This is a genomic window from Limobrevibacterium gyesilva (assembly GCF_025989185.1).
GTDB classification, from domain to species: domain Bacteria; phylum Pseudomonadota; class Alphaproteobacteria; order Acetobacterales; family Acetobacteraceae; genus Limobrevibacterium; species Limobrevibacterium gyesilva.
The window spans coordinates 1-41,181 of sequence record NZ_JAPDNT010000035.1; the positions used below are offsets into that span (position 1 = coordinate 1).

The following is a 41,181-nucleotide window of genomic DNA, read 5'->3' on the forward strand; positions in this document are numbered from 1 at the left end:
CCTGGCCGCGCAAGCCCGCTGGCGGGCCCGACCGCTCGCGCTCGCCGCCCTGTGCGCGGCCACCATCGGCGCCACCCGCATGGCGCTCAAGGTCCACACCATGACCGACGTCGCCATCGGCGCCGCGATCGGCGTGGCCGGCGCGCTGCTGCTGGCGCGGCTGGCCGGCGACCGCCCGGCCGCATTCAACGTCGCCGTTCCTCTTGGCGTGGGTGCCGCCGTCATCGCCGGCTTCCACGGCCTGCACATGCCCGCCGAGGCCTGGCTCCGCCAGCTCGCCGGCCTCGCCGCTACCCCTTGACGGCCTCGGCGCGCACCCGGGCCATCCAGTCGTCCAGCACGTCGCGCAGCGTCCGCTCCCAGGCGATTGCCGGCGCCCAGTCCAGCAACACCCGTGCCGCCGAGGCGTCGCCGCACGCGGTCGGGATGTCCACCGGCCGCAACAACGCCGCCCCGGTCTCCACCTCCGCGCGCACCCCCGCCAGCGCCAGCAGCGCCTGCAGGATGTCCCCGATCCGCCTGGGCACGCCCGAGGCGATGTTCAGGATCGTCCCCGCCGCGACCGCATCCGCCCGCCGCAGGCACGCCACATAGGCGTCGCACACGTCGCGCACGTCCAGGAAGTCGCGCCGCGGATCGAGGGCGCCCACCTGCAGCGACGGCGGCTGCAGCCCGGCGGCGATGCGCGCCACCTGCCGTGCGAAGGCCGGCACCACGAAGGTCGGGGTCTGCCCGGGGCCGGTATGGTTGAACGGCCGCAGCCGGACCACCCGCAGCCCGTCCGCCGCCATCGCCCCCAGCGCCAGGTCGGCGGCGGCCTTGGTCGCCGCATAGGTGTTCATCGGCGCCGGCGCCGCGCGCTCGTCCAGCGGCACGCCGGCGCGGAACGACCCGCCATAGATCTCTGCGCTCGACACGTACAGCATCGTGCAGTCCGGTGCCGCCGCCAGGATCGCGTCGCCCAGCGCCAGCGTGCCATGCAGGTTCACCCGCCAGGCATGGTCCGGGTCCTGGCGCGCCAGCGGCACCGCCGACACCGCCGCCAGATGCACGCAGGCATCCGGCCGCACCCGCGCCACCAGCGCGCGCACCGCCGCCGCATCGGTCACGTCCAGGTCCAGGTTTCCGCCCCCACACAACGTCAGCGCCGCCTGCGGGAACGCCGCGCGCAGCCGCGGCACCAGGTGCCCGGCGACGAAGCCGCCGGCGCCGGTCAGCAGGATCCTGCGTGGTCCCCCCCCGATGGCGCGCGCGTCGGTCACGTGTGCGTCAGCCGGTCCCCTCGGCCAGCGTCGCCTCGCTGGGCAACTGCACCAGGGTACGGCTGCGGTGGCGCGCCAGGTCGGCCTCCACCATCTCCGCCACCAGCTCCTCCAGCGTCACCGTCGGCGCCCAGCCCAGACGCTGCCGCGCCTTCGAGGCATCGCCCAGCAGCACATCCACCTCCGCCGGTCGCAGCAGCTCGGGGCTGGTGCGCACGAAGTCCCGCCAATCCAGCCCGACATGCGCGAACGCCATGCGCGCCAGTTCGCGGATGCTCGTGGTCCGCCCGGTCGCGACCACGTAGTCGTCCGGCGTGCCCTGCTGCACCATCAGCCACATCGCCTGCACATAGTCGCGCGCATGGCCCCAGTCGCGCGTCGCGTCCAGGTTGCCCAGCGTCAGCTCGCGCGCCATCCCCAGCTTGATCCGCGCCACCCCGTCCGTCACCCGCCGGGTCACGAACTCGATGCCGCGCAGCGGGCTCTCGTGGTTGAACAGGATGCCCGAGGACGCATGCAGCCCGAAGCTCTCGCGATAGTTCACCGTCATCCAGTGCGCGTACAGCTTGGCCGCCGCATAGGGGCTGCGCGGATAGAACGGCGTGCGCTCGTTCTGCACCTTCTCCTGGATCTTGCCGAACATCTCCGACGAGGACGCCTGGTAGAACCGCGCCTCCGGCCGGGCGATCCGCACCGCTTCCAGGATGTTCACCGCGCCGAGCCCGGTGATTGCGCCGGTCAGCAGCGGCTGCTGCCACGAGGCGTGCACGAAGCTCTGCGCGGCGAGGTTGTAGACCTCGTCCGGCTGCACCGTCTGCATGATGCGAATGGCGCTGGACAGGTCGCCCAGGTCGCCGTCGATCAGCTTTACCCGGTCGATCACGCCCAGCCAGCGCAGCCGCTCGCCGATCACGTCGGCCGAAGCCGACCGCCGCAGCAGCCCGTAGACCTCATAGCCCTTGTCCAGCAGCAGCTGCGACAGATAGGCGCCGTCCTGGCCGGTGATGCCGGTCACCAGGGCCTTCTTCATCCGGCTGTCTCCTCTTCAACTGCGCCCATACGTGTCCTCCAGCCGGACGATGTCGTCCTCGCCCAGATAGCTTCCGGACTGCACCTCGATCAGCGTCAGCGGAATGCGGCCGGGATTCTCCAGCCGGTGGACGCAGCCCAGCGGCAGGTAGATGCTCTCGTTCTCGCGCACCAGCAGCGTCTCCCCGTCGCGCGTCACCAGCGCGCTGCCGTTCACCACCACCCAGTGTTCGGCGCGATGGAAATGCTTCTGCAGCGACAGCTTCTGGCCGGGCGGCACCACGATGCGCTTCACCTGGAACCGGTCGCCCTGGATCAGGCTCTCGTAGAATCCCCAGGGCCGGTAGACGCGATTATGTGCCACCGCCTCGTGCCGGCGCGCCGCCTTCAGCCGGTCCACCACCTTCTTCACGTCCTGGGCGCGGTCGCGATGCATTGCCAGCACCGCGTCCTCGGTCACCACCACCACCGCGTCGCTGAGCCCCACCACCGCGGTCACGATGCCATCGCTGCGCACATAGCAGCGCTCGGCTCCTTCCAGCAGCACGTCGCCCATCGCCACGTTGCCGGCCGGGTCCTTGCCGCCCAGCTCCCACAGCGCGCCCCAGCTGCCCACGTCCGACCAGCCGATATCGGCCGGCACCACCGCCGCCTGGGCGGTGCGCTCGGCCAGCGCATAGTCCAGGCTGATATTCGGGCAGGCCGCGAACGCCGCCGGATCCAGCCGGATGAAATCGAGGTCCTGCGCCCGCCGCGCCACCGCCGCGCGCACCGCCTCCAGCACCTCCGGCGCGTGCCGCTCCATCTCCGCGATCAGCGTCGCCACGGTGAACACGAACATCCCGGAATTCCACAGATGCCGCCCGGACGCCACCAGCCGCGCCGCCGTCTCCGGGTCCGGCTTCTCCACGAACCGCGTCAGGTCGTGCGCGCCGGGCAGGCCGGGCAGGGCGCTTCCCACCTCGATATAGCCATAGCCCGTCTCCGGCGCCGTCGGCCGCATGCCGAACATCACCACCCGCCCGGTCCGCGCCGCGGCCACGGCCACGTCCAGCGCCGCGTGCAGCGCCGGCACGTCCTGGATCGCGGCATCCGCGGCCATCATCCACAGCACCGCGTCGGGTGCCGTTTCCGCCACCAGCAGCGCCGCTGCCAGGATCGCCGGCGCGCTGTTGCGCCCCACCGGCTCCAGCACCACCCGCGCGCCCTCGATCCCCGCCAGCCGCATCTGCTCGGCCGCCAGGAACCGGTGCTCCTGGTTGCATACCACCACCGGGGCGGCGAACCCGTCACCGAGCGCCCGGCCCGCCGTCTCCTGGATCATCGAGCGGTCGGAAATCAGCGGCCAGAACTGCTTCGGGAAGCTTTCCCGCGACACCGGCCAAAGCCGCGTGCCGGTACCGCCGGACAGGATGACGGGAACCACAGGCGAGGTCTTGCTCATACAGGGCCTTTCCGTGCGACGTGCCGGGCCAGCTATAGGCAGCCCCGCCAATGCCTGTCCAGAACCCGAGCCGGCGGGCCCCCCGGCTTGCCGCACCGCACCGCCGCTCGCATGATGCCGCCCCTCTCCAGCGATGCAGGTTGCCGCATGTCCTCCCGTCCGAACGACCCCCAGACCGCCATCCGCGCCATCACCGCCCGCATCGAGCCCGAACTCATCGAGATCCGCCGCGACATCCACGCCCATCCCGAGCTCGCCTTCGAGGAAGTCCGCACCGCCGGCGTCGTCGCCCGCGAGCTGGCGAAGCTCGGCATCCCCCACCAGACCGGCATCGCCAGGACCGGCATCGTCGGCCTCATCGAGGGCGGCCGCCCCGGCCCCGTGCTCGCCATCCGCGCCGACATGGACGCGCTGCCCATCCACGAGCAGACCGGCCTGCCCTTCGCCAGCACCATCGACGGCAAGATGCATGCCTGCGGCCACGACATCCACACCACCACCCTGCTGGGCGTCGCCGCGGTGCTGAAGGAACTCGCGCCCCAGCTCGCCGGCACCGTGAAGCTGGTGTTCCAACCCGCCGAGGAAGCCATCGGCGGCATGCAGGCCATGATCGAGGAGGGCCTGATGGAGGGGCCGGCGATCGACATGGCCTTGGGCTTCCACAACCACCCGAACACCCCGGTCGGCAGCTTCGACTACACCCGCGGCCCCGGCCTCGCCGCCGCCGACGAGTTCACGGTCACCGTGCACGGCAAGTCCGGCCACGCCGCGCATCCCTATTCCGCGGTCGACCCCATCGTCGCCGCGGCCCACCTCATCACCCAGCTGCAGACCGTGGTGTCGCGCGAGGTGAACCCGATGCACCCGGCCGTCGTCACCGTGGGCGCCATCCATGGCGGCGAGGCCTGCAACATCATCCCCGACAGCGTCACTTTCCGCGGCACCGTGCGCACCCTGCACGCCGCCGCGCGCGACACGGCCGAAGAGGCGATCAAGCGCCTCTGCGCCGGCGCGCTCGACGGCCTGCGCGTGCGCTGCGACGTCAACTACCGCCGCGGCGTCCCCGCGCTGATCAACGACGACAAGGTGCTCGACCCCACCATCGCCGCCGTCCGCCGCCAGTTCGGCGACGTCGCGCACGAGAAGGGCCCCAGCATGGGCGCCGAGGACTTCGCGCTGATGTCCCAGCTCGTGCCCAGCTTCCAGCTCGGCATCGGCTCCGGCGCCCCAGGCCGCGACGACAAGCTGCACAACTCCGCCTACCAGCCGGACGAAGCCTGCATCGGCCTCGGCGTGCAGGCCCTGTCGCGCGCGGCGCTGGAGATCCTGGGCTGATGCGCGTCTGCGTCTTCGGGGCCGGCGCCATCGGCGGCCACCTGGCCGCCCGCCTCGCCACCGGCGGCGCGGAGGTGTCCATCATCGCCCGCGGCGCCCATCTCGCGGCGGTGCAACGCAACGGCCTGCTGGTCCGCGCCCCAGACCGGGAGATGCATGTGCGCGTCGCCGCCACCGACGACCCGCGCACGCTCGGCCCGCAGGACGCCGTGCTGGTCACCGCCAAGGCCCCGGCCTTGCCGTCGGTCGCCGCCGGCATCGGCCCGTTGCTCGGTCCCGACACGCCGGTGGTGTTCGCCATGAACGGCATCCCCTGGTGGTATTTCCACGCCCATGGCGGCGCGCTCGACGGCCGCACCCTGCCGAAGCTCGACCCCGGCGACGCCGTCCGCCGCGCCATCGGCACCGCGCGCAGCATCGGCGGCGTCGTCTATTCCGCCTGCGCGGTGGTCGAGCCGGGCGTGGTCGCGGTCGAGCACAACCGCAACCGGCTGGTCCTGGGCGAGCCCGACGGCACGCTGTCCGCCCGCGCCGAGGCGATCGCCGCGCCGCTGCGCGCAGGCGGCATCCGCGTCGACGCGACCGACCGCATCCGCGACTGGATCTGGTCGAAGCTGCTGATGAATCTCAGCTCCGGCCCGGTGGCCGTGCTCACCCAGTCCGCCCCCAAGGACGTCTACGCCGAGCCCGCCTGCATCGCCGCCGCCCGCGCCATCTACGCCGAGGCCGGCGCCGTTGCCGCCGCCCTCGGCTGCACCCCGCAGATCGACGTCGAGGCCCAGCTCGGCCTCAGCCAGTCGATGACCCACAAGCCCAGCATCCTGCAGGACCTGGAACTGGGCCGCCCGATGGAGATCGACACCATCTTCGACGCCCCCCTGGAGCTCGCCTGCATGGTTGGGGTGCCCACGCCCACACTCGACCTGCTGGTGGCGCTGGCCAAGGTCCGCGCCCGCGCCGCCGGGCTGTACGGCGGATAAGGCCGGGCCGCACCCCGGCATGGCGCCGCCTGGCCGAAGCCTATAGGCTCGGCCGCGATGAAAGACCCGTACGAAACACTCGGCGTCGATCGCACGGCCTCCGAGGCTGCCATCCGCTCCGCCTATCGCAAGCTGGCGAAGCGCCATCACCCCGATCTCAACCCCGGCAAGCCGGAAGCCGCCGACGCCTTCAAGGACATCGCCAACGCCTACGCGCTGCTCTCGGACGCCGACAAGCGCGCCCGCTTCGACCGCGGCGAGATCGACGCCAGCGGCGCCGAGGTCGCGCCCGAGCGGCCCTTCTACCGCGACTTCAACGATGCCGCCCGCCACGCCCGCTACGGCGCCGGGCCGGAATTCGACCCCGACGACCTCGAATCGCTGTTCGGCCATGCGTTCCGCGACCAGTTCAGCCGCGGTTCCGCCATGCGCGGCGCCGATGCGCATTACACGCTGACGGTCGATTTCCTCGACGCCGCGAACGGCGCCGTCCGCCGGCTCACGCTGCCCGACGGGCGGACGCTCGACGTCACCATCCCCGCCGGCCATCGCGACGGTCAGGTCCTGCGGCTGAAAGGGCAGGGGATGCCCGGCATCGGCGGCGGCCCGCCCGGCGACGCGCTGATCGCGGTCGCCGTCCGCCCGCACAAGCTGTTCCGCCGCGACGGCAACGACATCGTCCTCGAACTGCCGGTCACGTTGCAGGAGGCGGTGCTGGGCGCCAAGGTCGAGGTGCCGACGATCAAGGGTCCGGTCAGCCTCAGGATTCCCGCGAAATCCACCACCGGCAAGCGGCTGATGCTGCGCGGCCGCGGCATCGTCGGCGGGCACCAGTACGTCGACCTCAAGGTCATGACCCCGACGCAGGACGAGCCCGAGCTCGCCGCCTTCCTCGAAGGCTGGAAGCCCCGCCATCGCTTCAATCCACGCGGCGGGCTTCCATGATGCGCCTCGATGCGGTCGTCGCCCTGTTCCCGGACCTCGACGCGGTCGAGCTGTCTGCCTGGATCGAGCGCCGCTGGGTCCGGCCGGATCAGGCCAGCGGCAACGGCTGGGTGTTCACCGAGATCGACATCGCTCGCGTCCGCCTCGTCCGCGACCTGCGTCACGAGATGGACATCGCCGAGGACACCATTCCGCTGGTGCTGGCGCTGATGGACCAGGTCTACGACCTGCGCCGCACGCTCGCCGCCATGGCCCGCGCCATCGAAGACCAGCCGCCGGACATCCGCGACGCCGTGCTGGCGGCCCTTCGCCGCGGCTGACGCCGCAGAAGTGCCGCTACTGGCTTGAGGACTTCTTCCCGGCCGCGTAGCCCTGCTGGTACGAGGACTGCTCGTTCTTCTTCACCTGGTCGTAGATCAGGCCGCCGACGAGGCCGGCGCCCGCACCGGCCACGGCGCCGAGGCCCGCATTGCCGCCGATCGCGCCGAGCACGGCGCCGGCGGCGGCGCCGCCGGCGGTGCCGGTCAGGGCCCGTTGCTGCGTGCTCGTCATGTTGGAGCAGCCGGCGAGCGCGATGGCGCAGGCCGCCAGGATGGAGATGGATGTGGTGCGCATGATGTCGCGGTCCCTCACTTCTTCTTCGTGCAGGGGTATTGGCTGATCATATACGCCACGACGCCGTCCGCCGGCGGCTTGGTCAGCTGGTCGGGATTGGCCTTCGCCCAGACCGTGAAGCCGGCAATCGCCTCGCTGCGCGAGGGGCCCGGGCTCGGGGGGCAGAACACAAGGCGGTTGCGCCGCGCGCGCTCCTCTTCCTCCACCACCCGATAGACGCCGACGGTGAAGCCGTGACAGAAATTGCTCGCGGCCGTGTACATCGGGTCGGCGGACGGCGCCGTGCACAGGTCGACCAGATCGGACGTCGTGCGTACCAGGAAGCTGTCCTGCGTGACCGCGGCGCGTGCGGTCGCGGGCACGAGCGCCGCGCCAAGGGCGAGGCCAACGGCCCAATGACGGATCGTCGCTTGTCGGGTCTGCATCGGTCTGGTTCTCCCGTTTCGTGGAGACATCCGGGCTGCCAGGCGCCATGGCGGACATGTCGTGCCCGCGCCGTGGGCCATCAAGTCCCGGTGGACATCGGCCACCACCGTTTCACCGGCATGTCCGGCACCCCAGGCCAGACCGCCCACCGCGGCAAAAGTCTAGCTGTGGACCTCGGCATCTTTCAACGATTCCAACACCCGGCCTTTTGACGGCCGCGTGCAACTGTTCGGCATCGGCAAGAAGCCCGCGGCCGCGCGCCGGCCGGCGCGCGCCTCAGCCGGCGCCGTCCGGGCGCAACGGCAATGCCGTCTGACCCAGCACCCACCCCTCCCAGCGCCGGATCCAGGGATCGTCGGGCGTGCCGTCAGGACGGTTGCCTGCGAGCACGTTGAGCACGCACAGCGCGCCGAGCGTGCTGTCGAACCGGTCCTCGCCAGCGGCGTCCGCGCCGAAACCGTCCGCGATCGCCGCACGCATCGCGCCCTCGGCAACGGCGCCCAGCCGGGCCAGAACGGCGCGCAACGGTGCGGCCAGCGCCACCCGGTCGGCCTGCCGCCGCTTGCTGCCCGCGAGCCGCAGCCCGAGCTGACGCAGCGCCTCCGCCGGATAGGTCTCCGCCACCGCCACCGCGCCCGGTGCCAGCAAGGCGCGAAGATCGCCCTCGAACGGCCACAGCCGCACGCTGCCCTGCGCCGGCAGCAGCAGGTCCCGCCAGGCGGAGATCGCGGCCTTGCCCGACTGGTTCGCCCCCAGCGTCCAGAACAACGGCGCCCCCGCTGGCCGCTGTGCCGTCGCCCGGTCGCAGGCCCGCGACAATCCGGCCGCCCCGCCCAGCCCGAGTGCCGCCGCATGCGCCGCCCGCCGCATGCCCGCGATCCCACGGGCGGGATAGAAGGGGCGGTCAGGGCCCACCTCGTCCAGGGTCGCGCAGACCCGGAAGAATGCCGGCCGGTCGGCCAAGGCGCGCAGGAAGGCCGGGAAATCGGGCTGCGCCGCATGCAGCGCCGCAAAGGCGCGCGGCAGGCCCAGCGGGAAATCCACCCCCAGCGCCACCGCGCCGCCGCCGGCCGCCGCGCGCAGCCGGGCCATCAATGTCGCGAGGTCGCCGACCGGGGCGGGCGCATCGAGCCGCCAGCCCGCCTTTGTCCGCCGCGCCAGGGTCATCCAGCGCTTGCGCGGGTCCACGCTCCAGTCCGCGTGTACGGCGAGTGTTGCGGTGGTCATGCCGGATGTGGAAGGGTCACGCGGGCCATGCAGGAGAGGGATAATCGTGCGCCACGATCAACGCTACACCGCAACGGCGCGCTGGCTGCATTGGCTCATGGTCCTGCTGATTGCCGCCGCCGTCCCGGTGGGCCTGTGGATGGTGTATTTCGAGCCCAGGGATGAGACCTTCAAGCTGCAGCTCTACGACCTGCATGAGGGCCTCGGCTTCACCCTCGTGCTGCTGCTGCTCCTGCGCGTCGCCGTGCGACTGTCCCGGCCGGCGCCGCCAATGCCGGGCGACACCCCGGCGCTGGTCCGGCTGCTGGCGCGGCTGAACCATTTCGGCTTGTACGTGGTGCTGCTGGCCCAGCCCGTGCTGGGCTTCCTGGCCACCAATGCGTGGGGCTTCCCGTTCCACTGGTGGGGCGTGCTGCCCATTCCCTCGCCGATCGGCCGGGACGAGGCGCTGGCGCCCATACTCTCCGCCCTGCACTGGTACGGGGCGATGCTCCTGGTCACCATGGTGGCCGCGCATCTGCTGGGCGTGGCCTACCACGCCTATGTCCGCCGCGACGGCCTGCTGCGCCGGATGCTTTGATCCGGGCGCGAGAGCCGCATCAGGCAGACGATCTGCATCTGCCTGATAATGGTGCTCATCGAAACAATAAGCCGGCGCCGCTCACAGCGGCTTTTGCGCCTTTTCCAGCAGGCGCGAGAAGAAGCCCGGCTTCTTCGGCGCCGGCGGCGGCTTGGCCGCCTCGGCGCGGACGCGGGCTTCCTGCTCGCGTTCCCGGTCCCTCTGGGACAGCCATTTCTCCAGGCTCATGCCGGCCTTGGCCGCGCGCTTGGTTTCGTAGGCCCGCTGGCCTTCGCTCATCTGCTTGGTCATCGTATCCTCGTGCGGTCGAGTCGCGTTTTGGCAGCGACCGGCCGTGGCTTCAAGCCCGCGACGCCGGCCTTTCCGGCATGACGGGGCGGCGCTCCCGTGCACGCGGCATGGGCAGGCGGCGAATCTCGGCTTCGGGACACTGGCGGTGAAAAAAGGCAGGCTGAGGGGACGATGGGCAATCTCGACGTGATGACTGTGATACTGGTCAAGCTGCTCGGGCTTGACCCGCTGAACGTGCCGGCGCCGATCTCCCTGCTCGGCTTCATCATGTCGGTGATGCTGGTCACCGGCCTGGTCTGGGCGGTCTGGAACGGCCTGCGCCTGATCGGCGCCCTGGCCGCCGACATGCTGGAGGTGCAGTCCACCACGCAGCGCATCGTCATCGCCCGCGGCCTGACCCGGCACGACTACGAGCAGGTGCGCAAAGGCATCCGCGCCTGGCACCTGCTGCTGGTCCGCTACGGCAACGACGACTACCTGCGCAGCATGGCCGGCGAGGCCGACCGCCAGGTCGGCCGCCCCCGCTACACGATCGTTCCCATGAGGCTGGCGCTGTCGCCGACCGGCGAGGTGACGCTCAAATGGTCGCTGCCGGTGCATCGCCGGCTCGGCACCCAGTTCCGCTGCTATATCGAGATCCGCCCGGGCGGTTCCGGCCCCGCGGTGCTGACCGGCATGTTGAAGCATTACGACGAGATCGAGGTGCTGGACCCCGAAGTCGAATCGCCCACCCGGGCCTATTTCCTGCTGAAGCGCTTCCGCGTCGTCACCACCGCCGAAGGCGTGCGGCAGAATTTCGTCTCCCCGGAATGACCCGGATCGGCGCAGGCAGGACCGTTCCATGATCGGCCGCCTGGTCCTCATCCTTCTGCTGCTGTGCCGGGTCCTGCCGGCCGGCGCGGCCGAGCCGGTGCTGACGCTGTCCGTCGGCGACAGCGAGCAGCGCTTCAGCGTGGCCGGATTGCTGGCCCGGCCCGATGCCGCCGATCTCGCGGTGCCGCGCGACGCGTCGTATGGCCGCGCCATGTCCTACCGCGCGGTGCCGCTGCGCGCCCTGCTGGCGATGCTGCCGCAGGGCGCCATCGACACGCTGGAGGCGCGCGCCACCGACGGCTTCGTCTCGCAACTCCCCTTCGCCATCGTGGCGGGCGGCGCCGCCATCCCCTGGATCGCCGTCGAGGACCCCGCGCATCCCTGGCCGAACTTGCCCGGCAAGGCCGTCAGCGCGGGGCCGTTCTATCTGGTCTGGGAGCATCCGGAGCGCGCCGGCATCAGCGCCGAGCAATGGCCCTATGCCTTGTCCGGCCTTGCCGGCGTGGCGCCCCCGGCGCAGCGCTGGCCGGCGCTCGCCGTCGCCGCGGCGCTGCCGCCGGATGCCCCGGCGCGGCGCGGGCAGGCGGTGTTCGCCGTGCAATGCCTGCCCTGCCACCGGCTGCACGGTGCCGGCGCCGGCGAGATGGGGCCCGACCTCGGCAGCCCGATGCCGGCGGTGCGCTACATGACCATCCCCGGCCTGCGCGCCCTGATCCGCGACCCGAAATCCGTGCGCGCCTGGCCGCAGCAGCAGATGCCGGCGTTCGACGCGGCTGCGCTGCCGGACGCCGATCTCGACGCGCTGATCGCCTATCTCCAGCACCTCGCCGCGCGATGACCGGCGCCACGGACGTCGCCATCCTCAACGGCTTCGGCCGCACCCTGGGCGACAGCATCATCGGCCTGCAGGCGTTGCACGCCGCCCGGACGCTGGGTGCGATCCCCGGCAAGCCCGTGCTGTTCCGCCTGCCGGGCCTGTCGCCGTTGATCGAGGCCGTCTACGCCGCCGCCGCCGACCTCGCGGAGGTCCGCGAGCTGCCCTGGACCGACGCGACGCCCGAGCGCCCCTTCACGCCCGCCGCTGCCTTCGCACGGGTCATCGACATCCGCGACTTCGCCTTCGACCCGGCATTCCGGGGCGCGCCGATGATCGACTACTTCCTGCGGCACCTCGGCGTGGCCCCCGCCGGCGTGCCGCCGGCGCTGAAGCGCAACGCCTGGCTGGCCCCGCGAGTCACGCTGCCGCCGCAGCCGGCGGCAGGCCATGTCCTCGTCTGCCCCCGCACCGCCAACCCGATGCGCGACATGCCCGACGCGGTGCATGCGCACATCCTCGACTGGCTCGGCACCCATACCGGCGCGCCGGTGCTGACCCAGGCCATGCTGCCGCCCGCGGGGAGCCTTGCCGAATTGTGCGGGCTGGTCGCCGCGGCCCGGCTGGTGGTCGCCGCCGACACTGCCATGGTGCACCTGGCCGATGCCTTCAGGGTGCCGTGCCTCGCCTTCTTCACCACCCACCGGCCGGAGTGGCGGGTACGCGACTACCCGCTCTGCACCCCGGTGCACCGGCCCGCCCCCGGCTTGCCGCCGGCCATCGAGTTCGTGCGCGGCCCGGACGACGTGGCGGCGGCGCAGGCCGCGTGGGGCCCCGGCCTCGCCTGGCTGGACCCCGTACTTGCGGCGGCCTGGCGCCGGAGCGAGAACCCCTGATGGCCGAAGCACGGGTGAAATCGGGGATCTGGGTGGCGATGGCGTTGCGCCTGGGCAACGCCAACGGCCGCTACGGCGCGGTCCTGCGCAAGGGCGACCCGGATGCCGGCGGCATCCTCGTGGTGCTGCGCGGGCGCAACGGCCTTTCGGTGCTGGCGCAGGTCCGCACCGCCGACGGCGATCTCGCCTGGATGCGCGGCACCGGCCCGGCCCCCGTGGCGCAGGACGCCGCCGACGCCTATGTCGCCCGTCAGGTGAAATTCGACCCCGATCTCTGGGTACTGGAATTCGAGAGCCCCGACCTGCTGCCGCCCTTCGAGGGGAAGATCCTGTAGGCAGCTAGCGGGCGTCGTGAAAGATGATCCCGGCGGTGAACCGCCGGCCGGTGCGCACCCGGCTGACGCCATGGCGCATCGCCACCCGGTAGTCGCCCCGCGTGCCCGCCACCGGCCGATGGTTCACCGCGAAGATCACCGCCTCGCCCTGCGCCAGATCGACCACCTCGGGGCGCGACTGCATGCGCGGCCGCTGCTCCACCAGAACGAAAGCGCCGCCGGTGAAGTCCCGGCCGGGCGCGCTGAGCAGGAACGCCGCCTGCAGCGGGAACGCGAGATCCCCATACAGGTCCTGATGCAGGCAGTTGTAATCGTCCGGCCCGTATTTCAGCAGCAGCGGCGTCGGGCGGGTCTGCCCCGCGGCATGGCATTGCGCCACGAAGGCGGCATGCTCGGCAGGGTATCCCCCGGCCTGCCCCAGCCGCGCCGCCCACCGGTTCGCCACCGGCGCCAGATGCGGATACAGCGACCGGCGCAGCGCCGCGACGGGCGCGGGGAGGGGGTTGGCGAAATACTGGTATTCGCCGCGCCCGAAACCATGACGCGACATCACTATTCGGCTTCGAAACATCGTGGCGTCGTCATAAAGCCCCGCGAGCGCCTCGCATTCTGCAACGGTGAGCACCGCCCCCGTCGTTGCCCATCCCGCCGAATCGAGGTCGGTTGCGATCCGATCCCAGTCCAGTGCGCCCACGCGCTGCCCGATGTCATTCATGCCGCCATCAGGACGCAGCCGCCCCACGCGCGCCATCCGGCCTGTGCTCCCACCGTTCCGCCTCCAGGCCCAGCAGCGTGATCGTCCCGGTTCGCACTGCGCCCAGCTTGCGCGCCACCGCGGCCGAGGCGGCGTTGTCCGGCAGGATGAAGCTTGCGAGCTTGGGCAGGCCGAGCGTGGCGAAGGCCCAGTCGCGGATGGCGATGCCGGCCTCGGTGACCAGCCCCTGGCCCCAGAACGGCCGGTCCAGCCCATAGGCCAGCTCCGGCTCCGGCCAGGGCAGCGGGTAGAGGACACCGGCGCGACCGGCAAAGCGGCCCGTCGCAGCCTCCTCGATGGCGAACATGCCGAAACCGCGCAGGGCCCACTGGCCGAGCATCCGCGCGATGCCGTCCCAGGTTTCCTGCCGCGTGCGGGTCGCGCCGGCGCCGAGATAACGCATCACCTCGGGGTCGGCTTGCATGGCGGCGAGGCCGTCCAGGTCGTCGGCGCGCAGGGCGCGCAGGACGAGGCGGGTTGTGCGCAGCGTCGGGATCTCGATGCGGGTCATGCGTCCTCCTAGCATGAAGGTCTGCGCAGGAGAGCCCATGCCGGATGCCGCCGAACCAATTCCGAGCACCCGCGTTCCGGAGTCGGATCGGTGGTCGCGGCCGCTCAAAGCCGCGAGTCGCAGCCAGAACCGGACGAATAATCAAGAAAAATGCGACAATTCGGGTTGTCGCGGTCACTCAACGTATCGTGATAGCCACAGCCTGTGGCAACACTGCAACAGGCGTTGCCGGAAAACGTTGCTATCCGGGCCCGAGTGGCATTCCGCGCTGGTTTCGTGCCGGCTACGTCGCTAGCTTTCGTTGCATCTGGACACGGGCGGCATGCGCAGCCCAAAGCTGGTGGCACCGGTGGCGCCACCCCGGAAATGAGGAGAGAGTTCGACATGAAGTTGCGCAATATGTTGCTGGCCGCCACCCTTCTGGCTGCGCCGGCCGTGGCACAAGCCCAGCCCGTCACCGGGATCTATATTGGCGGCGGCGTGGGCGGGAATTACACGACGGGCACCGACCTCAAGGACGTGTTCGTCAATGGCGTGGCCGTCAATGGCAGCACGCACACGGGCGGCGGCTGGGGCCCCGTGGGTGTGGCCAGCGTCGGTTACGGCTTCGGCAACGGCCTGCGCGTCGAACTCGAGGGCAACTGGCGCCAGGCGCACGAGCATATCAACGGCGGCATCTCCAACGGCGGCCTCAATGCCCAGACCTACGGCGCCATGGTCAACGCCCTGTATGACTTCGACGTCGGCTACCCGGTCTATCCGTATGCCGGTGCTGGCGTCGGCTACGAGTGGACCCGAATCCAGAATGTCACCGGCAACATCGGGGCCAATTCCGTCAACTTCGGCAGCCAGTCGAGCAGCGGCTTCGGCACGCAGGGCATCCTTGGCGTTGCCTACCCCATTCCGGGCGCGCCAGGCCTGTCGCTGACCGCCGAGTATCGGTTCCTGGCAGTCCTGAGCAATCCGAAGTTCGAGGGCACTGTCGGCGGGCTCCCTGCCGGGGCCAAGCTGGAGCACCAGTTCAACCATGCCGGCCTGATCGGCCTGCGCTACAACTTCGGCGTCACCCCGCCGGCTCCGACTCCGGCTCCCGTCGCGGCTCCGGCCCCGGCCCCGGCCCGGACCTACCTGGTGTTCTTCGATTGGGACAAGGCCGACCTGACCGCCCGCGCCCGCCAGATCATCGCCGAAGCGGCGCAGGCCTCGACCCGCGTCGCCGTGACCCGGATCGAAGTTTCCGGCCACGCCGACCGGACCGGCAGCGCGGCCTACAACCAGACGCTGTCCCTGAAGCGTGCGCAGAACGTGTCGGCCGAGCTGGTGCGTCTGGGCGTGCCCCAGAACATCATCACGGTGCAAGGCTTCGGCGACACAAGGCCGCTGGTGCCGACCGCCGCCGGCGTTCGCGAGCCGCAGAACCGCCGCGTCGAGATCGTCCTGAAGTAAGCCTTCCGACAGGAATGTGCGAAGCCTACGGAACCGGCCCGAAAGGGCCGGTTCTTTTTTGTTCGCGCGGCGGGCCTTGCCGGCCGCCGCACAGGACACACTTGCGTCCGCTCTTTCGCCCGGATTCCAGGCGCCCCAAACGCAAAAGGGGCGCCCTGCGGCGCCCCTCGGTATCGCGGGCCATGGGCCCGGTCGTGCGCCGGTTGCCGGCCTTGCTGCTACTTCTTCTTGGTGGCCGCAGGCTTGGCCGCCGGAGCGGGTGCGTTCGTGCATTCCTGGACCGCCATCGACTGCTGGATCGGCTTGGCGGCCGCGAAGGCGGGAAGTTCGGCACTGCTCTTGAGCGCCATGACCTCGTCGAACATGCCCAGATTGGCTTCGCAGAACGCCGTGCCCGACTTGATGCCCAGCTGTGACTGCGCGTTGGCCAGCTGGGTGATGTAGTCGTCGTGCTCCTGTTGCGCGCGGCGGCCATAGGCGCGGCCGAAGAAGCCGGTCAGCGATTTCTCGCCGCTCACCAGGTCGGGGCGGAAGCGGTTGACGAAGGCGTTGTACTTGTCCTCCGCCTTGCAGGAGATGGCGGTCACCATCAGCTGGCTCTTGAGGCCGGACAGGTCGAAGGCGACCTTCTCGGGCGGGCGCACGCAGACCGGCGCGTTCTGCGCCGGCGGGACTGGCTTCGGCGGCACGAAAGCGGCGACCGGGGGCGCAGGCGGTGGCGAATCCTTGCAGCCGACCAGCCCGACGGCAAGAAACATGGCGAGTAGAACGCGCATCAGCAACTCCAGGGGAAAGGGTATGCGACTCGAAAGCCGGCTCGGCACGGTGGGACGGTTGAGACGCGGGGCGAGGTAAACTGCCTGCCGCACGGATTTGCAACCGAAAATGGCGACTCGTCGGGGGCGCCGGCTCCCCTCAGCCAGCGCCGACGATTGCAAGGTTCTGTTTCATCAGCACCGAGACATGGGTTGCATTATGCGCGATGCTGTTATGCTTCGCTCCTGGACCACCGTCGCGAGACCCCGCCAGAGGACACGAGCAGCCCGTTCATGCAGAGCAGCCCCGCCGATCCGTTCCGCGACTACGATCCAGGCCCTTATTTCTGTGAACTCGCGACGGAACGGACCGGTGATGGCGGCGCCCGGGACGTGGTGCGTGGCCGCATCGGCGCGATCGGGCTGGACGCGCTGCGCGCCAGGGCGGCCGCGGCGGAGAACGACCTGATCAATCTCGGCATCACCTTCACGGTCTATTCCGAGGCGAGCGCCATCGACCGCATCCTGCCGTTCGACTGCATCCCGCGCATCCTCACCGCGGCGGAATGGCGCACGCTGGAAGCCGGGGTGCAGCAGCGCGTCGCCGCCCTCAACCTGTTCCTGCACGACATCTACCACCGCCGCGCCATCCTCAGGGATGGCGTGGTTCCCGCCGACCTCGTGCTGGGGAACAGCAACTACCGCCCGGAAATGGAGGCGTTCCCGGTCCGCTTCGGCACCTACGTTCATATCTGCGGCACCGACATCGTGCGCGACGCGGAAGGGCGGTTTCTGGTGCTGGAGGACAATGCCCGCACCCCGTCCGGCGTCTCCTACGTGGTCGAGAACCGGCATTTGATGTCGCGCACGTTCCCGGACCTGATGGCCGGCGTGCGGCTGCGCCCGGTGGACGATTACGGCCGCCGCCTGCTGGAGGCGATGAGCGAGATCGCGCCCGAGGGCGTGGACAACCCGCAGGTCGTGCTGCTGAGCCCCGGCATCTACAACTCCGCCTATTTCGAGCACGTGTTCCTGGCACGCGAGATGGGCGTTCCCCTGGTCGAGGGCGCCGACCTCGTCGTGGAGGACGAGCGCGTGTGGATGCGCACCACCGGGGGGCGGCGGCCGGTGCACACCATCTATCGCCGCATCGGCGACGATTTCCTGGACCCCACGGTGTTCCGCCCGGACAGCCTGCTGGGCGTGCCCGGCCTGATCGGGGCATGGCGGCGCGGCAACGTGACCCTCGCCAATGCCGTTGGCACCGGCGTTGCGGATGACAAGGCGGTCTATGCCTACATGCCCCGCATCATCAAATACTATCTCGACCAGGAGGCGATCCTGCCCAACGTCGAAACCCATATCTGCCGCGAGCAGGCGGGGCTCGCCTACACGCTCGCCAACCTGGACAACCTTGTTGTCAAGCCGGTCGGCGAGTCCGGCGGCTACGGCATCACCATCGGCCCGCGCGCGACCCGTGCCGAGATCGCGGCGGCCCGGGCCGCCCTGATGGCCGATCCGTCGAACTGGATCAGCCAGCCCATGATCGGCCTGTCGGTGGCGCCGACGCTGACCGACACCGGTATCCGCCCACGCCATCTGGACCTGCGGCCGTTCGCGGTGACCGGGAAGACCACCTGGGTGCTGCCCGGCGGGCTGTCGCGCGTGGCGCTGCGGGAGGGCAGCCTGGTGGTGAACTCGTCGCAGGGCGGAGGATCGAAGGACACCTGGGTGCTGATGGACGAAGGGGAAGCGCCGTGATGACGCGCGATACCCCGCTGCTGGCGCGCTATGCCGAGGGTCTGTTCTGGATGGCGCGCTACCTGGAGCGGGTCGAGAACCTGGCGCGGTTGGTGGACGTGACGCAGACCTTCGAGAGCCCGGGCCATGAGATCGAATCCTGGTTCGCACTGGTGCGGATCAACGCCGACGAAGCGGGGTTCGCCAAGCGCGGCCTGATCCCCACCGCGGAGTCGGTGAAATTCTTCTACCTGCTGGACCACGACAATCCGACCAGCATTCCCGCCAGCCTGGAAGCCGCGCGGACGAACGCCCGCACGCTGCGCCCGCTGATCTCGACCGAAATGTGGACGCAGCTGAACGTGTTCCACCGCGACATGACCCGGATCGCCGAGGCCGAATTGCAGGGCGACCGGCTGTCGCGGCTGTGCGGCCGGATCAAGGAGGGTGTGCAGGCCCATACCGGCATTACCGACGGCACATTCTTCCGCGACCAGGGCTGGTTCTTCTACCAGCTCGGCCGGCTGATCGAGCGGGCGGACCAGACCACGCGCCTGCTCGACATCCGCTATCACCTGCTGATGCCCGCCGCCGGCGAGGAGCGGCGCATCGCCGAACTGACGCAATGGGGCAACGTGGTGCGCGCCGCCGCCGGCTATCACGCCTTCCGCCGGGTCGCTCCGCCCGGCTTCACGCCGGCGGACGTGGTGGCGTTCCTGATCACCGACACGGCGTTCCCGCGCAGCGTCGGGTTGTGCGTGACCCAGATGGAGTGGTGCCTGACCCAGCTTCGCCGCCGCTATGGCCTGCGCGGCACGGTGGCGGCGCTGGAGCGGGTGGAGGATTTGCGCGCCGGGATCGTCGGCCGCCCGGTGGAGCAGATCATCGCCGACGGGCTGCACGAGTTTCTCGACCGCGTGCAGAGCGATCTGATCCAGCTGGCCAGCGAGATCGGCACCGCGTTCTTCCGCGACTGGCGGCCGCTGGCGGACGGGCAGGGGCAAAGCCAGAGTCAGAGCCAGACCGCGGCTTGACGCGGCGCGGCTTCGTCCGCTCCATCGGATGATGAACGCATCGCTGTCGTCGCTGCTCGCCTATGGTTTCGTGCTGGGCTGGTCGGTCGCCTGGCCGCCGGGCCCGATCAACGCCGAGATCGCCCGCCGCTGCCTCGCCCGCGGATTCTGGGCCGGCTACGGCCTGATCCTCGGCGCCACCTGCGGCGACGTGATCTGGGCGCTGGTGGTGGCGCTGGGAATCGGCGTGCTGCTGCAGGGGCCGACGATGCACTTCGTGCTCGGCGTCGTCTCGGTGGCGTTGCTGCTGTTCCTCGCTTTCACCTTCCTGCGCGGCGCGTGGCGCAGCCTGGGCGGCGCATCGGCGGCCACCGCGCGCTTCGAGAGCAGCCGGGCAAGCTTCGCGCTTGGCATCACATTGGCGCTGACCAGCCCCTGGAACATCGCCTTCTGGCTGGCCGCGATCGGCCGGCCAGAAATGACGCAACTCGGCCTCGCTGCCCTGCTGGTCGTGGTTGCCGCGGTGGTCGCGGCGGTGCTGACCTGGGGCTTCGTCTGGTCCGGCATCGTGTTGGTGCTGCGCCGCACCGCCTCCGGCCGCGCCTGGGACGTGATCGTGCGGGCGCTGACGGGGTTGCTGATGCTGTATTTCGCCGCCACATCGGCGCAGCGCCTGCTGACCGGCTGAGGTGGCGGCGGGCTGCAATCGGCGGCGGCGCACACGATATCAGGCGGGAGAGGCCCGTGGAGGCCGGGGGCGCCAGCCTGCCGCTGAGTGAAGGCAACGCGCGGATGGCACGCACCAGGCGCTCCGGGCAGTGTGCGGACATGCCGGCCGTGCCCCGCATGGGCGCCCGGCCACCAGACAAGGGGACCGTCATGAGCACGCTCGACGACACACGCTGGGATCTCGTCAGCCGCCGCCAGCCGGCCGACTTCCTGTATGCCGTCACCACGATGGGGATCTATTGCCGTCCGGGTTGCCCCTCGCCGCGGCCCAAGCGGCAGAACGTCACCTACTTCCTGAGCTGCGCGCAGGCCGAAGCCGAGGGGTTCCGCGCCTGCAAGCGCTGCGACCCGAAAGGCGAGCGCCGGGCGATCGCGCAGGAGGTGGTGCGCGACGCCTGCGCCTTCATCGAGGCGGAGGAGACGATCCCCTCGCTGGAGTCCTTGGCCAGGCGCTCCGGCTATTCCCGATTCCACTTCCTGCGCCTGTTCCGCGAACATACCGGCCTCACGCCGCGCAGCTACGCCGAAGGAGTGCGCGCCCGCCGGCTGCACGCCTCCCTGGTGTCGGGCGCGCGGGTGGCCGACGCGGTGGCCGAGGCCGGCTATGGCTCCGAATCGCGAGTCTACGAGGACACCGGCAAGCTGCTGGGCATGACCCCCGGCGCGCTGCGCCGGGGCGGGGTGGGCGAGACCATCCGCACCGCGCTGGCCGACTGCCCGTTCGGGCGCCTGCTGGTAGGCGCGACGGAGACCGGCGTGTGCTTCCTCGGCTTCGCCGAGCCGGACGACGCCCTGCTGGGCGACCTGCGCCGCCGCTTCCCCAAAGCCACCATCGTCGCCGATGACGCCGCGCTGACCGGAACCGTCGAGGCTATCATCGATTTCATCGAGGAACCGAAGGCCGCCCTGTCGCTGCCGCTGGACCTGCGCGGCACTGCCTTCCAGCTGCGGGTGTGGGAGGCACTGCGCCAGATCCCGCCAGGCGAAACCCGCACCTACGCCGACCTCGCGCGCATGATCGGCAATCCCGCGGCCATCCGCGCCGTCGCCCGCTCCTGCGCCACCAACCCCGTCTCGCTCGCCGTGCCCTGCCACCGCGTCATCGGCAGCGACGGCGACCTGACCGGATACCGCTGGGGCGTCCCCCGCAAACGCACCCTCCTCGCCCGCGAACGCGCCCTCGCGACCGCCGCAGAGTAGGGATGACGGCGGTTCGGAGGAGGAAAGAAAGGCCAGGGCTCTGCCCTGGACCCGCCAAGGGGCAGAAGCCCCTTGGCGGGTCCAGGGGCGGCGCCCCTGGCCTTTCTTTCCTCCTCCGCACCGCCGCCGTCCCTATGCGCCGCGGGCGGCGGTGCGGAGGAGGGAGGCGATTTCGAAGACGATGGTGATTTGGTTGGCCAGGGATTCGAAGCGCTGGAACTGTGTCAGGGGTGGGCGTGGTGGGCCGATGTCGAAGCGGCGGTGTGTGGCGAAGGCCAGCAGCACTTCGCCGCGATCGAAGCCGATCGACACGGTGGCGCCTTCGATCAGCCCCGCGATGCGCAGCATGGCGCGGCGTGTGGCCGGGTCCAGCCGGCGTTGGGCCGTGGCCAGATTGTCGGCTTCCAGGGTGAAGACGGTGTCGAAGGTGTCGTCGCCGGTGCCGGCGGCGGTGCGGCTGGCGATGTGGGGCAGCAGGCGGAAGCGCGCGGAGGGGGTGGGGTCGGTGAAGCGCATGACGATGCCGTCCAGCCGGACCCGGGGCCGGGCCGAGGCGGGCGCGCCGGCGGGGCGTTCGGCCAGCACGCCGGCGGCGAGGTCGAATGCCAGCCCCTCGGCGCGGCCGGTCAGGCGATCTTCGAGCTGTTTGTCGTTGCAGCCCGCGAGGCCGAGGATGGCGAATGGCGCGAGCGGGAATGCGGCGCCGTCGCGGGCGTAGGTGAAGCCGAGGAAGCGTGCGAGGACTTCCAGCATGCGGCGCCGGGCAGCATCGGGGGGACGGTGCGCCATGACCCGGACGATCAGCAGGGTGGCGGCGCCCAGCAGCACGGCGGCAAGCACCGGGATGTTGTTGCCAGTGCTGCGCCAGGCATAGGCGAGGACGGCGGCGGCGAGTCCCAGGCCGCCGGCCAGCACCAGCCAGCGGTTGCGGCGTCCGGCGGCGGCCCTGGCGTCCTCGGCTGCGAGCCATGCCGCGAGTTCGCGGTCGTAGAGCTCTCGAAGGCCGGCGAGGGAGCCGCCGGCATCGGTCATTTGACGTGGGCAACGCGCAGCGCGTTGGTGGTTCCGGGCTGGCCGAATGGAACGCCGGCGATGACGACGACTTCGGTGTCGTGCCCGCTGAAGCCTTCCTGCAGCGAGATGCGCGTGGCCTTTGTCACCGTCTCGGTCATCGAATGGGTTTCCGGTGTGACCACCGCGTGGACTCCCCAGACGAGGGCGAGCCGGCGCGCGGTTTCGGCCGCGGGGGTCAGGCCGATGATGGGGGCTTCCGGGCGTTCGCGTGCAACGCGCAGCGCGGTGCTGCCGGAGGCGGTGAAGGCGCAGATGGCCGAGGCGCCGATGGTGTGCGCCACCTGGCGGGCGGCGGCGGAGATGGCGTCGGCGGCGGACCGCTCCGGCGCCGGGCGCGAGGTTTCGATGGTCTGGCGCCAGCCGGGATCCTGCTCCACGCGGGCGACGATGCGGTCCATGATGTTGACGGCTTCGTAGGGGTATTGGCCGGCCGCGGTCTCGGCGGAGAGCATCACCGCGTCGGCGCCGTCGAACACCGCGGTGGCGACGTCGGAGGCTTCGGCGCGGGTGGGGGCGGGGGCGCTGATCATGCTTTCCAGCATCTGGGTGGCCACCACCACCGGGCGGCCCATCTGCCGGGCGGCGCGGACGATGCGCTTCTGCGCCAGCGGCACTTCCTCGGGCGGCAGCTCCACGCCCAGGTCGCCGCGCGCGACCATGACGGCATCGGACAGGGCGAGGATGGCGTCGAGATTGTCCAGCGCCTGCGGCTTTTCCATCTTCGTCATGATCCAGGCGCGGCCGGCGGCGATGTCCTTCGCCTCGGCCACGTCCTCCGGCCGCTGGACGAAGGACAGGCCGATATAGTCCGCGCCATGCTCCAGCGCGAAGGCGAGGTCCTCTCGGTCCTTCGGCGTCAGCGCCGGGATCGGCAGCACCATGTCCGGCACGTTCACGCCTTTGCGGTCCGACAGCGGGCCGCCGACGGTGACTTCGGTCTCCAGATGGTCGTCGCGCACGCGGACCACCCGCAGGCGCAGCTTGCCGTCGTCCAGCAGCAGCGAGGTGCCGATCGAGGCGGCGGCGATGATTTCGGGGTGCGGCAGGTTGACGCGGGTGACGTCGCCGGGGGTAGGGTTGAGGTCGAGCTGGAATTTCTGGCCGGTCTGCAGCTGCACGCGGCCGGCCTGGAAGCGGCCGACACGCAGCTTCGGCCCTTGCACGTCGGCGAGGATGCCGATGGGGCGGTCGAACTTCTCCTCGAGGTCGCGGATCATGGCGATGCGCGCGTAGTGGTCGTCGTGGCTGCCGTGGCTGAAGTTCAGGCGGAAGACGTCCGCGCCGCCCTGGAACAGGCGGGCCAGCACTTCGGGGGTGGAGCTGGCCGGGCCGAGCGTGGCGATGATCTTGGTGCGGCGGCGGCGGCGGATCTTGACGCGGGCAGACATCGGCAATTCCCCTCAGGCGACCAGGATGGCGCGGATATCGTTGACGTTGGTCAGCGTCGGCCCGGTGCGGACCAGGTCGCCGACGGCGTCGAACAGGCCGTAGCTGTCATGCGCGGCCAGGACGGCACGGGGGTCAAGCCCGGCGGCGCGGGCGCGGGCCAGCGTGTCGGGGGCGACGATGGCGCCGGCCGTGTCCTCGGTGCCGTCGATGCCGTCGGTGTCGCCGGCGATGGCCCAGACGTTGGGGGTGGCGGCGAGGGCGAGGGCGAGGCCCAGCAGGAACTCGGTGTTGCGGCCGCCGCGGCCGGCCGGGCCCTGGCCGATGGTCACCGTGGTCTCGCCGCCCGACAGCAGCACCGCGGGCGCGGGCAGCGGCAGGCCGTGGCCGCGGATCGAACGGGCGATGCCGGCCATGACGGTGCCCATCTCCCGGCTTTCCCCCTCCAGCGCGTCGCCCAGGATCAGCGGGGTCAGGCCGTGGCTGCGGGCGGCGGCGGCAGTGGCCTGCAGGGCCATGGCGGGGGTGGCGATCATGCGGAATTCGGCATGGGGCAGGCTGCCGGGCTTGGGCGTCTCGTCGGCGTCCTGCGCCAGGCGGGCGGCGATAGCGGGGGAGGGGGTGATGCCGTAGCGGGCCAGCAGGGCACGGGCGTCGGCGAAGGTGGTGGGGTCGGGCACGGTGGGGCCGCTGGCGATCACCGCGGGGTCGTCGCCGGGCACGTCGCTGATGGCGAGCGTGACCACGCGCGCCGGCGCGGCGGCGGCGGCGAGGCGGCCGCCCTTGATGCCGGACAGATGTTTCCGCACCGTGTTCATTTCGTGGATCGTGGCGCCGGAGGCGAGCAATGCCTTGTTGATCGCCTGCTTGTCCGCAAGCGCGAGCCCGGGGGCGGGCAGCGCCATCAGCGCCGAGCCGCCGCCGGAGATCAGCGCCAGCACGAGGTCGTCGGCGGTCAGTCCCTGCACGGCGTGCAGGATGAAGCGGGAAGCGGCCTCGCTGTTGGCGTCGGGCACCGGGTGGGAGGATTGCATCACCTTGATGCGCTGCGTCGGCACGGCGTGGCCGTAGCGGGTGACGACGAGGCCGGACAGGTCCGTATCGGGCCAGGCCCGTTCCACCGCCTGCGCCATCACCGCGGCCGACTTGCCGGCACCGACCACGACGACGCGCCCGGGCGGCTTGTCCGGCAGGTGGCGGGCCAGCACCTTCAGCGGGTCGGCGGCGGCCACGGCGGCGTCGAATATTCCGCGCAAGGCCGCCCTGGCGCGCGCGTCGTCCCACTCCATGCCCGTCTTTCCTCGTCCACTCGACTTGGGGGAGTATGGCGAAGCGCAGCACGCCGCGCCATGTATGGCGTGTGAACAGGAGCCCGCGATGCCCGTACCCGACATGGACGAGAAGACCCGCACCGAGCTGGAAGCCGCCGCGTTCCGCCGGCTGGTGGAACATCTGCGCGAGCGCACGGACGTGCAGAACATCGACCTGATGAACCTGGCCGGGTTCTGCCGCAACTGCCTGAGCCGCTGGTATCGCGAGGCCGCCGCGGCGCAGGGGCTGGCCCTGGCCGACCCCGATGCGCGCGAGATCGTGTACGGAATGCCGTACAAGGAATGGCAGGCGAAATACCAGAAGGAAGCCAGCGCCGAGCAGAAGGCGGCACTTGCCAGGTCGCACCCGGGTCATTGACCAGAGTGGTCCGCGCCGCTAAGCCCGCCGCCCCATTACGGACAAGGGAGGCGCGCATGGCCCCGGACGCGACAGGTGTCGAGAAAGTCGAAGAGAATGCCCAGTGGGGCAACATCGCGGCCGACCGCCTGCGCAGCCTGATCGAGCGGATCGAGCGGCTGGAAGAGGAAAAGAAGGCGCTGTCCAGCGACATCAAGGACATCTTCGCCGAGGCCAAGAGTGCCGGCTTCGATGTGAAGGTGATTCGCCAACTGATCCGCATCCGCAAGCAGGAGCCCGCCGAAGTCGAGGAGCAGGAGACCCTGCTGGACGTCTACCGCCGCGCGCTCGGAATGTAGCGGCGGCCGAAGTTCAGAAGCGGATCGGCGGCTTTTCGATCCGCGGCTCTGCTCCATTCCATTGATAGAGCGCGTGATTTCGTCAGGCGGGCCAGTTCTGGTCCGCCTGATGTCGTTTGTGCGCCTGACAGCGCCTGTCCCGGGCCGGCACATTCCGCTTGCGCGAATCAAATACATAAACGTATGTTTATGTGTCGATGGTCCCGCGCGAGCGGGTGAAAAGGGAATGCCGTGAGCCCCGGCCGGATTCGTTCCGGGGGCAAGTCGGTGGCTGCCCCCGCAACTGTCAGCGGTGAGCCACCGGCCCATCTGCCTGCTGCCCGGAGTCGGGCGCGGGCAGGCCACTGGACCCGTCGGGTTCGGGAAGGTCGGGCCGATGGCGGCGATCCGCGAGCCAGGAGACCTGCCATCGTCGCGCGAGCAAGCGCCGCCGGGCGGGGTGTACCGGGGGCAGGAGACGGATGATGACGACCACCCCTGACGGCCGCACCGGCCAGCCAAACGCCCTTTCCCGGCACGCGCCGCGGCGCGGGAGGCCGGCATGACCCTGGCCAGCAACCTGGGCTTCCCGCGCATCGGGCGGCAACGCGAGCTGAAATTCGCGCTGGAGAAATTCTGGTCCGGCGAGCTGGACGAGGCCGGGCTGCAGGCCAGGGCGGCCGAGCTGCGGGCCACGCATTGGCGCCTGCAGCAGGGGCTCGGCATCAGCCATGTCCCCGGCAACGATTTCGCGCTGTACGACCACGTGCTCGACACCGCCTGCATGGTCGGCGCCGTTCCCGAGGGCTATGGCTGGTCGGAAGGGCCGGTCTCGCTCGCGACCGTCTTTGCCCTGGCGCGCGGCGCCCGTGGCACCGAGGCCGAGCGCGCGGCGGGGATCGCCGCCGGATCGCCGGCGCTGGAAATGACCAAGTGGTTCGATACGAACTACCACTATCTGGTGCCGCAACTGGCGCGCGGGCAGCGCTTCGTGCTGACCGGGAACCAGCCGCTGGCGATGTTCCGTGAGGCGCAGGCGCGCAACACGCGCACCCGCCCGGTGCTGCTGGGGCCGGTCAGCTTCCTGATGCTCGCCAAGACGGTCGACGGGTCCGACCCGCTCGACCTGCTGGACGCGCTGCTGCCGGTCTATGCCGAGATCCTGGCGCAGCTCGCCGAGGCCAAGGCGCCCTGGGTGCAGATGGACGAGCCGGTGCTGGCGCTCGATCTTTCCGACAAGGCGAAGCTTGCTTTTGCCCTGGCGTATGGTCGGCTGGCGCAAGGGCCGGCGCCGGAGCTGCTGCTGGCCAGTTATTTCGGCCCGCTCGGCGGCAACCTTGCCACCGTCGCGCGCCTGCCGGTGGCGGGCCTGCACCTTGATCTCGTGCGCGGCGCGGGGCAGCTCGACGACGCGTTGGCGGCGGTGCCGGCGTCCACGTGGCTGTCGCTGGGCGTGGTGAACGGGCGCAACGTGTGGCGCACCGACCTGCGCGCCGCGCTGGCGACGCTGCAGCGCGTGGCGGCGGCGCGGGGCACCCGGCGGCTAATGGTGGCGCCGTCCTGCAGCCTGCTGCATGTGCCTGTGGATGTGGAGCAGGAGGCAGGGCTCGATCCCGAATTGAAGGGCTGGCTTGCCTTCGCCACGCAGAAGCTGGGCGAGGTGGCGCTGCTGGCGCGTGGCCTGGACGAAGGCGAGGCGGCGGTCGCTGCCGCGTTGAAGGACAGCGACCGGGCCGTGCAATCCCGCCGCGACAGCGCCCGCGTGCACGACCCCAAGGTCGCGGCACGGCTGGCATCGATCACGCCGGAAATGGAACGGCGCGCGACCCCGTTCGCCGAGCGGCGGGCGCGGCAGCGGACGCATGTGAGCCTGCCGGCGTTCCCGACCACGACGATCGGCTCGTTCCCGCAGACGCCGGAGGTGCGCAAGGCGCGCGCCGCCTTGCATCGCGGCAGCCTGGCGCAGCCGGACTACGACCAGGCCATCGCCGGCTGGATCGACGAGGCCGTGCACTGGCAGGAGGAAGTCGGCCTCGATGTGCTGGTGCATGGCGAGTTCGAGCGCAACGACATGGTGCAGTATTTCGGCGAGCAGATGGCGGGCTTCGCGTTCACCCGGCATGGCTGGGTGCAGTCCTATGGCAGCCGCTGCGTGGCGCCGCCGGTGATCTGGGGCGACGTGTCGCGGCCGCAACCGATGACGGTGCGCTGGTCCGCCTATGCGCAGTCGCGCACCGACCGGCCGGTGAAAGGCATGCTGACCGGGCCGGTGACGATGCTGCAATGGTCGTTCGTGCGCGACGACCAGCCGCGCGAGACGGTGTGCCGCCAGATCGCGCTGGCCTTGCGCGACGAGGTGGTTGATCTGGAAGCGGCCGGCATCGCCATCATCCAGATCGACGAGCCGGCGCTGCGCGAGGGCCTGCCGCTGCGGCGGCCGGACTGGCCGGGCTATCTGGACTGGGCGGTGGCGAGCTTCCGGCTGTGCAGCAGCGCCGTGCGCGACGAGACGCAGGTGCACACGCATATGTGCTACAGCGAGTTCAACGACATCATGCCGGCGATCGCGGCGATGGATGCGGATGCGATCAGCATCGAGACGACGCGCAGCCGGATGGAGTTGCTCGACGCCTTCGCGCAGACCGCCTATCCGAACGAGATCGGGCCCGGCGTGTGGGATATCCACTCGCCGCGCGTGCCCGATGCGGGGGAGATCGCCGAGCTGCTGCAACGCGCGCGGCAGCGCCTGCAGGATTGGCAGATCTGGGTCAATCCGGATTGCGGCCTGAAGACCCGCAAATGGGACGAGGTGCGCCCGGCGCTCGTGAACATGGTGGCGGCGGCGCGGCAGCTTCGGCGCGGCGGCGAAGCGCGGCCCTGACGCCGCTGCGGAGCACGCCCCGGGCGGGGCGTGCTCCGGCCTTCCGGCGAAGTGCGGGGCCGCGATACGGAAACGTTACTTGACGAAATAAAGAAATCATCATGATCTGGTAATAACGGCGGGGTTTCCAGCCCTCGATTCAACGGCCCTCGATGTCGAGACGCGGGAGCGTTCAATGCCCGGCTTTCCAGGTTTCGATACCTCGGAGTTTCCAGGCAACGCCGAAATGGCGTGGCTGCGGGCCAACACGAATCTCCGGTGGTGCGGCTACTACCTTGGCCCGGCCCCGAGCCATGCCAGTACGAGCTGGATGGGAACCCGCGCGGCGCTGCAAGCCGCGGGGTGGGGGATCGCACCGGTTTATGTCGGGCAACAGATCGCCGGCCCCGGGCGCCATAACGTGTCGGCGTCGCAGGGCACGATCGACGGCAACGACGCGGCGGCGCTGATGCGCAGGGAAGGATTCCCTGCGGGCAGCTGCGTGTATCTCGATCTGGAAGATGGCCCGCCTTTCTCCGCGCCGCGCACGAACTACGTTGCGGCATGGGTCGATGCGGTCGCGGCGGCCGGCCTTCAGGCGGGCGTATACTGCTCGCACGGATTTGCCGAGGACGTGCATGCGTTGCGCCCGGACGCGCGCGTGTGGGCGTTCAAGGTCGAGACCGCAGCGGAGCATCCTTTCCCCGGCGTCAACTTCCCCGACCTGCACCCGGCGGGCTGCGGCTATACCGGCGCGTTCATCTGGCAGCTCGGGCAGAATTGCCGACTCAACCTGCAAACTACCCCGTTGCGCGCGCCCCTGGTCGATCTCGACACCGCGCTGACCCCTGACCCGGGTGCGCCTTAGATCCAATATCGAAACGGTTCGTGGCATGGGCGCAGGACGGCACATTGTCGGGAGCGCGATCGGGCTCGTGGCGCTCTTCGCCGTCGGAGGCTGCCAGGTCGTGTGGGACGACGGACATGGGATGCGACACGCGCTCGGGATCGGGCACGTCGCCTGGCCGGTCGCCCGCGAAGACACCGGCACGCAGGTGTCGGGCGTCGACGCCTACGGTGTCGTGCTGCTCATGACCCGAAGTGCCACCGGCATCACGGTCGGCGGGGTCAGCGAGCGCTCCGTCAGCCTCGATGGCTCGAATCTCGTCACGCTGGACTGCCTTGCCTGCGATCTGGCGCAGGCCAACCCGAGGCAGCTGCGGATTGCGCCGGGAGCAGGCGAATGAGCGCGCATGGCGCAAGGTCGATCATCCTGGTCTCGGGCATGGCGGTGCTGTCAGGCTGTGTCGGGGTCGATACCGCGGTGATGTTCACGACGGACAATCTGGGCGTGAACATCAGCCCGACGCCCACGCCGACGGCCGAGATCGGCTTTTCGAGGCAGGAAGGCGTCATTGCGCCGGCCCTTGAGAATGGGGCGGTCATTCCGGGGGCGGCAAGCGTCTATCACAGCGTCCCGACGTTCCTTCCGCTGGCGACGGAATCGGGGGCCGTGTTCGCGGGCGGTCAGGCCGCCGCCCAGTTGCTCACCGAGCCGGGCGGGACGGCTGGCGACGCCAAGGCGTGCATTTCGCGCGCGCCAACGGATTCCAGCGGCCACCCCGTGATCACCAGCGGCAAGGCGCGGCCGATGTTCTTCGGCACGACGACGTCGATCGGTTTCAGGATCAGCATTCCCAATCCTTCGGGCGACGTGCCGTTTCCCAATGTCCATCTCGGCTACAAGCGCAACGAAGCCGCCATAGCCCCGGTCTCCGGAAAGCCCGATGGCTGTGCGGACGATGCCGCGGGAAACAAGTACGCGGTCTATGTGCCGAGCTTCCTGGCCGTGATCCGCAATACGGCCGGGCAGCAGCCCGGTGCGGGCGTCCAGGGCAACGTCAACGGGAGCTTCAATGTCGGTCAGGTGTTCGCGACTGGCATTGCGGCGACCGAGGCGGCCAGGCTGCCGGCCATCGGCGAGTCTTTCCGGATCGCGGCGGGTCAGACCGCCCAGGGCGCCACCGGAACGAATCTCCAGGTCGTGACCGTCGTGCCGAAACAATTGAACGACCGTCAGCGGCGGGCGGCGGAGGTCGTCAAGGCGCTCGATCAGGCGAAGACCGATCGGCTCGCGGCGCTGCTGGGCATCCCCCAAGGCCCAGGCGCGCAGATCGAGATTCTCAAGGCGATCGCCGCGGTGACGACGACCACGCAGTTCGAGCCGCTGGCGGCCAGGATCAAGGCGGTGTCGGGGGAGGATGTCTGACCATGGCGACGGTGCGTGAAATGACTCCCGGTTCCCAGGATCTGGCGACATTCCAGACCGTCGTCCAGCAGCAGGAAGCGATATTCGGGCCGCTGCAGGGCATCGGCGGCGAAGGCATGAACAACATCATGACCTTCGTGATCGGCCCGAGCCCCGACGCGGCGCGCGCGACCATTCTGGTGACGTACACCGGCCATCCGCCTGCCAAGGACGGATTCCAGCTGGTTGCCATCGGCACGTGCCTCGTCAGCGGCGCGCCGGTGCAGGTTGCGGCGTATCGCCCGACCCCATGATGCGATGCTGCGGGACGGCTGGCCCGCCAGTGCTCCGACCGTTCAGGCTCCCAGGCGCGCCAGCACGTCGGCATGGGCTTCGGCCACCAGATGCCGGCGGATTTTCTGGGTGGCCGTCATCAGCCGGTTGTCCACGGTGAACGGCGGCACCACGGCGTGGCGGCGGATGCGTTCGGTGACCGACAGGCGGGCGTTCACCTCGGCGACGGCGGCGGCCACGGCAAGCTCGTCGCAGCCCTCATGCGGCACCACCAGGGCGGTCAGGCCGGCGCGGCCCTCGCCGAGCACCACCGCCTGGGCGATCGCGGGCTCGGCGATCAGCATGCCCTCGATGCGTGCGGGCGAGACGTTCTCGCCGCCGGACAGCACGATCATGTCCTTCTTGCGATCGGTGATGCGCAGATAGCCGTCGGCATCCAGCGTGCCGATGTCGCCGGTGTGCAGCCAGCCGTCGCGGATCGCCGCCGTGGTGTCGCCGGGACGCTGCCAGTAGCCGTCCATCACCAGGTCGCCGCGCACCAGGATCTCGCCGTCCGCGGCGATGCGCAGCTCGACGCCTGCCAACGTCTTGCCGACGCTGTCGATCCGGCAGGCATCGGGTGGGTTGGCGGCGATCACCGGGCCGGCTTCGGTCTGGCCGTAGCCTTGCAGCATGGCGACGCCCAGGCCCAGGAAGAAGCGGCCGACCTCCGGCTCCAGCCGCGCGCCGCCGGAGATGGCGGCGCGCAGGCGGCCGCCGAAGCGGGCGCGCACCTTGCGGCGCACCAGGCGTTCCAACAGCGGGTCGAGCAGCCGGTCGAGTGGCGAAAGGGGCTGGCCCTCGGCGCGGCGCCGGCCGACCCGGAGGGCGCGGTCGAACAGGGCGCGCTGCCAGGCCGGCTGGCGCGCCACCTGGCCGAGGATGCGCGCGCGGATCACCTCCAGCACGCGCGGCACCATGGTCATGATGGTCGGGCGCACGGCCAGCATGTCGGCCGCCAGATGCTCGACGCCGCGGGCATAGACCACCTCGCTGCCGACGCTGAGCAGGAAGAACTGGCCGACCGTGTGCTCGTAGCTGTGCGACAGCGGCAGGAACGAGAGGTAGGTCTCGTCGCGCAGCCGCAGCGGCCGCACCAGGTCGAAGGCGCCGCGGCAGTTCGACAGGATGGCGCGATGCGGCAGCATCACCCCTTTCGGCGCGCCGCCGGTGCCGGAGGTGTAGATCAGGCAGGCCAGCGCCCCGGGCGCGATCGTGGCCGCCTCGGCGGCGATGTCGGCGGGGTCGGACTCGTCCTGGACCAGCGCCTGCCACGCCAGCACGGGAACGCCGGGAGAGGAGAACGGCTCCATCACCACCAGCACGTCGAGCGGGCCGGCCAGGGCGAGCTTCGCGGCCAGTGCCGCGGTGGACGCCACGGCCGCGCGTGCGCCCGAATCGCGCAGGATATGGGCGTGGTCGTCGACCGTGTTGGTGGTATAGGTCGGCACCGGGACGGCGCGGATGGCCATCAGCGCGGTTTCGACGATGGGGAATTCCGGGCGGTTCTCCGAGACGATCACCACCCGGTCGCCGGCGGACACCCCGGCGCGGCGCAGCGTGCGCGCCACGCTGGCGGCCTGGCGGGCGAACTGCCCCCAGGTGATGGCCTGCCAGGCGCCATCGTGGTACGACCGCAACATCGGCCGGTCGGGCCATTGCCGGGCCCGGTCGAACATCATGGCCACGAGATTCGGCCACTGCGGATAGCCGTCCAATGTCGCGTTTCCCCTTGCGCCGGGGCGGTGATGCCATCCGCCCCTTTGACCTTCCCCTCGCATAACTTACATCTTCGCCCACGACCAGCAGGACAGGACCTTCTTGCGCATGCCCGACGGACACACCGGCGCCGCCCGCAGCGGCGCCGATCTCCCCACCTGGGACCTCGCCGACCTCTATCCGGGGCCCGACAGTCCGGAGCTGGCGGCCGCCCTGGACGGCGCCGAGCAGGCGGCGAAGGATTTCGCCACGGCCCATGCCGGCAGGCTGGCCGCCATGCCCGGCCGCGAGCTGGCCGCCGCGATCGCCGGCTACGAGGGCATCGAGGAAGTGCTGGGCCGGGTGATGTCCTATGCCCAGCTGCTGTTCAGCGGCGATTCGAACGACCCGGCCATCGGCCGGTTCTACCAGTCGATGAACGAGCGGGTGACCGCCATCTCCAGCCGGCTGATCTTCTTCGTGCTGGAGCTGAACCGGCTGGACGACGCGGTGCTGGAGCAGAAGCTGGCCGACCCCGCGCTCGCGCGCTGGCGCCCGTGGCTGCGCGACCTGCGGGTGTTCCGCCCGCACCAGCTTTCCGACGAGCTGGAGAAGCTGCTGCACGAGAAGGAGGTGGCCGGCCGCACCGCCTGGTCGCGCCTGTTCGACGAGACCATCGCCGCCCTGCGCGTGCCCGTGGGCGGCGAGGAGCTGACGGTCAGCGCGGTGCTGAACAAGCTGTCCGACAAGGACCGCGCGGTGCGCGAGGCGGCCGGGCGGGCGATCGGCGAGGTGTTCAGCAAGAATGTCCGGCTGTTCGCGCTGATCACCAACACGCTGGCCAAGGACAAGGAGATCGTGGACACGTGGCGCCACTATCCGCGCCCCGCCAGCGCCCGCAACCGCGCCAACATGGTCGAGGACGAGGTGGTGGACGCGCTGGTCGCGGCCGTGACCAGCGACTATCCGCGGCTGGCGCACCGCTATTACCTCATGAAGGCGAAATGGCTGGGGCTGGACAAGCTGCAGCATTGGGACCGCAACGCGCCGCTGCCCGGCGACGACGACCGCGACGTGTCCTGGCCGGAGGCGAAGCAGCGCGTGCTCGACGCCTATGGCGCGTTCTCGCCGGAACTGGCCGAGGTCGGCGGGCGCTTCTTCGAGCGGCCGTGGATCGACGCGGCGCTGCGGCCGGGCAAGGCCGGCGGCGCCTTCGCGCACCCGACCGTGCCGTCGGCGCATCCCTATCTGCTGCTGAACTATCACGGCCGCACCCGCGACGTGATGACGCTGGCGCATGAGCTGGGCCACGGCGTGCACCAGGTGCTGGCGGCCGACCAGGGCTACCTGATGGCCGGCACGCCGCTGACGCTCGCCGAGACCGCCAGCGTGTTCGGGGAGATGCTGACCTTTCGCGCCCTGCTGGATGCCGAGAAGGACCCCGCCCGCCGCCGCATCATGCTGGCCGGCAAGGTCGAGGACATGCTGAACACGGTGGTGCGGCAGATCGCGTTCTACCAGTTCGAGACGCTGCTGCACGACGAGCGCCGCAGCGGCGAGGTGATGGCCGACCGCATCGGCGAGATCTGGATGCAGGTGCAGACGGAAAGCCTCGGCCCGGCGTTCGAGTTCACGCCCGAATACAGCGTGTTCTGGACCTACGTGCCGCATTTCATCCACACGCCGTTCTACGTCTATGCCTATGCCTTCGGGGATTGCCTGGTGAACGCGCTGTATTCGGTGTTCCAGTCCGGCCATCCCGGCTTCCAGGCGAAATATCTGGACATGCTGCGCGCCGGCGGCAGCAAGCGGCACAAGGAGCTGCTGGCGCCGTTCGGCCTCGATGCCTCCGACCCCGCGTTCTGGCGCAAGGGGCTGGACGTGATCTCCGGCTTCATCGACGAGCTCGAGGCCACGACCTGATGGATGACCGCTCGTCTTTGTTCGGGGAGATCAGGCGCTTCGCCCGCACCTCCGGGGCCGTGGGCGGCATCGCCGCCCGCGTGGTGGGCGAGCGGGCGTTCGGCATCAAGACCAATCGCGCCGACCACGCCGAGGATCTGAAGGTGATCCTGGGCGGGCTGAAGGGCCCGCTGATGAAAGTGGCGCAGTTCCTGTCCACCGTGCCGGACGCGCTGCCGGCGGAATACGCGGCCGAGCTGTCGCAGCTGCAGGCCAATGCGCCGGCCATGGGCTGGGCCTTCGTGCGCCGGCGCATGCAAAGCGAGCTGGGGCCGGACTGGGAGTCCCGCTTTGCCAGCTTTTCGCGCGAGGCCGCGGCGGCGGCGAGTCTGGGGCAGGTGCATCGCGCGACGCTGCCGGATGGCGCCGACGTGGCGTGCAAGCTGCAATACCCGGACATGGCCAGCACGGTGGACGCGGATCTGCGCCAGTTGAAGCTGGCCATGGCCGTCTATCACCGCATGGACGGCGCCATCCAGCACGACGAGATCTATGTCGAGCTGGCCGAGCGGCTGCGCGAGGAACTGGACTACGAGCGCGAGGCCGCGCAGATGCGCCTGTACGGCCTGATGCTGAAGGACGTGAAGGACGTTCACGTTCCCGTGCCGATCGCGGCCTTCAGCACCAGGCGCCTGCTGACCATGACCTGGCTGGACGGGCGCTCGCTGTTGCGCCGGCTGGAGGAGAATCCGCCGCAGGCCGAGCGCAACCGCATCGCCGAGGCGCTGTTCCGGGCCTGGTACGTGCCGTTCTACCGCTACGGCGTCATCCACGGCGATCCGCATCTGGGCAACTACCAGGTGCGGCCGGACGGGTCCGTGAACCTGCTGGATTTCGGCGCTATCCGGGTGTTCGAGGCGCGGTTCGTGCGCGGCGTGATCGACCTGTACGAGGCGGTGCGCGACAACAACGAGGCGCAGGCCGAGCATGCCTACCGAAGCTGGGGCTTCGCCGACATCACCAGGGAGAAGATGGAGGTCCTGAACGAGTGGGCCCGCTTCCTGTACGAGCCGCTGACCCAGGACCGCGTGCGCCGGATCACCGAGAGCGACGACCCGCAGTTCGGCCGCACCGTGGCCGAGCGGGTGCATGCCGGGCTGAAGCGCACCGGCGGCGTGCGCCCGCCGCGCGAATTCGTGCTGATGGACCGCAGCGCCATCGGCCTGGGCAGCGTGTTCCTGCGCCTGAAGGCGGAGCTGAACTGGTCGCGGCTGTTCCAGGAGATGATCGCCGACTTCGATACCGAGGCATTGGCCGCCCGGCAGGCGGCGGCGCTGGCCGAGGCGCAGGTGCCCGCCGCCGCATCCGCAGCCGCCGCGTAACGTCTCCCCTTGCGCCTGCCCGCTTCGGGCGGGCATCTTGCAGGGCCACGGACGGGGTGGCCGCTTCCCGCGCTCATCCCGTCACCAGGAAAGGATGAGCGGATGCGCCTTGCGGTGCTGAAGGAGCGCGCGGCTTTCGAGACCCGCGTGGCCGCCACGGCCGAGACCGTGAAGAAGCTGGTGGCTCTGGGCCTGACCGTGGCCGTGGAAAGCGGCGCCGGTGTGCTCTCTGCCGTGTCCGACGCCGAGTACCAGGCCGCGGGGGCCGAGATTGCACCCGATCCGGCCGCGGCGCTGGCCGGGGCCGGCATCGTGTTTGCCGTGCAGGCCCCCGAGCCCGCCGAGCTGGCGTTGGTCCCCGCCGGCGCCCTGCTGGTCTGCATCGCCGGCGCCTTCGGCAACCCGGAGCTGGTGCCGACGCTGGCCAGGGCCGGGATCGACTGCGTTGCCATGGAGATGCTGCCGCGCATCACCCGCGCGCAGGCGATGGACGTGCTGTCGAGCCAGGCCAACCTGGCCGGCTATCGCGCCGTGGTTGAATCCGCGACCGCGTTTGAGCGCGGCTTTCCGATGATGATGACCGCGGCCGGCACCGTGCCGCCGGCGCGCGTGTTCGTGATCGGCGCCGGCGTGGCCGGGCTGCAGGCCATCGCCACCGCGCGCCGCCTGGGCGCCATCGTGTCGGCGACCGACGTGCGCCCGGCGGCGAAGGACGAGATCAAGTCGCTCGGCGCCAGCTTCGTGGGCGTGGAAGACGAGGAGACCGCGGCCCAGCGCGGCGCCTATGCCAAGGAGATGAGCGAGGCGTTCCGCCAGAAGCAGGCCGCGCTGATGGCGACGACGGTGGCCAAGAACGACATCGTCATCTGCACCGCCCTGGTGATGGGCCGCAAGGCGCCGGTCATCGTGACCGCGCCGATGGTGGAGAGCATGAAGGCCGGCAGCGTGGTCATCGATCTCGCCGCCGATGCCGGCGGCAACTGCGCGCTGACCCAGCCGGGGGCCAGCATCGTGACGCCGAATGGCGTGCGCGTGCTGGGCTGGCGCAACTGGCCCGGCCGCATTCCCGTCGCCGCCAGCAGCCTGTACGCGCGCAACCTGCTGACCTTCCTGACGACGTTCTGGGACAAGGACGCGAAGGCCCCGAAGCTTCCGGAGGCCGACGACATCATCAAGGGCACGCTGCTGACCCGCGGCGGCGCCGTGGTGCATCCGCAGTTCCTGCCACCCCAGGCGGCCTGATCCCCTCAAGCGGCCTGACATCCGGAGAACCGCATGACCCCGTCCCAGCTGGCCGATCAGGCCGCGCAACTGGCAAGCCGCGCCGCCGACCTCGCGGATGCCGTCCGCAACCTGGCCGCCGCCGCGGGGCCCGTGGCCGAGGCCGTCGAACCCTTCGTCTTCCTGCTCGCGATCTTCCTGATGGCCTGCTTCGTCGGCTACTACGTGGTGTGGAACGTGACGCCGGCGCTGCACAGCCCGCTGATGGCCGTCACCAACGCCATCTCCTCGGTGATCGTGGTGGGCGCGATGCTGGCCGCCGGGCTGGCGCTGTCCGGCTGGGCGATGGGCTTCGGCTTCATCGCCGTAACGCTGGCCAGCGTGAACATCTTCGGCGGCTTCCTCGTCACCCAGCGCATGCTGCAGATGTTCAAGAAGAAGGCGAGGTAAGCAACGATGTCCGCAAGCCTCACCTCGGCCGTCTATCTCGTCTCCGCCGTCCTGTTCATCCTGGCGCTGCGCGGCCTGTCTCATCCCGAGACGTCGCGGCGCGGCAACATCATGGGCATGGCCGGCATGGCCATCGCCATCCTGGCGACGCTGGTGCACCAGGGCATGTCGCTCGCCGGCATCGCCCTGGTCGTGGTGGGCATGGCCATCGGCGGCAGCATCGGCACGTTCATCGCGCTGCGCATCAAGATGACCGCATTGCCGCAGCTGGTGGCGGCGTTCCACTCGCTGGTCGGCCTTGCCGCGGTGTTCGTGGCCGCGGCGGCGCTGAACGCGCCGGAAGCCTTCGGCATCGGCACCGCCGGGCACGTGCACACGCAAAGCCTGATCGAGATGTCGCTGGGGCTGGCGATCGGCGCCATCACCTTCTCCGGCAGCGTGATCGCGTTCGCCAAGCTGCAGGCGCTGATGAAGGGGAACCCGATCACCTTCCCCTACCAGCACCAGCTGAACCTGGGCCTGGGCATCCTGCTGCTGCTGCTGATCATCGGCTTCGTGCTGACCGGCAGCCAGCCGCTGTTCTGGCTGATCGCGCTGCTGGCGATCGCGCTGGGTTTCCTGCTGATCATCCCGATCGGCGGGGCGGACATGCCCGTGGTCGTGTCGATGCTGAACAGCTACTCCGGCTGGGCGGCCTGCGGCATCGGCTTCACCATCCAGAACCTGGCGCTGATCATCACCGGCGCGCTGGTGGGCGCTTCGGGCGCGATCCTGTCCTACATCATGTGCAAGGGCATGAACCGCAGCATCATCAACGTGCTGCTCGGCGGCTTCGGCACCGAAAGCGGGGCCGGGCCGGCTGGCGGGACGGCGGTGGACCGCACGGTGAAATCGGGTGCGGCCGAGGACGCGGCGTTCATCATGAAGAATGCCTCCAAGGTCATCATCGTGCCCGGCTACGGCATGGCGGTGGCGCAGGCACAGCACGCCGTGCGCGAAATGGCCGATACGCTGAAGAAAGAGGGCGTGGTGGTGAAATACGCCATCCACCCCGTCGCCGGCCGCATGCCCGGCCACATGAACGTGCTGCTGGCCGAAGCCAACGTCCCCTATGACGAGGTGTTCGAGCTGGAGGAGATCAACAACGAGTTCAGCACTGCCGACGTGGCCTATGTGATCGGTGCCAACGACGTGACCAATCCGGCGGCGAAGACCGACCCCAGCAGCCCGATCTACGGCATGCCCATCCTGGAAGTGGACAAGGCCGGCACGGTGCTGTTCGTGAAGCGCTCGATGGCGTCGGGCTATGCCGGTGTGGAGAACGAGCTGTTCTTCCGCGACAACACCATGATGCTGTTCGGCGACGCCAAGAAGATGACCGAAGAGATCGTCAAGGCGCTCAGCCACTGACACCGGGCAGGGCCAGGGGGCATCCTCCTGGCCTTGCCGCTTTCACGCACCGTTTCAGCGCCAGTAGCCGCGGCCATGCCCCCAGCCGCGCCCATAGCCGTAGCCGTAGCCGCCACCATAGTAATAGCGCGGCGCGGGGGCGTAGACATAGCCCGCTGCCGGCGCCGCGTAGTAGCCGTCATAGGCCGGATAGGCGACGCAGCCCGACAAGCCGAGAAGCGCCAGCGTCGCAGCAGGCAGCAGCAGGCGACAAAGAGATCTGCAAACCATGGTACGCCTCCGTTCGTGAGGGCGCACTTCGTATGGGCATGGTTTGCGGCGAGACGGTGTCGCTGCTCCGGCCCAAACATGTCTGAAGAAGAATTAATTCTGTACCTGCCGGTCTTGTCGCCGTTTCGCCATGATACCAGACGAATCTGGCAGCCTGCCCGAGCGGGGCAGCGCGCCAGAAGGATGTGCCGAGATGCGCACGCAGAACACGTGGTTCCGATTGACGGCGGTGCTCGCCATTGGCGGCCTGCTGCTCGGACCCGGTGCGGCTCCGGCGGCCTTCGCGCAGGCGGAGGCGCCGCAGGCCGGCGGCGATCCGCCGGCACGGGTGGGCCGGCTGGCGCGCATCGGCGGCACGGTGTCGTTCCATGCAGCCGGCCAGACGCAGTGGGAACCGGCAACGCTGAACTTCCCGGTGACATCGGGCAACTCGTTCTGGACCGAGCCGCGCTCGACCGCCGAGATCGAGGTGGGGCCGACGCATATCGCGCTGGATCAATCCACCGAGTTCGACATCGACACGCTGGACGACCACACGCTGACGGCGACGCTGCCGCAGGGGGCCGCCTATCTGCGCCTGCGCAACGTGCCGCCCGGCGACACCTATCAGATCCGCACCCCCCGCGGCGTGGTGACCATCGCCGAGCCCGGCCAGTACGCAGTGGCGGCCGGCGACACCGACCACCCGACCACCGTCTCCGTCGTCGACGGCAGCGCGCAGGTGTTCGGCGACAATGTCTCGCTGATAGTCCGGCCCCGTCAGACCGCGCAGATCACCGGCGCCGACAGTTTCCAGCCCAGCGTTGGCCCTCTGGTGACCGATCCGTTCCTGTCGGCGCACCTGGCGCAGCAGCGCCCGCCGGTGACCGGCCCCTATGCGCCGCCGCCGGTGGTGTCGCAGATGACCGGCGGCGATGCACTGGCGGAGACGGGCAGCTGGGAGCCCAACCCGGAGTACGGGCAGGTCTGGTATCCGCCGGTGGCGCCGGGATGGGTGCCGTATCGCAGTGGCCACTGGGCCTTCGTGCCGCCCTGGGGCTGGACCTGGGTGGACGATGCCCCGTGGGGATTCGCGCCGTTCCATTACGGCCGCTGGGTGCAGTTCGGCCCGCGCTGGGGCTGGGTGCCGGTCGTACCCGGCCTGGCGGTGGCCGCGCCCATCTATCCCGTCTATGCCCCGGCGCTGGTCAGCTTCGTCGGCGTTGGTGTGGGCGTGGGGATCGGCTTCGCCCTGGGGTCGTCGGTCGGCTGGTGCCCGCTGGGGCCGCGTGAGCCGTATTTTCCGCCCTATCGGGTCAGCAACACCTATATCCGCAACGTGAACGTCACGCATGTGACGAACGTGACCAACTTCAACAACGTGACTGTGAACAAGTTCGTCAACCGCAACGCGACCACGGTGGTGCCGGCGGCGACGATGACCGGCTCTCGCCCGGTCGGCCCGGCGGCGCGGCGGGTTCCGCCGCAGACGCTGGCGTCGATGCAGGCGATGCGGGCGCCGCCGGTGCAGCCGACGGCCGGCACGGCCGGCGTGACGCCGGCGGTGGCGCGGCAGATGAACCTGGCGCAGCCGGGACCGGGCCTGGCGGCGCCGCGGCGGGTTGCGCCAGGCCCTGTGGTGCAGCCGAATCCGGCCGCCGGAATGGCGCTGCGGTCGCCGGGCGGCCCTGGTGCGCCGCGCGGTCCTGGCGCTCCTGGCGCTCCTGGCGCTCCTGGCGTCGTCGGTGCGCCAGTTGCGCCGGGCACAATGCAGCCTGGGCATCCCGGGCTGGGCACGGCAGCCGCCGGTGCGGCTGTTGGC

At 70.4% G+C, this 41,181-nt stretch carries 43 protein-coding genes and 1 riboswitch; of the genes, 28 read left to right on the forward strand and 15 right to left on the reverse strand.

Annotated elements, in window-relative coordinates; genetic code table 11:
- Positions 1 to 301: phosphatase PAP2 family protein (locus OL599_RS22370; RefSeq protein ID WP_264716249.1), on the forward strand; the 301-nt coding region annotated here is incomplete at its 5' end.
- Here the strand turns inward: OL599_RS22370 and OL599_RS22375 are convergent.
- The 3 genes from OL599_RS22375 to OL599_RS22385 are packed head-to-tail and all read right to left on the reverse strand — an operon-like array spanning position 291 to position 3,735.
- Positions 291 to 1,262: a GDP-mannose 4,6-dehydratase gene (locus OL599_RS22375; RefSeq protein WP_264716250.1), complete on the reverse strand. Its 972-nt coding sequence runs from the start codon at positions 1,260 to 1,262 to the stop codon at positions 291 to 293. The genes OL599_RS22370 and OL599_RS22375 overlap by 11 nt on opposite strands.
- A 7-nt stretch (positions 1,263 to 1,269) precedes the next feature.
- Positions 1,270 to 2,292: a GDP-mannose 4,6-dehydratase gene (gene gmd, locus OL599_RS22380; protein WP_264716251.1), complete on the reverse strand. Its 1,023-nt coding sequence runs from the start codon at positions 2,290 to 2,292 to the stop codon at positions 1,270 to 1,272.
- Positions 2,293 to 2,307: 15 nt separating this feature from the next.
- The gene (locus tag OL599_RS22385) at positions 2,308 to 3,735 is read right to left on the reverse strand and encodes a mannose-1-phosphate guanylyltransferase/mannose-6-phosphate isomerase (protein ID WP_264716252.1); all 1,428 of its coding nucleotides are present in this window, start codon (positions 3,733 to 3,735) and stop codon (positions 2,308 to 2,310) included.
- A 147-nt stretch (positions 3,736 to 3,882) separates the two neighbouring features.
- Here OL599_RS22385 and OL599_RS22390 point away from each other — a divergent pair, with 147 nt between their 5' ends.
- From OL599_RS22390 to OL599_RS22405, 4 genes are read left to right on the forward strand one after another with little or no spacing between them, the layout of a single operon-like run.
- Entirely contained in the window at positions 3,883 to 5,070 is a 1,188-nt protein-coding gene (locus tag OL599_RS22390; protein ID WP_264716253.1) for a M20 metallopeptidase family protein, read from the forward strand.
- Positions 5,070 to 6,050 (forward strand): ketopantoate reductase family protein, encoded by a 981-nt coding sequence (locus OL599_RS22395; RefSeq protein WP_264716254.1) that lies wholly within the window; start codon positions 5,070 to 5,072, stop codon positions 6,048 to 6,050. The genes OL599_RS22390 and OL599_RS22395 overlap by 1 nt, the downstream gene beginning before the upstream one ends.
- Before the next feature lie 57 nt (positions 6,051 to 6,107).
- Positions 6,108 to 6,995: a J domain-containing protein gene (locus tag OL599_RS22400; protein WP_264716256.1), complete on the forward strand. Its 888-nt coding sequence runs from the start codon at positions 6,108 to 6,110 to the stop codon at positions 6,993 to 6,995.
- Positions 6,992 to 7,315: a chaperone modulator CbpM gene (locus OL599_RS22405; protein ID WP_264716257.1), complete on the forward strand. Its 324-nt coding sequence runs from the start codon at positions 6,992 to 6,994 to the stop codon at positions 7,313 to 7,315. The genes OL599_RS22400 and OL599_RS22405 overlap by 4 nt, the downstream gene beginning before the upstream one ends.
- 16 nt (positions 7,316 to 7,331) lie before the next feature.
- On the opposite strand, the gene OL599_RS22410 is transcribed toward OL599_RS22405, so the two are convergent.
- The 3 genes from OL599_RS22410 to OL599_RS22420 form a co-directional block, all read right to left on the reverse strand.
- Positions 7,332 to 7,610: a glycine zipper family protein gene (locus OL599_RS22410; protein ID WP_264716258.1), complete on the reverse strand. Its 279-nt coding sequence runs from the start codon at positions 7,608 to 7,610 to the stop codon at positions 7,332 to 7,334.
- Positions 7,611 to 7,624: 14 nt separating this feature from the next.
- Entirely contained in the window at positions 7,625 to 8,035 is a 411-nt protein-coding gene (locus tag OL599_RS22415; RefSeq protein WP_264716259.1) for a Rap1a/Tai family immunity protein, read from the reverse strand.
- A gap of 277 nt (positions 8,036 to 8,312) precedes the next feature.
- A complete protein-coding gene (locus OL599_RS22420) occupies positions 8,313 to 9,263 on the reverse strand; it encodes a DUF429 domain-containing protein (RefSeq protein ID WP_264716262.1) in 951 nt (316 codons plus the stop codon).
- A 46-nt stretch (positions 9,264 to 9,309) separates the two neighbouring features.
- Between OL599_RS22420 and OL599_RS22425 the strand changes: the two genes are divergently transcribed.
- The gene (locus OL599_RS22425; RefSeq protein WP_264716263.1) at positions 9,310 to 9,843 is read left to right on the forward strand and encodes a cytochrome b; all 534 of its coding nucleotides are present in this window, start codon (positions 9,310 to 9,312) and stop codon (positions 9,841 to 9,843) included.
- Positions 9,844 to 9,924: 81 nt separating this feature from the next.
- On the opposite strand, the gene OL599_RS22430 is transcribed toward OL599_RS22425, so the two are convergent.
- Positions 9,925 to 10,134 carry a hypothetical protein gene (locus OL599_RS22430; protein ID WP_264716264.1) on the reverse strand — a complete coding sequence of 70 codons (210 nt, stop codon included), beginning with the start codon at positions 10,132 to 10,134 and terminating at the stop codon, positions 9,925 to 9,927.
- 189 nt (positions 10,135 to 10,323) lie between these two features.
- Here OL599_RS22430 and OL599_RS22435 point away from each other — a divergent pair, with 189 nt between their 5' ends.
- From OL599_RS22435 to OL599_RS22450, 4 genes are read left to right on the forward strand one after another with little or no spacing between them, the layout of a single operon-like run.
- Entirely contained in the window at positions 10,324 to 10,947 is a 624-nt protein-coding gene (locus OL599_RS22435) for a hypothetical protein (protein WP_264716265.1), read from the forward strand.
- 28 nt (positions 10,948 to 10,975) lie between these two features.
- The gene (locus OL599_RS22440; RefSeq protein ID WP_264716266.1) at positions 10,976 to 11,785 is read left to right on the forward strand and encodes a cytochrome c; all 810 of its coding nucleotides are present in this window, start codon (positions 10,976 to 10,978) and stop codon (positions 11,783 to 11,785) included.
- Entirely contained in the window at positions 11,782 to 12,657 is an 876-nt protein-coding gene (locus OL599_RS22445; protein WP_264716267.1) for a glycosyltransferase family 9 protein, read from the forward strand. Before OL599_RS22440 ends, OL599_RS22445 begins: the two co-directional genes overlap by 4 nt.
- Positions 12,657 to 12,992 carry a DUF1491 family protein gene (locus OL599_RS22450; protein ID WP_264716268.1) on the forward strand — a complete coding sequence of 112 codons (336 nt, stop codon included), beginning with the start codon at positions 12,657 to 12,659 and terminating at the stop codon, positions 12,990 to 12,992. Before OL599_RS22445 ends, OL599_RS22450 begins: the two co-directional genes overlap by 1 nt.
- A 4-nt stretch (positions 12,993 to 12,996) precedes the next feature.
- Here OL599_RS22450 and OL599_RS22455 read toward each other — a convergent pair whose 3' ends face one another.
- Positions 12,997 to 13,707, reverse strand: a complete 711-nt coding sequence (locus tag OL599_RS22455) for a 2OG-Fe(II) oxygenase (RefSeq protein WP_264716269.1) — start codon at positions 13,705 to 13,707, stop codon at positions 12,997 to 12,999.
- A 7-nt stretch (positions 13,708 to 13,714) separates the two neighbouring features.
- Entirely contained in the window at positions 13,715 to 14,257 is a 543-nt protein-coding gene (locus OL599_RS22460) for a GNAT family N-acetyltransferase (protein WP_264716270.1), read from the reverse strand.
- Between the two features lie 399 nt (positions 14,258 to 14,656).
- On the opposite strand from OL599_RS22460, the gene OL599_RS22465 reads away from it, so the two are divergent.
- Positions 14,657 to 15,703 carry an OmpA family protein gene (locus tag OL599_RS22465; RefSeq protein WP_264716271.1) on the forward strand — a complete coding sequence of 349 codons (1,047 nt, stop codon included), beginning with the start codon at positions 14,657 to 14,659 and terminating at the stop codon, positions 15,701 to 15,703.
- Positions 15,704 to 15,921: 218 nt separating this feature from the next.
- Here OL599_RS22465 and OL599_RS22470 read toward each other — a convergent pair whose 3' ends face one another.
- The gene (locus tag OL599_RS22470) at positions 15,922 to 16,479 is read right to left on the reverse strand and encodes a hypothetical protein (protein ID WP_264716272.1); all 558 of its coding nucleotides are present in this window, start codon (positions 16,477 to 16,479) and stop codon (positions 15,922 to 15,924) included.
- A gap of 273 nt (positions 16,480 to 16,752) precedes the next feature.
- Here OL599_RS22470 and OL599_RS22475 point away from each other — a divergent pair, with 273 nt between their 5' ends.
- The 4 genes from OL599_RS22475 (at position 16,753) to ada (ending at position 21,140) form a co-directional block, all read left to right on the forward strand.
- The gene (locus OL599_RS22475) at positions 16,753 to 18,219 is read left to right on the forward strand and encodes a circularly permuted type 2 ATP-grasp protein (RefSeq protein WP_264716273.1); all 1,467 of its coding nucleotides are present in this window, start codon (positions 16,753 to 16,755) and stop codon (positions 18,217 to 18,219) included.
- A complete protein-coding gene (locus tag OL599_RS22480; RefSeq protein WP_264716274.1) occupies positions 18,219 to 19,232 on the forward strand; it encodes an alpha-E domain-containing protein in 1,014 nt (337 codons plus the stop codon). The genes OL599_RS22475 and OL599_RS22480 overlap by 1 nt, the downstream gene beginning before the upstream one ends.
- Positions 19,233 to 19,263: 31 nt before the next feature.
- Positions 19,264 to 19,899: a LysE family translocator gene (locus OL599_RS22485; RefSeq protein WP_264716275.1), complete on the forward strand. Its 636-nt coding sequence runs from the start codon at positions 19,264 to 19,266 to the stop codon at positions 19,897 to 19,899.
- Positions 19,900 to 20,090: 191 nt separating this feature from the next.
- Positions 20,091 to 21,140: a bifunctional DNA-binding transcriptional regulator/O6-methylguanine-DNA methyltransferase Ada gene (gene ada, locus OL599_RS22490; protein WP_264716276.1), complete on the forward strand. Its 1,050-nt coding sequence runs from the start codon at positions 20,091 to 20,093 to the stop codon at positions 21,138 to 21,140.
- Positions 21,141 to 21,272: 132 nt separating this feature from the next.
- Here the strand turns inward: ada and OL599_RS22495 are convergent, their stop codons facing one another.
- From OL599_RS22495 to OL599_RS22505, 3 genes are read right to left on the reverse strand one after another with little or no spacing between them, the layout of a single operon-like run.
- Positions 21,273 to 22,172: a hypothetical protein gene (locus OL599_RS22495; protein WP_264716277.1), complete on the reverse strand. Its 900-nt coding sequence runs from the start codon at positions 22,170 to 22,172 to the stop codon at positions 21,273 to 21,275.
- Positions 22,169 to 23,602: a pyruvate kinase gene (gene pyk, locus OL599_RS22500; RefSeq protein ID WP_264716278.1), complete on the reverse strand. Its 1,434-nt coding sequence runs from the start codon at positions 23,600 to 23,602 to the stop codon at positions 22,169 to 22,171. The genes OL599_RS22495 and pyk overlap by 4 nt, the downstream gene beginning before the upstream one ends.
- 12 nt (positions 23,603 to 23,614) lie before the next feature.
- Positions 23,615 to 24,889 (reverse strand): glycerate kinase type-2 family protein, encoded by a 1,275-nt coding sequence (locus tag OL599_RS22505; RefSeq protein WP_264716279.1) that lies wholly within the window; start codon positions 24,887 to 24,889, stop codon positions 23,615 to 23,617.
- Positions 24,890 to 24,977: 88 nt separating this feature from the next.
- On the opposite strand from OL599_RS22505, the gene OL599_RS22510 reads away from it, so the two are divergent.
- The 7 genes from OL599_RS22510 (at position 24,978) to OL599_RS22540 (ending at position 31,028) form a co-directional block, all read left to right on the forward strand.
- Entirely contained in the window at positions 24,978 to 25,289 is a 312-nt protein-coding gene (locus OL599_RS22510; protein WP_264716280.1) for a DUF1244 domain-containing protein, read from the forward strand.
- Between the two features lie 56 nt (positions 25,290 to 25,345).
- On the forward strand, positions 25,346 to 25,627 hold the full coding sequence (locus OL599_RS22515; RefSeq protein WP_264716281.1) for a DUF2312 domain-containing protein: 282 nt from the start codon (positions 25,346 to 25,348) through the stop codon (positions 25,625 to 25,627).
- Positions 25,628 to 25,808: 181 nt separating this feature from the next.
- Positions 25,809 to 26,052, forward strand: a riboswitch (cobalamin riboswitch).
- A 116-nt stretch (positions 26,053 to 26,168) separates the two neighbouring features.
- Entirely contained in the window at positions 26,169 to 28,487 is a 2,319-nt protein-coding gene (gene metE, locus OL599_RS22520) for a 5-methyltetrahydropteroyltriglutamate--homocysteine S-methyltransferase (RefSeq protein WP_264716282.1), read from the forward strand.
- A 175-nt stretch (positions 28,488 to 28,662) separates the two neighbouring features.
- Positions 28,663 to 29,334 carry a glycoside hydrolase domain-containing protein gene (locus OL599_RS22525; protein WP_264716283.1) on the forward strand — a complete coding sequence of 224 codons (672 nt, stop codon included), beginning with the start codon at positions 28,663 to 28,665 and terminating at the stop codon, positions 29,332 to 29,334.
- A 121-nt stretch (positions 29,335 to 29,455) separates the two neighbouring features.
- On the forward strand, positions 29,456 to 29,713 hold the full coding sequence (locus tag OL599_RS22530; protein WP_264716284.1) for a hypothetical protein: 258 nt from the start codon (positions 29,456 to 29,458) through the stop codon (positions 29,711 to 29,713).
- Complete coding sequence (locus OL599_RS22535; RefSeq protein WP_264716285.1) at positions 29,710 to 30,735, forward strand: hypothetical protein; 1,026 nt, start codon at positions 29,710 to 29,712, stop codon at positions 30,733 to 30,735. Before OL599_RS22530 ends, OL599_RS22535 begins: the two co-directional genes overlap by 4 nt.
- A 2-nt stretch (positions 30,736 to 30,737) precedes the next feature.
- Complete coding sequence (locus OL599_RS22540; protein ID WP_264716287.1) at positions 30,738 to 31,028, forward strand: hypothetical protein; 291 nt, start codon at positions 30,738 to 30,740, stop codon at positions 31,026 to 31,028.
- A 42-nt stretch (positions 31,029 to 31,070) separates the two neighbouring features.
- Here the strand turns inward: OL599_RS22540 and OL599_RS22545 are convergent, their stop codons facing one another.
- Positions 31,071 to 32,765: an AMP-dependent synthetase/ligase gene (locus OL599_RS22545; protein ID WP_283949886.1), complete on the reverse strand. Its 1,695-nt coding sequence runs from the start codon at positions 32,763 to 32,765 to the stop codon at positions 31,071 to 31,073.
- 109 nt (positions 32,766 to 32,874) lie between these two features.
- On the opposite strand from OL599_RS22545, the gene OL599_RS22550 reads away from it, so the two are divergent.
- The 5 genes from OL599_RS22550 to OL599_RS22570 all read left to right on the forward strand — a co-directional run bounded on the left by OL599_RS22550 (position 32,875) and on the right by OL599_RS22570 (position 39,110).
- Positions 32,875 to 34,668 carry a M3 family oligoendopeptidase gene (locus tag OL599_RS22550; protein ID WP_264716288.1) on the forward strand — a complete coding sequence of 598 codons (1,794 nt, stop codon included), beginning with the start codon at positions 32,875 to 32,877 and terminating at the stop codon, positions 34,666 to 34,668.
- Positions 34,668 to 36,029 carry an ABC1 kinase family protein gene (locus OL599_RS22555; protein WP_264716289.1) on the forward strand — a complete coding sequence of 454 codons (1,362 nt, stop codon included), beginning with the start codon at positions 34,668 to 34,670 and terminating at the stop codon, positions 36,027 to 36,029. The genes OL599_RS22550 and OL599_RS22555 overlap by 1 nt, the downstream gene beginning before the upstream one ends.
- A 102-nt stretch (positions 36,030 to 36,131) precedes the next feature.
- A complete protein-coding gene (locus OL599_RS22560; protein WP_264716291.1) occupies positions 36,132 to 37,271 on the forward strand; it encodes a Re/Si-specific NAD(P)(+) transhydrogenase subunit alpha in 1,140 nt (379 codons plus the stop codon).
- Positions 37,272 to 37,304: 33 nt separating this feature from the next.
- Positions 37,305 to 37,700: an NAD(P) transhydrogenase subunit alpha gene (locus OL599_RS22565; protein WP_264716292.1), complete on the forward strand. Its 396-nt coding sequence runs from the start codon at positions 37,305 to 37,307 to the stop codon at positions 37,698 to 37,700.
- A gap of 6 nt (positions 37,701 to 37,706) precedes the next feature.
- Positions 37,707 to 39,110 (forward strand): NAD(P)(+) transhydrogenase (Re/Si-specific) subunit beta, encoded by a 1,404-nt coding sequence (locus tag OL599_RS22570; RefSeq protein WP_264716293.1) that lies wholly within the window; start codon positions 37,707 to 37,709, stop codon positions 39,108 to 39,110.
- 54 nt (positions 39,111 to 39,164) lie between these two features.
- Here OL599_RS22570 and OL599_RS22575 read toward each other — a convergent pair whose 3' ends face one another.
- Entirely contained in the window at positions 39,165 to 39,380 is a 216-nt protein-coding gene (locus tag OL599_RS22575) for a hypothetical protein (protein WP_264716294.1), read from the reverse strand.
- Between the two features lie 193 nt (positions 39,381 to 39,573).
- Between OL599_RS22575 and OL599_RS22580 the strand changes: the two genes are divergently transcribed.
- On the forward strand, positions 39,574 to 41,181 hold a 1,608-nt coding region (locus OL599_RS22580), incomplete at its 3' end, for a DUF6600 domain-containing protein (protein WP_264716295.1).

Excerpts from the sequence above, each read along its gene's own strand:
- OL599_RS22480 (WP_264716274.1), top strand. The coding sequence starts at position 18,219 with ATGACGCGCGATACCCCGCTGCTGGCGCGCTATGCCGAGGGTCTGTTC.
- OL599_RS22390 (WP_264716253.1), top strand. The coding sequence starts at position 3,883 with ATGTCCTCCCGTCCGAACGACCCCCAGACCGCCATCCGCGCCATCACC.
- metE (WP_264716282.1), top strand. The coding sequence starts at position 26,169 with ATGACCCTGGCCAGCAACCTGGGCTTCCCGCGCATCGGGCGGCAACGC.
- OL599_RS22465 (WP_264716271.1), top strand. The coding sequence starts at position 14,657 with ATGTTGCTGGCCGCCACCCTTCTGGCTGCGCCGGCCGTGGCACAAGCC.
- OL599_RS22450 (WP_264716268.1), top strand. The coding sequence starts at position 12,657 with ATGGCCGAAGCACGGGTGAAATCGGGGATCTGGGTGGCGATGGCGTTG.
- OL599_RS22530 (WP_264716284.1), top strand. The coding sequence starts at position 29,456 with ATGCGACACGCGCTCGGGATCGGGCACGTCGCCTGGCCGGTCGCCCGC.
- OL599_RS22410 (WP_264716258.1), bottom strand. The coding sequence starts at position 7,610 with ATGCGCACCACATCCATCTCCATCCTGGCGGCCTGCGCCATCGCGCTC.
- OL599_RS22510 (WP_264716280.1), top strand. The coding sequence starts at position 24,978 with ATGCCCGTACCCGACATGGACGAGAAGACCCGCACCGAGCTGGAAGCC.
- OL599_RS22485 (WP_264716275.1), top strand. The coding sequence starts at position 19,264 with ATGAACGCATCGCTGTCGTCGCTGCTCGCCTATGGTTTCGTGCTGGGC.
- OL599_RS22495 (WP_264716277.1), bottom strand. The coding sequence starts at position 22,172 with ATGACCGATGCCGGCGGCTCCCTCGCCGGCCTTCGAGAGCTCTACGAC.
- OL599_RS22570 (WP_264716293.1), top strand. The coding sequence starts at position 37,707 with ATGTCCGCAAGCCTCACCTCGGCCGTCTATCTCGTCTCCGCCGTCCTG.
- OL599_RS22400 (WP_264716256.1), top strand. The coding sequence starts at position 6,108 with ATGAAAGACCCGTACGAAACACTCGGCGTCGATCGCACGGCCTCCGAG.
- OL599_RS22395 (WP_264716254.1), top strand. The coding sequence starts at position 5,070 with ATGCGCGTCTGCGTCTTCGGGGCCGGCGCCATCGGCGGCCACCTGGCC.
- OL599_RS22525 (WP_264716283.1), top strand. The coding sequence starts at position 28,663 with ATGCCCGGCTTTCCAGGTTTCGATACCTCGGAGTTTCCAGGCAACGCC.
- OL599_RS22420 (WP_264716262.1), bottom strand. The coding sequence starts at position 9,263 with ATGACCACCGCAACACTCGCCGTACACGCGGACTGGAGCGTGGACCCG.
- OL599_RS22460 (WP_264716270.1), bottom strand. The coding sequence starts at position 14,257 with ATGACCCGCATCGAGATCCCGACGCTGCGCACAACCCGCCTCGTCCTG.
- OL599_RS22470 (WP_264716272.1), bottom strand. The coding sequence starts at position 16,479 with ATGCGCGTTCTACTCGCCATGTTTCTTGCCGTCGGGCTGGTCGGCTGC.
- OL599_RS22550 (WP_264716288.1), top strand. The coding sequence starts at position 32,875 with ATGCCCGACGGACACACCGGCGCCGCCCGCAGCGGCGCCGATCTCCCC.
- OL599_RS22565 (WP_264716292.1), top strand. The coding sequence starts at position 37,305 with ATGACCCCGTCCCAGCTGGCCGATCAGGCCGCGCAACTGGCAAGCCGC.
- ada (WP_264716276.1), top strand. The coding sequence starts at position 20,091 with ATGAGCACGCTCGACGACACACGCTGGGATCTCGTCAGCCGCCGCCAG.
- OL599_RS22575 (WP_264716294.1), bottom strand. The coding sequence starts at position 39,380 with ATGGTTTGCAGATCTCTTTGTCGCCTGCTGCTGCCTGCTGCGACGCTG.
- OL599_RS22475 (WP_264716273.1), top strand. The coding sequence starts at position 16,753 with ATGCAGAGCAGCCCCGCCGATCCGTTCCGCGACTACGATCCAGGCCCT.
- OL599_RS22445 (WP_264716267.1), top strand. The coding sequence starts at position 11,782 with ATGACCGGCGCCACGGACGTCGCCATCCTCAACGGCTTCGGCCGCACC.
- OL599_RS22430 (WP_264716264.1), bottom strand. The coding sequence starts at position 10,134 with ATGACCAAGCAGATGAGCGAAGGCCAGCGGGCCTACGAAACCAAGCGC.
- OL599_RS22505 (WP_264716279.1), bottom strand. The coding sequence starts at position 24,889 with ATGGAGTGGGACGACGCGCGCGCCAGGGCGGCCTTGCGCGGAATATTC.
- OL599_RS22385 (WP_264716252.1), bottom strand. The coding sequence starts at position 3,735 with ATGAGCAAGACCTCGCCTGTGGTTCCCGTCATCCTGTCCGGCGGTACC.
- OL599_RS22440 (WP_264716266.1), top strand. The coding sequence starts at position 10,976 with ATGATCGGCCGCCTGGTCCTCATCCTTCTGCTGCTGTGCCGGGTCCTG.
- pyk (WP_264716278.1), bottom strand. The coding sequence starts at position 23,602 with ATGTCTGCCCGCGTCAAGATCCGCCGCCGCCGCCGCACCAAGATCATC.
- OL599_RS22515 (WP_264716281.1), top strand. The coding sequence starts at position 25,346 with ATGGCCCCGGACGCGACAGGTGTCGAGAAAGTCGAAGAGAATGCCCAG.
- OL599_RS22535 (WP_264716285.1), top strand. The coding sequence starts at position 29,710 with ATGAGCGCGCATGGCGCAAGGTCGATCATCCTGGTCTCGGGCATGGCG.
- OL599_RS22405 (WP_264716257.1), top strand. The coding sequence starts at position 6,992 with ATGATGCGCCTCGATGCGGTCGTCGCCCTGTTCCCGGACCTCGACGCG.
- OL599_RS22560 (WP_264716291.1), top strand. The coding sequence starts at position 36,132 with ATGCGCCTTGCGGTGCTGAAGGAGCGCGCGGCTTTCGAGACCCGCGTG.
- OL599_RS22455 (WP_264716269.1), bottom strand. The coding sequence starts at position 13,707 with ATGAATGACATCGGGCAGCGCGTGGGCGCACTGGACTGGGATCGGATC.
- OL599_RS22555 (WP_264716289.1), top strand. The coding sequence starts at position 34,668 with ATGGATGACCGCTCGTCTTTGTTCGGGGAGATCAGGCGCTTCGCCCGC.
- gmd (WP_264716251.1), bottom strand. The coding sequence starts at position 2,292 with ATGAAGAAGGCCCTGGTGACCGGCATCACCGGCCAGGACGGCGCCTAT.
- OL599_RS22540 (WP_264716287.1), top strand. The coding sequence starts at position 30,738 with ATGGCGACGGTGCGTGAAATGACTCCCGGTTCCCAGGATCTGGCGACA.
- OL599_RS22435 (WP_264716265.1), top strand. The coding sequence starts at position 10,324 with ATGACTGTGATACTGGTCAAGCTGCTCGGGCTTGACCCGCTGAACGTG.
- OL599_RS22415 (WP_264716259.1), bottom strand. The coding sequence starts at position 8,035 with ATGCAGACCCGACAAGCGACGATCCGTCATTGGGCCGTTGGCCTCGCC.